The organism is Pseudoxanthomonas mexicana (assembly GCF_001556105.1).
Taxonomy (GTDB): domain Bacteria; phylum Pseudomonadota; class Gammaproteobacteria; order Xanthomonadales; family Xanthomonadaceae; genus Pseudoxanthomonas_A; species Pseudoxanthomonas_A mexicana_A.
In genome coordinates this window covers 1-56119 of the sequence record NZ_LSIF01000099.1, presented here as the reverse complement: position 1 = coordinate 56119, position 56119 = coordinate 1, and the positions used below count along the sequence as shown (strand labels likewise).

Here is a 56119-nt window from a genome sequence, read left to right as displayed (position 1 = left end):
AAACCTAATCACGGTTTTTCAAGGTGTCAACACCTTCGCGCAACTTTTTTTTCCTCGGCCGGCATGCCTGGGCGGCGCCGGAAAGCGGATGCGACGCCGGCACCGCATCGCGACCGGAAGCACCAGATGCACTCGATGGACACCCGCCCGAAAAAAACATCGGTAAAACGCGCTTTTTTTTCTTGGCGACTTCGCTTGAGCGCGTCGGGCGCGATGACGACATCGACGCGTCCCGACCGCCGATGCCTGTTCGAACGGCTTGAACGCCGGCTAAAAAAAACTTTCCGACGAGGCTTCCGATTTCGCGTTGCACAAGCCGGATTGCGCCGAACTGCGCAAACATTTTTCCTTCCGGCGACGACGATGTCGCCACCTTCGGCACCCGTTGCATCGACATCCAACGCCATCGCGCGCCATCGACGACGCGCTTCCGATCACCTTTCGCGGCCATCGGGATCGTGCGGCACCCGCGCGCCGTTCGTCGGTCGGAACGCAGGCATCCACCGGCATGCATCTCGCCGGCGACGACTGGCTCATCGGTACCGATGCATCCGCCGCCCGACGCGCGCCCTCCAGAAACGGAACGGGGAACCGGCAACAGCGAGGATCTCCGCCGTTGCCGATTCCCCGCAGGGGGACTGCCCGTGGACAGACCTCAGTGATCGTCGTCTTCGATCAGCTCGGCGTAGTCGTCGGGTGACAGCAGCTCGTTGAGCTGGTCCGGCTCCTCGACCTCCAGCACGAAGATCCAGCCGTCGCCGTAGGCGTCTTCGTTGATGGTCTCGGGCTTGTCGGCCAGCGCGGCGTTGACCTCGAGCACCTTGCCCGTCACCGGGCTGTACACGTCGGACGCCGCCTTGACGGACTCCACCACGGCGCTGGCGTTGCCGGCCTCGATGCGATCGCCCACGTTCGGAAGTTCGACATACACCAGGTCGCCGAGCAGGCCTTGCGCGTGATCGGAGATGCCAACGGTGACGCGGCCGTCGCTCTCGACGCGGGCCCACTCGTGGGACTTCAGGAATTTCAGATCGCCGGGGATCTCACTCATGGGCTACTCCGGATCGGTGCGATAGGTCGGGAAGGAGACGATAGTTTAGCGGAGGATCGAGTGGGGAAAGGGAACCTGCCCCGGTTCATTCAAGCACGCCTGGCTGGGCTTCGCCTTCGCGTACGAAGGGAAACTTCACCACGCGCACCGGCACTTCCTTGCCGCGGATGTCCACGCGCACGCCGCCGTCGGCGCCCAGCGGGATGTCACCGGCAGGCACGCGCGCGAAGGCGATGGCCTTGCCGAGCGTCGGCGAGAAGGTCCCGGACAGGATCTCGCCCGCGCCGCGCGCGGTGAGCACCTTCTGGCCGTGGCGCAGCACGCCCTTCTCGTCCATCACCAGCCCGATCATCTGCCGCGGTGCGCCGGATGCCTTCTGCGCTTCCAGCGTGGCGCGGCCGGTGAACGCGCGTCCCTCGTCCAGCGACACCGTCCAGGCGAGCGCCGCTTCGTACGGCGACACCGTGTCGTCCATGTCCTGACCGTAGAGGTTCATGCCGGCCTCCAGGCGCAAGGTATCGCGCGCACCGAGGCCGGCCGGCTTGACACCCGCCTCGAGCAGCGCGTTCCAGAACGCCACGGCCTGCGTCTGCGGCAGCACGATCTCGTAGCCGTCCTCGCCGGTGTAGCCGGTGCGGGCGACGAACAGCGGCACGCCGCCGGTGCTGGTGGCGTCGGCGGCGGCGAAGCGGGTCAGCTTGCCGACCTTCGCGCGATCCTCCTCACGCAGCAGGCCGTGCACGCGCTCGCGCGCGGTCGGGCCCTGCACGGCGACCATGGCGAAGTCGGGACGCTCGGTGACCTGCACCTCAAATGCGGCCGCCTGCGCAGTGATCCATGCCAGGTCCTTCTCGCGGGTGGCGGCATTCACCACCAGGCGGAAGAAGTCCTCGGCCAGGAAATAGATGATCAGGTCGTCGATCACGCCACCCTGCTCGTTGAGCATGGCGGTGTACAGCGCCTTGCCCGGCTTCTGCAGCTTGTCCACCGAGTTGGCGACCAGCTGGCGCAGGAACTCGCGGCTGAGATCGCCGCGCAGGTCGACCACGGTCATGTGGCTGACGTCGAACATGCCGGCGTCGCGACGCACCTGGTGGTGCTCCTCGATCTGCGACCCGTAGTGGATCGGCATGTCCCAGCCGCCGAAGTCGACCATCTTGGCGCCGAGCGCGCGATGGGTGTCATTGAGGATGGTCTTCTGGGTCATGGCGGCTTCCGGAACGGACAAAGAAGCGCATTATCCCAGAACGCACCAGCGCGGTGCGGTGCCGTTACAGGCCGTAGTAGGCCTCGTTGATGCAGTCCACGGTGCGCGCATCCAGCACGTCGAACCGGGCATCCGGCAGTCGCAGGCGACCCGCCCATGCGACATCCTTCACCCACTCGGTCGTGGTGCCGTGCTGGCGCACGAGCGCGGCCACGCGCGCATCGTCCTGCCCGTTCACCCGGCAGGTACCGAACTGAAGGTAATAGTCGGATCGTCCGGCCGGATACGGCTGCGCGTCGGTGATGCGCCACTGCGCGCGGGGACCGTCGCGACCTGCCAACTGTCCCGCCACCACGAAGCGCGGCACCGGCTCGCCGGCCGGATCCGCGGCGGGCGTCGCCAGAACGCCCACCGAGTAATCGCACACGTGCGCGGCGTCGGTGGAGCCGGTAACGCAACTGCCACCCAGTTCATCCAGTCCGCCCGGGTATGGCGGCATCACGCGGCCGATCAGGTCCGTCGTGGTCACCGACACCGGCGCCAACAGGGCCATCGACCACGCAAGCACCGTCGCACCCACTTACGCCTCCTGCACCTTCAGCGTCATGCCGTTCACCGCGACCACCCGCACGCGAGTACCCGCCGGCAGTTCGGGACCTTCCACCACCCAGAACGCGTCGTCGATCTTGACCCGGCCGCGCCCACCGGCAATCGGCTGGTCGAGCATGGCCACGGTGTCCACCAGTTGCTCGGCGCGGCGGTTGAGCAGCGGCTTGTCGCTCTGGCGGCCCTTGCCGCGGAACCACGTGCGGTAGACCGCAACGGCAATCAGCGCGAGCACCGAGAACAGCACCGCCTGCGCCAACCAGCCCAGTCCCGGCGCCACCAGCACGATGACGGCCATCGCAACCGCGGCGAAACCGAACCACAGCATGAAGGCGCCCGGCGCCATCGCTTCGGCCGCGAACAGCACCAGCGCCGCGACCGCCCAGAACGCGAACTTGAAACTCATGTCAGCCTCCCGGCACGCGTGGCGGACGCGGCGGCGCGGCCGCCTGCTGCTTGTCCAGCGCCCCCTTGGCCAGTTCGGCGATGCCGGCGATCGAGCCGATGATGCCCGTGGCTTCCATCGGCATCAGCACGAACTTCTGGTTCGGCGCCGTGGCCAGTTCCTTGAAGGCTTCCACGTACTTCTGCGCGATGAAGTAGTTGATCGCCTGCACGTCGCCCTGCGCGATCGCGTTGGACACCAGCTCGGTCGCCTTGGCCTCGGCCTCGGCCAGGCGTTCGCGCGCTTCGGCTTCGCGGTAGGCGGCTTCGCGCTTGCCTTCCGCTTCCAGGATCGCGCTCTGCTTGTCGCCTTCGGCGCGCAGGATCTCGGACTGGCGCGCACCTTCCGCTTCCAGGATCGACGCGCGCTTGTCGCGCTCGGCCTTCATCTGCCGGGCCATCGCGTCCACCAGGTCACGCGGCGGCTGGATGTCCTTGATCTCGATGCGGTTGACCTTCACGCCCCACGGGCTGGTCGCGTGGTCGACCACGCCCAGCAGCTTGGCGTTGATGGTCTCGCGCTGGCTCAGCGATTCGTCCAGGTCCATCGAACCGATCACGGTGCGGATGTTGGTCTGCACCAGGGCGATCATCGCCTGGTCCAGGCTGGACACCTCATAGGCGGCCTTGGCTGCGTCGAGCACCTGGAAGAACACCACGCCGTCGACCTTCACCACCGCGTTGTCCTTGGTGATGACGTCCTGAGAGGGCACCTCGAACACCTGCTCCATCATGTTGACCTTGCGGCCGATGCTCTGCATGTACGGGATCAGGAAGTGCAAGCCCGGCGACATGGTGTGGGTGTACTTGCCGAAGTGCTCCACGGTGAACTCGTAGCCTTGCGGGACGACGCGGACGCCCTTGAAGAAGGTCACCACGATGAACAACACCACCGCCGCGACCACGAGTGTCGAAATACCGAAATCCATGCTGACCCCCTCCCCATGTTGTTGGTCCGATTATAGGCACGGGGCCGATGGCTGCCGACGGGAACTTCACCGGCACTGCGACGGTATTGCCTTCGGCGGCATCCCTTACCTCCGAACCCACGAAGAACGTCCCCGCTTGAACCGATCGCAGTTCGCCATCGAGGTCCCCGACAGCCTGGTCGCCCGAGCGCGCGGCGGCTGCAGGGCGTCGTTCGAACAGATCTACCGCCGATTCGAACGCCCGGTGTTCACCCTGGCACTGCGCATCTGCGGCGACCGCGAGGAGGCCGGCGACGTGTTGCAGGACACCATGCTGAAACTGTTCCACCACCTGCCGGACTACCGCGCCGATTGCCCGTTCTGGGGCTGGCTGCGCCAGATCGCGGTCAACGAGGCGCTGCTGCGGCTACGACGGCAGAGGCGGCTGGTGAGCGAAATCACGGTGGATGAGGACGACCTGCCGGAAGACCGCGGGCTGCCGCCGTGGGCCGCGGCCGATGCCGCCCTGCTGCAACGCGCACTCGACGGGCTGCCGTCCGCCACCCGCAGCGTCCTGTGGCTCTACCACGCCGAGGGCTATACCCATGACGAGATCGCCGCGCTGATGCAGCGCACGCCCAGCTTCTCCAAGTCGCAGCTTTCGCGCGGCACCCGCCGGTTGCGGGCGCTGCTGCAGATCGAGGAACCCGTCCATGCCTGATTCCCTTACCCGCGAACCGATGCCACGCGATTGGGCGGATGCCTTCGCAGCGCTGCCGTGCGAGCCGTCGCCGGCAGGCAGTTGGCAGCGCCTCGCCGATGCACTGCCTCCGGTCCGGACTGCCGCACGCCCGTCGCGCTGGCGCCGGCCGGCAATGACGCTCGCCGCATCGGTGTTGTTGGCCTTCGTCGTGCCGCTGATGTCGTGGCGCGCGCTCCATCATGCGCCCCCCACCGGTCAAGGCACCTGGCACATTGCTGCGACACCGCCAACGTCGGCGTCGCAGGCCGCCGTGGATGCGCCAGCGCCGACGCAAACGGAGGCGGCGCCCCTCGCGCCACCTCCGTCCCCCGATACGCGCTCGATCGCAGCGCGGGTGCAGGACCGGGCCTTCCCAGCGGCCCATGCGACGACACCGTCGGTGCAACCCGCGCGGCTCGATGCGCTTTACAACGAGTCCGCCCGGCTTGAAGCCGTGCTGGCCCAGTTGCCCGACACGGGTGCCAGCAATGTCGCCACCCTCGCCGTCGCGGCGGACCTGCAGGACCAGGTAGCGCATATCGACCTGGCGCTGTCCCAGTCGGCACTTCCGATCGATACCCGCGCCGCCCTGTGGGAAGAACGCGTCGACACCCTGCGCCAGCTCACCGGGGTGGAAACCACCCAGCGCTGGAGCGTGGCGTACCACGACAGCGCCCGGGCACCCGACACCGCCATCTACTGACCACGCCTACGTCACGAGGATCACCATGAAGACGATTGCCATCACCCGCGCCCTGCTCACCCTGGCCCTCGCCACCGCATGGCCGGTGTGGGCGCAGCAGGACGATGCCGCTGCGCGCCAGAAGGAACTCGAGGCCGCACGCGCAGACCTCCAGCGTGCGGCCAAGCGCCTCGCTGAACTTGCTCCACAAAGCGGCGCCCACGCCCCCATCAAGATCGATCGCATCCTGCTGCAGCGACCACGCCTGGGCGTGCTGCTCGCCGGCGACGAGGGCATCGGCGTTCGCATCACCGGCGTGACGCCCGACAGCGGTGCGTCGAAGGCCGGACTCAAGGCCGGCGACCGGCTGGTCCGCGTCTCGGGCCAGCCCGTCAGCGGCGCCACGGGCGAAGCACGCGTCGAACACGCCCGCACATTGCTGGCCGGCCTGAAAGCCGACGCGGCGGTCCGGATTACCTACCAACGTGATGGCAAGGCGCACGACGTCGATGTCACGCCGTCATCCGCGTCATCGCACACGGCATCCGCAGGACAGGGACCCCGCACGTTCTTCTTCCGCAGCGGTGAAGGCGGCACCCCGTGGCCGGAGGGCACGCCGCTCCCGACCGGTGACATCGACATGGTCATCTCGCCCGACGTGCAACGCGAACTCCGCCAGCTCGGCAAGTTGGGCGATTGCAAGGGCGAGGACTGCAAGCTGCCCGCGCTCGCCGAGGCGTTCCGCTGGAGCAATCTCAATCTGGCGTCCGTCGATGCCGCGCTGGGTCGCTACTTCGGCACCGATGCCGGCGTGCTGGTGCTATCCGTCGGGGAAGAACTGCCAGGCCTCCAGGCGGGCGACGTCATCCGCACGATCGAAGGCGGCGCGGTGACCTCCCCGCGTGACGTCATGCAGGCGCTGCGCGGCAAGCCGGAGAACGCCACGCTCGCGGTGGAGTATTTGCGCGACCGCAAGACACGCACGAGCACGGTCACGGTGCCGAAAGCGGCAGGCCTGCGGCTACCGGTGGCGTCACGCGTGATCGTGAAGCCTCGCGTGGCCGTGACACCGGGCAGCGCGCCCACGGTCGTCGAACGCCGGCGCGTGATGATCGTGGACCAGGACGGCAACGTGCAGACGTTCGACGAAGGCAGTTCCGACCTGGTGCCGCCGCCGGCTCCCCCTGCCCCGCCCGCGCCTCCGGCCGGCAAGGGCGGCGCGCTGCTCTGATACGTACTAATAGATAGAGAGACCCGTGGTATCCCCTGCCCCCGCACCCGCGGGGGTCTTTTTACAAAGGCGGCACATCCCTGTGCCGGAGAGAAACTCAGTGCGCGGCCTGCGTGTTACCCGCGCGCTCGACCGGTGCGGGCTCCACCCAGTCGGCGAACACCTTCGCGATCTCGGCATCCGCCACCGGCTTGCCTTCCTGCACGTCACCCGCCTGGGTGAACAGCGGGATGATCATCGCCATGCCGTCGACCTTGGTCTTCAGCCGCACGCCCGGCGCCTTGGACAGGAAGCCGCCCCAGTGCCCACGCACCTTGGCCCAGTAGCCGGCGGTGGCCTGCCAGTAATCGCGTGCGGGCTTGAAGTCGACCTCGGTGGTCTTGAGGTAGTCGTTGAAGCCGAACTCGCGCGCCAGTTCCACCTGGGTGCCGTCGGGCTTGCGCAGCACCTTGGTATTGAACTGCTCGTGGGTCCAGCCATTCGGCGTCAGCGTGTGGCGGTTCACCACCGACAGCGCGTTGTAATCGGTCCGCCGGGTGTACTCGCGGCGCGGCAACGGCCGCCAGCTCAGGTCGCTGGTCCAGGTGGCCACGCCGTTGGTGTAGTCCCAGCGGCCGGTGCCGCAGTAGCGCGGCGCATCGCTGACTTCGTAGACGCACTGCGTCCATGCGCCGCGGGTGGCATCGGCCGGGATCGTCCGCACGTGCCAGGTCTGGTCGGCGGTGAACTCGAAGCGCGTCGGCGCTTCGTAGAACCAGTCCTGCCGCCAATGCTTGGTGACGTGGCCGCTCTTCGCGTCCACCAGGATGTGCTGCAGCACGATGCGCGTGGGCGTGTCCTCGACCACGATCACCGTCTCGTCACCGCCACTGCGCATCGCCGACTGGCGCTCGTAACCGGGTTGCAGCAGCACGGTTTCGTCGAACGCGAAGTCGACCGTGTAGTCGCCCTGCATCGCCAGGATGGACTGGCGGTCACGGACGGTGTCGGCTGCGGCGGAGGCGGCACAGAACAGCGTGCTCAGTGAGAGCGCGATGGCGACCGGTGTTTTCATGGTGGCTTTCCTTGGTTATTTCAGTCTGATCAACGGCACGACAGTGGTGTCCGCTTCTTGATGTTCGTAATCGGCCTGCAGTTGCATCGCGTGCAGGCTGGACTGGGCACAACAGCAGTCCTCGAGTGACCCTTCCAGATCCGCACCCTCTGCCTGCGCAATACGGCGCGCCGTGGTGGCACCCAGCGTCGACATGAAGGGCAGGCTGGCGGCCAACACCGGCGGCGCCGCGATCTGCGGTACCGCATGCAATTGCAGGGCACACGCGCGCCATTCACCGCCCAGCAGGCGCCCGGCGAGGCGACGCCAGAGACGATCGCTCAGTCCTGCCCCACCGGCGTCCTGCCCGGACGGCAACGACGACAGCAGACGGTCCCACGCGACGAAATCGCTCTCCGGCAGCAGGCAGAGACGCCAGCAACAGCGTCCCTGCGCGTCGTAGAACAGCAGGCGTTCGTCCAGACCCTCGCTTTCGACGCCGATGTGGGCCTCCACTCGCACCGCCTGCTGCCAGCCGGCGAGTTCACTGCCTTGCTGGCTGCGATACAGGCACAGCACCGGACCGAGTGCCGCCAGCTGCGCCGCCGCGGGAAACGCCGCGGCCGTCATGCCGGTGACGATCGACCCAGGCAGCGCGCGCGTCGCCATGGCCTACCAGCTCACCGAGAGGCTGGCCGACAGCGTGCGGCCGGGACGCGTGTAGCGGTCCAGCACGGTGCTGTTCTCGGCGACGCCGTTGACGTCTGCCCAGTCCGTATACGTCTTGTCGGTCAGGTTGAGCAGGCCCAGGTTGACCTTGGCGCCAGGTGCGAACTCCCAGTGCGCATAGAGATCAAGCACGCCGTAGCCCGCAGGCTGGTAGTACTCCACTCGAACAGGAATGGTCTGCAACGGCGCCAGTCGATCCTTCTTCCGGGCGAAGGAACTGACCAGCTCCGTGCCCCACGTTCCCCTGTCATACGCCAGACCGAGCGTGGCACGCAACGGATCAATGGAGTACAGCGGCTCGTCGTCGGTCTTGTTGTCGCCGCGCGAATGCGCCACCGAGCCACGCAGCGACAGGCCTTCCAACCCATCGCTGAGCGCACCGAAATCCACGCCCGCCTTGAACTCCACGCCGTAGATGCGCGCGTCGGAGACATTCTGCGACTGGAAGATCATCAGCGGCGTCTGCGGCGGTGCACTGACCAGTACCTGCGACTCGATGAAATCCTTGTAACTGTTGTAGTAGCCGGTCAGGCCCGCATACACCGCTGCGTTGCTGAAACGAACGCCCAGTTCGTACCCGCTACTGGTCTCGGGCTTCAGGTCGGGGTTGGCGATCACCGTGTAACCGCCCTGCAGGTTGGTGAAGCCAACGTTGACGTCGCCGTACGGCGGCGAGCGGAAGCCGCGTGCATAGTTGCCGAACAGCGACCAGTTTTCGTTGAAGCGCCATACGGCGCCCAGCTTCGGCGATACCGCCGTGTCGGTCATGCCCTCGACCGCCACGCCCGGGTTGTCCTCGGCGAAGATGTTGTCGAGGGTCGGATCCAGCTTGTAGTAGTCCACGCGCACAGCCGGTATCACGCTGAGCTTGCCGTCGGCAAGCGTCATTTCGTCCTGCAGGTAGGCACCGATCTTGGTGGTTTCGCTGATCGGGAAGTCGCGCACCGGGAAGCGATCCTGGCCGACGAGATTGCTGACCATGCCGGTGGTCAGGTTGGTGGACGTGCCGTCGCGCTTTTCCTTGCTGTCCGTCACCGACGCATCCAGACCATAGGTCACGTCATGTTCCACCGCGCCCGTCGAGAAGGCTTTGTGGAGCGTGGCCTGCAGGCCATAGGTGCGCTGATCGAAGTTGTGCAGATTGTTGCGCACCGTGTTGTTGCCACGGCGTTCGACGGTGCGTTGGGTCGATTCGCTGTCCTGGCGGTAGACCTGCCAACGCAGGCTGTCGGCGAACGCCGATTCGACCGCGTCGACCTCATGCTCTAGCGACACACGGGCACGCGTCTGATGGTCCCTGCCATCCTGCGACAAGATGCTCAGGCTGCTGGGGGAAGGCACCAGTGGAAGGTTGCTCAGGCCGGTAATCGTGCTGTAGTCCTCGTTCGCATCGACGGTCAGCCGGAAGCGCTGGTTGGCGCTCGGCGCGAACACCAGCTTGCTCAACAGGCTGCGGCCATTACGGCTTTGCGGATTCGGCGTGGTGCGCGAGGTGTTGGGACTGTCGTTCTCGCCCTGATTCTCGGTTTCCCTGCCCTGCCGGTGGCTGGCTGCCACCAGGCCGCTCCAGCGCTCGCCACCGAACGCGGCAGTGGCGCCGGCGAACAGACCCTGCCAGTCGCCTTCGTAGCCGAACTTCAATCCGAAGTAGGCATCCTTGCCGTCTTTCAGATAATCGGAAGGATCCTTGGTGACGAAGGCGACGACGCCGCCGAGTGCATCCGAGCCATAAAGCGAACTGGCCGGACCGCGCACGATCTCGACGCGCTTCAACGTGTCGAGATCGACGAAATTGCGGTTGGCGCTGAGGTAGCTGCCGAACGAGAACGCATCGGATACCGGCACGCCGTCGGTCTGGATCAGGACGCGGTTCGCCTCCAGGCCACGGATGCGGAAGCCACCCAGCGTACTGAAACGTCCACTGCCGGAGGTAACCGAGACACCGGGCTCGTAACGCACCAGGTCCTTGATGTCGCGCACCAGTTGGTCGTCGAGCTGTTCGCGCTCGATGACATCGACGGTGTTGGGCACATCGGACACGGCGCGCTCGGTGCGCGTGGCAGTGACTTGGATGCGCTCGAATTCGCGCGTGGATGCATCGTTCGCTGAAGACGAAGCGGTATCGGCGGGTGTGGCGGCGTATGCATGGCCGGCAAGGGCCATCCACACGGCCGCGGTGAGCAGCGTGGGGCGGATCATGGCTACAGCTTTCCTGTGGCTTGGAGTTAACCCGGAAGGCTGGCGGCCGGAGGATCCTTGGCTGGCGCCCGGAGGAGGGAGTCGGTGATCGCCGGCACCCGTGGCCGGCGATATGCCTCGCCGCAGACGGCGGAGCGGGTCGTTACTTCGTCAGGATCAGCTTGTCGTTGCTGGTGTGGCGCAGGCGATAGACACGGTCGCCATGGCGGATCAACACCTCGCGCTGTCCTTTGAGCAGCGTGTCGCTGTCGAGGGCATCCTCGTCGCGGGCCGCAACGGCCGGCAGGGAAAGGCGCTCGCGCAGCGTCGGCGTGTCGGCCAGGGGCAATGCAGTGACGTTCGAGATCATCGGAGGGCTCCAGGGAGGAACGTAATTGATGATAATGATTCTTATTTGCGAGTCAACACCCTCGCGACATATCCGGACGACCTGTCAAATGAGAATGGCTCCGCCGTCCCACTGTTCACGTCCGTACAATGCGCGCACTTTCCTCCTCCGGGGAGTAGCCCACCCGTCCTGACGGGTTCTGCGCGTCAACACACTTGGTCGCCGACCATGGTGCGCAGGACGAAGCAATCCGCTTCGCCGGGCAAGACCGAAGGCAGGCGTCGCGCTTACCCGGGCCGGGCAGTGCGTCGTTTGCCTTCGCGCTCGACGCGAATGCCTGGCCCCGGAGCTGTTGATGCAATCGCTGCACGCCCTGCTGGTGTCCACCGGTACCGTCACCCTGGCCGAGATCGGCGACAAGACCCAGTTGCTGGCCCTGTTGCTGGCGGCGCGTTACCGCAAGCCCTGGCCGATCGCCTGGGGCATCCTGGCGGCCACGCTGGTGAACCACGCCATCTCCGCCTGGCTGGGCGCGGAACTGACCGAATGGCTGTCCCCTGAGGTACTCCGCTGGCTGGTCGCCGGCAGCTTCCTGGCCGTGGCCCTGTGGACGCTGAAGCCCGACACCCTGGACGAGAACGAAAAACTGCCGGCCCATGGCGCCTTCGTCGCTACCGCCATCGCGTTCTTCCTGGCCGAAATCGGCGACAAGACCCAGGTCGCCACCGTCTTGCTCGCCACCAGGTACGAGCCGCTGTGGCAGGTGATCGCAGGCACCACGATCGGCATGCTGCTGGCCAACGTGCCAGTGGTCTGGCTGGGTCATCGGTTTGCCGACAAGTTGCCACTGACGCTGGCCCGTAGCCTGGCCGCCGTGGTGTTCCTCGCCCTCGCGCTGTGGGTGGCCTGGCACGGGGTCGGCTGAACGGCCGGGACCGGGCCGGGCGCTGCTAGACTGCCCGGTCAGAACAACAGGCAAGGCTCGGGGGAATACATGCTGGATGTCTTGGGGCGGATCGGCTTCGGCCTGTTCGGTCTGGCGGTGCTGATCGGCATCGTCTGGCTGTTTTCCAACAACCGGAAGGCCATCGACTGGAAGCTGGTCGCCACGGGCATCACCCTGCAGATCGCCTTCGCTGCGCTGGTCTTGCTGGTCCCGGGCGGGCGCGAGGTGTTCGATTGGCTGGGCCACGGTTTCGTGAAGATCCTCAGCTTCGTCAACGCCGGTTCGAATTTCATCTTCGGCGGCCTGATGAACATCGAGACCTACGGCTTCATCTTCGCGTTCCAAGTGCTCCCCACCATCATCTTCTTCGCCGCGCTGATGGGCGTGCTGTACCACCTGGGCGTGATGCAGTTCGTCGTGCGGATCATGGCGCTGGCGATCACCAAGGTGATGAAGGTGTCTGGCGCGGAAACCACCAGCGTCTGCGCCAGCGTCTTCATCGGCCAGACCGAGGCGCCGCTGACGGTGCGTCCGTACATCCCGCGGATGACCGAATCCGAGCTGATCACGATGATGATCGGCGGCATGGCGCACATCGCCGGCGGCGTGCTGGCGGCCTATGTCGGCATGCTCGGCGGCGGCGATCCGGAGCAGCAGGCGTTCTACGCCAAGCACCTGCTGGCCGCGTCGATCATGGCTGCGCCAGCCACGCTGGTCGTCGCCAAGCTGCTGATCCCGGAAACCGGCACGCCGTTGACCCGTGGCACGGTGAAGATGGAAGTCGAGAAGACCTCCAGCAACATCATCGACGCGGCCGCCGGTGGTGCCGGCGACGGCCTGCGACTGGCCCTGAACATCGGCGCGATGCTGCTGGCCTTCATCGCCCTGATCGCACTGCTGAACTGGCCACTGACGTGGATCGGTGAAGTGACCGGCCTGGCGGCCGCCATCGGCAAGCCGACCGATCTGTCCACCATCTTCGGCTACCTGCTGGCCCCGATCGCCTGGGTGATCGGCGTGCCGTGGCAGGACGCGACCACCGTCGGTTCGCTGATCGGCCAGAAGGTGGTGATCAACGAGTTCGTCGCCTACCTGCAACTCGCCGATATCGTCAACGGCAAGGTCGCCGGCGTGGCGCTGTCCGACGAAGGCAAGCTGATCGCCACGTACGCCCTGTGCGGCTTCGCGAACTTCAGCTCGATCGCGATCCAGATCGGCGGCATCGGCGGCTTGGCGCCCGAACGGCGCTCGGACCTGGCGCGCTTCGGCCTGCGCGCCGTGCTGGGCGGCACCATCGCCACGCTGATGACGGCCACCATCGCCGGCGTGCTGTCGCACTTCGGCTGATCCGGGCGGGGCGGCCGACGGCCGCCCTGCTCCCACTGCTTACGTTCCCCTCCCGTGACCGCGGTGCTGCCGTAGTCGGGACCTCAGGTATCACCGCATGAATACGCCATCTCCCCTCCTGTCCCGCGCCGTCGTCGTGGGCTCCTTCAACGTCGACCATGTGTGGCGCTGCGATGCCCTGCCCGTCGCAGGCGCGACCATCGCCGGCCGCTACGCGAGTGGACCCGGCGGCAAGGGCTTCAATCAGGCGATCGCCTCCGTGCGTGCCGGCGTGGCGACCACGTTCGTCTGCGCGCTGGGCGACGACGCCGGCGGCAGGTTGGCGCGTGATCTGGCGAAGGAGGATGGACTGGATCTGCGCGCGCAGGCCAGCGACGAGCCCACCGGCACCGCGGGCATCTACGTGGATGCGCACGGCCGCAACACCATCGTGATCGGCGCCGGCGCCAATGCCGCCCTGTCAACCGAGCATCTGGACTCGCAGGCCGACGCATTCGCCACGGCCGGTGTCGTGCTGGTCCAGCTGGAATCCCCGTCGGACACCGTGCTTGCCGTGCTGCAGGCCGCGCGCCAGCACGGCGCGACGACCGTCCTCAATCCGGCACCGGCCAACGCCGCGACGACCACCGAGCTGCTGGCCCACGCCGACATCATCACGCCGAATGAAACCGAATTCGCCGCCCTGCTCGGGCGTCATCTCGGCGAACGCATCATCGCCGATGACGTGGCCACGCTCGATGGCGTCACCCTGCACCAGCACTGCCGGCAACTGTTCCCGCACGGCACGGTCGTGGTGACGCTGGGTGCCACCGGCGTCTATGTGTCGCATCCCGAAGACGCCTTGCGCGGCGACGCCCGCCCGCACTACCGCGTCGCGGCCGAAGCCGCGAACGTGGTGGACACGACGGGCGCGGGCGATGCCTTCAACGGAGCGCTGGCGGCGTCGCTGGCGGAAGCCGCCCTGCCGGCGTTCACGGATCACGTGCGTTTCGCCAACCGCTACGCGGCACTATCGACCGAGCATGCAGGCGCCGCACTCGCGATGCCGTTGCGCGCGGATCTCATCGCCCGTTACGGCGAGTAAACGCGGCGGTTTCGCCATCCGCCTCCGCGGCGGATAATGCCGCCATGCAGATCGGCCGTTACCGCATCGACCCTGCGGTGATGCTGGCCCCCATGGCCGGCGTCACCGACAAGCCGTTCCGCTTGCTGTGCAAACGGCTGGGTGCGGGCCTCGCGGTGTCGGAAATGACGATCAGCGATCCGCGCTTCTGGAACACCGCCAAGTCGCTGCACCGCATGGACCACGAGGGCGAACCCAGCCCGATCAGCGTGCAGATCGCCGGCACCGAGCCGGAGCAACTGGCGAATGCGGCGCGCTACAACGCCGACCACGGCGCGCAGATCATCGACATCAACATGGGCTGCCCGGCGAAGAAGGTCTGCAACGCCTGGGCGGGCTCGGCGCTGATGCGCGACGAGGCGCTGGTGGGTCGCATCCTGGAAGCCGTGGTGAAGGCGGTGGACGTGCCGGTCACGCTGAAGATCCGCACGGGTTGGGATTGCGACCACCGCAACGGCCCGGAGATCGCGCGCATCGCGCAGGAAAGCGGCATCGCCTCGCTGGCGGTGCACGGCCGCACGCGCGACCAGCATTACACCGGCACCGCCGAATACGAGACCATCGCCGCGATCAAGGCCGCGCTGCGCATTCCGGTGGTCGCCAACGGCGACATCGATTCGCCGGACAAGGCGGCGCAGGTGCTGGCGAAGACCGGCGCGGACGCGGTGATGATTGGCCGTGCTGCGCAGGGCCGGCCGTGGATCTTCCGCGAAATCGCGCACTTCCTTGCCACCGGCGAGTACCTGCCACCGCCCACCGTGTCCGAAGTGCGCGACATCCTGCTGGCGCACCTGCATGCGCTCCATGCGTTCTATGGCGAACTGCAGGGCGTGCGCATCGCGCGCAAGCACCTGGGCTGGTACGCCAAGGACCGCCCGGAAAATCTCGCCTTCCGCGCCGTGGTCAACCGTGCCGAGAGTGCGGACGAACAGGTGCGACTGACCCGCGACTATTTCGATGCCCTGATCGCCGGCGTCACGCCGGTGTTGCCCGCCGCTGCCTGAGGCACCCGCCATGTCCGACACGAACGAAAGCCCCGCCTACCTCCACGGTTTTTCCTCGGTGGAGCAGGCGCGACTGATGAAGCAGGCCCGCCTGCTGGAAAGCACGCTCTTCAACCACATCGACTACACCGGTGCACGCCGGCTGCTGGAAGTCGGCAGCGGAGTGGGTGCACAGACCGAGATCCTGCTGCGCCGCTTTCCGGACGTGCATGTCAGCTGCGTCGACCTGAGTGAGGTGCAGCTGCAGGCGGCGAAGCAGAACCTCGCGACGATGCCATGGTGCCGCGACCGCTACAGCCTGCAGCAGGCTGACGCGAGCCGCCTGCCGTTCGGTGCGCGCGACTTCGACGCGGCCTTCCTGTGCTGGATCCTGGAGCATGTCCCCAGTCCCGCGCGCGTGCTCAGCGAAGTCCGTCGCGTGTTGGCGCCGGGCTCGCCGATCTACATCACCGAGGTGATGAACTCGTCGTTCCTGCTGCATCCCTACTCGCCGAACACCTGGCGCTACTGGATGGCGTTCAATGACTTCCAGTACGACAGCGGCGGCGATCCGTTCATCGGCGCCAAGCTGGGCAACCTGCTGTTGGCAGGCGGCTATCGCGACGTGGTGACCGAGATCAAGACGGTGCACTTCGACAACCGCGAGCCGGCACGCCGCAAGGACATGATCGCGTTCTGGGAAGAACTGCTGCTGTCGGCGGCCGATTCGCTGGTGGACGCTGGCCGGGTGACGCAGGACATCGTCGACGGCATGCGCCGCGAAATGCACGACGTGCAGAACGATCCCGACGCGGTCTTCTTCTACGCCTTCGTGCAGGCACGCGCCACGGTCTACTGAGCCGGGCCGGCCTGCGCCGGAGCCGCCTCCCGCGTGAGCGCGGGCGGCGTGGCGCTTCCGCCCAGCTTCGTGCGTATCGGCTCGGGCGAAGGATGCCGGACGCGATGCCACATCACCGACAGCAACCGTCGGACGCCGTCCCAACCGGCGATCGGCATCGACCACGGCGCCTGTACAGGCGCGATGGCCTGCCAACGCCCATCACGCTGCTCGGCGACCTGGAAGCGGAAGTTGTAGTCCGGCTCCATGCCCATCCGCAGGTCGGACAGGACCAACTGCCCGTGCTGCACCTGCGACCGCATGAAGCCGCGGTTGAACCACACCAGTCGCTGCACCGCGGGCACGTCGGCCGCTTCCCGCAGCGCCTGCACGTTGGACGGGTAGCCGCGGAACGAGAGCGGGCCGTCGTCCACCAGCACCGAACGCTCGGCTTCGACATAACCCGACGGCGTCATCGCCACCACGCGCCACAGCAGTGTATTGAACGGCATCGGCACGGAGAAGTACGGCGCGTCGCCCAGCCCCATCGACGCGAGCGACCGCTCGGCCTCGCGGTCCACCATCGACTTGGCCAGCAGCGACCAGCCGAGATAGGCCGTGCTCAGCACCAGGCCGATCGCCAATGCGCGTTGCGCCATAGCGCGTTCGCGCAGGCACCACGCGACGACGCAGGCCACCAGCAGCCACACGGTATACAGCGGATCGATGATGAACATGCTCGACCACATCGCCGGAGGCGGCGTCAGCGGCCACCACAGCTGCGTGCCGTAGACGGTGAAGGCGTCCAGCAGCGGATGGGTGATCAATGCCAACTGGATGGCCCAGAACCAGCGCGCCGGCGATGCCGCGACGCGCCCGTTGCCGAAGCGCTTGAACAGCCACCAGATCAGCCACCCCACCAGCGGCAGCACGAACAGCGAGTGGCTGAAGCTGCGGTGCACCGTCATCAGCGTGACCGGATCGTCCGAGACGAGCGCGATGGGCAGGCTGTCGAGGTCGGGCAACGTGCCCAGGGCCGCGCCGGCGAGCAGCGCGGCACGACGATGCCCGGCGGGGGCGATGGCGGCGGCGATGGCACCGCCGAGGACGATCTGGCTGAGGGAATCCATGCGCCGATCCTAGCAGCCGGCGGCGCCTTTCCTCACGCCGCGCGCGGCACGTCCTGCGGTACCTGCCGCACCGTCGGCGCCACCTCGGCGAGTACCTTGCCGGTGTGCGACAACAGGCACAGGGTGCCGTCGGCCTCTTCGCTGAGCGCGGTCAGGCTTTCCACCCAGTCGCCGTCGTTGGCGTAGACCAGACCCTCGCGTTGGAGCAGCGAGGCACGGTGGATATGGCCGCAGACGATGCCGTCCAGCCCTCGCCGGCGTGCATCGTCCAGCCCGGCCTGCACGAACCGCGCGATGTAGCGTTCGGCCGCATCGCTCTGGCGCTTGAGGTATTCGGCCAGCGACCAGTAGCGCAGGCCCAAGCGGCGGCGCAGCTGGTTGGTGAGGCGGTTGCCGGTCAGGATGCGGTAGTACAGCCAGTCGCCGAACTTTTCCTGCAGCCCGCCGAAATGGGTGATGCCGTCGTAGTCGTCGCCGTGGGTCACCAGCAGCCGGCGGCCGTCCAGCGTGGTGTGGATGGCCCGGCGGCGCACCTGCATGGCCGGCAGCATCAGCCCGCAGAAGCGGCGGACCGGTCGGTCGTGGTTGCCGGGCACGTAGATCAGTTCGGTGCCGTTCCGTACCAAGGCATGCAACGCCTCGATCACCCGGTGGTGGGCGGCATCCCACGAGGCCCGCCGCTGCGCCATCCACCACAGGTCGACGATGTCGCCGACCAGGTACAACCGCCGGCACTGCAAGCCTGCGAGGAAGTCGGCGAACTCCGCCGCATGGCAGTGCTTGGAACCCAGGTGGACATCGGAGACGAAGACCGCGCGCCGCATCGAGGGTGGCGCGGTCCGCGGGCTCATGCCGCAGCCTCCGCCGGACGCCAGGCATCGCCCAGGTAGCGCTCACGCTTTTTCGGCCGGATACGGTGCAGGTCCACCTCGATCAGCCCGTCGATGGAGTCGCTGAAATCCGGATCCACGCCGAACGCGAGGAACCGCGCCCCACCGGGTTCGCACAGGTCGGTGTATTGCTTGTAGAGCATCGGCACGGTCGCCCCCAGCGTGTCGAGGTTGGTCTTCAGCACGCGGAACGCCGTGTCGGCGTCCAGCGCGTCGAAGCAGGTCGGCGTGGCGGTGTAGCGGAATGGATGACGAGACCGCGCTTCGCCGGTCGCGTCGCCGTAGTAGTGCGCGTAGTACGCGACGATCTGTTCACGCGCATCCAGCGGCAGCGCCGCGCTCATCGACACGGCACCGAACAGATAGCGCACGCGCGGATGCCGCCGCAGGTAGGCGCCGATGCCCTGCCACAGGTAGTCGATGCTGCGGCTGCCCCAGTAATCGGGCACCACGAAGCTGCGCCCCAATTCCATGCCGGTCGCCAGGCGCGGCAGCGCATCGTCGGCATAGTCGAACAAGGAAGCGGTGTAGAGGCCCCTCAATCCCTGCGCCGCCAGCACCGGTGCGCCGCGGGCGATGCGGTAGGCCCCGGCGATCTTCCGCTGCGACGCGTCCCACAGCACGATATGCTCGTACCAGGTGTCGAAAGCGTCGACATCCATCCGCTTGCCGGTGCCCTCGCCTACCGCGCGGAACGTCAGCTCGCGCAGCCGGCCGATTTCGCGCAACAGCGGCGAACCGTCCGCCAGACGACCGACGCAAATGCGCTTGCCGTCGGTGGTTTCGCCCAGCACGTCCAGCGTATTGATGCAGGCATCCAGCAGCTCGGGGGCGAGCGCCTCCACCAGTGGTTCGGCGACGTCGCTGACGTCCGGCATCGCCGTACGCGCGTCGCGTCCCAGCGCGTACAACGATCTGCGCACGCGCTCGATCACCGCAGCGGCGTCATCCTCCACGTCCACGCGCAAGCACTGCCCGACATGCAACTGCAGCCGTCGCTGGCCACGCCTGAACATCTCGCGCGCCAGCAGCGCGGTGCCCGCAGGCTTGAACAGCGCCGATGCGCCGTAGAACAGGGGCGAGTTGCGCGCCTGCACCCGGATCGGCAGCACCGGCGCGCCGGTGGAACGCGCGAACCTCAGGAAACCGCGGCGCCAGCGCGTATCGCGCACGCCGCGCGGCCCCAGCCGGGAGACTTCGCCTGCCGGGAACACGATGACGCACTGCTCCGCTTCCAGCGCCTGCTCCACCGCACGCACGCTGTCCGCGCCCGGCTTGCCGCCCAGGATCCGCACCGGCAACAGCAGGTCGGCCAGCGGCGCGATCCCCATCAGGAAGTCGTTCGCCACGATCCGCACGTCGCGGCGCACGCGGCCGACCAGTTGCAGCAGCGCCAGCGCATCGAGTGCGCCGGACGGATGATTGGCGACGATCAGCACCCGCCCCTGGGCCGGAATGCGCCGCTCGCCATCGGCATGCACGGTTGACCGCAGGTTGAGGTGGTCGATGACGGCATCGACGAACGCCAGCCCGTGCAGATGGCCGTTGTCGGCGAGTAGGGCGTAGGCCTGGTCCAGCTTCGACCAGCGCCCCAGCGTGCGCAGCAAGGGGCGGGTCAACCGGGCGCGACGGCCCCGGAACCAGTGCGGATAACGTTCGGTGATCTGCTGTTCCAGCGGGCGCATGGGCAAGGGCTGGCGGCGGGGTGTCGCCGCGCAGCCTGCGCCAGGCCGGCGACAGCGCGGTTTCCGTTTTCTGGCAGTCCGGTGACAGGCGCGTTCGGCCCGCCCTTAACCCGCCGACAACCCTGAACGGCGCAGAATGCGCGCACTGCCCCCGGCGTGTATCATGCGCGCCCATCTTTCCATCCGAATCAAAGGATATAAGCCTGATGTCCAGCTACCTGTTCACCTCCGAATCGGTCTCCGAAGGCCATCCGGACAAGATCGCCGACCAGATTTCCGACGCCGTGCTGGACGCCATCCTGGCCCAGGACAAGCGCGCACGCGTGGCCTGCGAGACGCTGGTGAAGACGGGCGCCGCCATCGTCGCCGGCGAAGTCACCACCACCGCCTGGGTGGACATCGAGTCGCTGGCCCGCAAGGTCATCAACGACATCGGTTACGACAACTCGGACGTCGGCTTCGACGGCCACACCTGCGCCATCATCAACATGCTCGGCAAGCAGTCGCCCGACATCAACCAGGGCGTCGACCGCAAGAAGCCGGAAGAACAGGGCGCGGGCGACCAGGGCCTGATGTTCGGCTACGCCTGCAACGAGGCGCCGGAATTCATGCCCGCCCCGCTTTACTACAGCCACCGCCTGGTGGAACAGCAGGCCAAGGTGCGCAAGAAGGGCAAGCTGAAGTGGCTGCGCCCCGACGCCAAGTCGCAGGTCACCCTGCGCTATGAAGGCAACACCGTGCTCGGCCTCGACGCCGTGGTGCTGTCGACCCAGCACGATCCGGACATCAAGCAGAAGGACCTGATCGAGGCCGTGCGCGCCGAGATCCTGGTACCGGTGCTGCCGAAGAAGTGGCTGGACGCGCTGCCGAAGAACAAGGTGCACATCAACCCGACCGGCAAGTTCGTCATCGGCGGCCCGGTGGGCGACTGCGGCCTGACCGGCCGCAAGATCATCGTCGACAGCTACGGCGGCATGGCCCGCCACGGCGGTGGCGCGTTCTCGGGCAAGGATCCGTCGAAGGTCGACCGTTCGGCCGCCTACGCCGCGCGCTACGTGGCCAAGAACATCGTCGCTGCCGGCCTGGCCGACAAGTGCGAAGTGCAGGTCTCCTACGCCATCGGCGTGGCCGAGCCGACCTCGATCTCGGTCACCACGTTCGGCACCGGCAAGGTCGGCGACGACGTGATCGAGAAGCTGATCCGCAAGAACTTCGACCTGCGCCCGTACGGCATCACCCGCATGCTGGATCTGGAACACCCGATCTACCAGGCGACCGCGGCCTACGGTCACTTCGGCCGCAAGCCGAAGGAAATCTCCTACGTCGACGGCGCCGGCAAGAAGCACACCGCGACGGCTTTCTCCTGGGAGAAGACCGATCGCGCCGAGGCGCTGCGCAAGGACGCCAAGCTGAAGTAAGCCGCTTTTCTCCGCCCTCTTCCGCCTGCGGGAGAGGGTTGGGGCGAAGACAACGGGTCGCAGCGATGCGGCCCGTGTTTTTTTTGCGGATCGCACGCATGCTGCACTCCGCCGCACGGACACCGATCGACGCCATGAACGCCAACACGCCACCTCCGTACCCTGCCGACGAGTCGACGCGCGTGCGCGCCGCGCTCGAATGGCTCGAATCGATCGCCGCCGACCGCACCCTGCTCGACGGTTGCCCGGAGGACGAGCGCGCACGCCTGCACCGGGCGATCGCCGCGATCTACCTGCCCGACCCCAAGCTGCGCCGGCAGAAGTCCAAGCAGCGCGAACGCGAGCGCAACGTCGAAGCCATCCGTCGCGCCGAGGCCGTCCTGGACCAGACCGGCATCCGCGAACTGCGCCGGAAGCCGGTGTTCACCACGCCGAACTACTTCGCGCCCGCCCTGCCATCGCCCGATGTCGCGCCGCGCGAGTCGTCGGAACTGCTGCACTGCTACGTGTGCAAGCAGAAGTACACACTGATCCACCACTTCTACGACCAGATGTGCCCGGCCTGCGCGGACTTCAATTTCGCCAAGCGCACCGAGTTGGCCGACCTCACCGGGCGTGTCGCGCTGCTGACCGGCGGCCGGGTCAAGATCGGCTACCAGGCCGGCCTGAAACTGCTGCGCGCGGGCGCGCACCTCATCGTCACCACCCGGTTCCCGCGCGATTCCGCCGCACGCTACGCGCAGGAGCCGGATTTCGGCGACTGGAGCCATCGGCTGGAAGTATTCGGCCTGGACCTGCGCCACACGCCCAGTGTCGAGGCGTTCTGCCATGAACTGGTCGGCAAGCTGCCGCGGCTGGATTTCATCATCAACAACGCGTGCCAGACCGTGCGTCGTCCGCCGGAGTTCTACGCGCACATGATGGAGGCCGAAACCGCCGGGCTGCACGACACGCCGCAACACATCCGCAAGCTGCTGGGCAGCTACGAAGGCCTGCGCAGCTACACCATGCTGCCCGAGGCCAATCCAACGGCGGTGCAGGTCGCGATGGGCGGCATCGGCGATACCGCCGGGTTGAGCCGTTCCGCCGAACTGTCCCAGGTGCCGTTGCTGCCCGAGGAACTGCTGGGCCAGAAGCACCTGTTCCCCGAGGGACGCCTGGACCAGGACCTGCAGCAGGTCGACCTGCGCGGACGCAATTCCTGGCGCCTGCTGATGCACGAAGTGCCGTCGGTGGAACTGCTGGAGACGCAACTGGTCAACGCCATCGCGCCCTTCATCATCAATGCGCGCCTGAAGCCGCTGATGCTGCGCACGCCCGACCGCGACAAGCACATCGTCAACGTGTCCGCGGTCGAGGGCCAGTTCTACCGCAACTTCAAGACCACCAAGCACCCGCACACCAACATGGCCAAGGCCGCGCTCAACATGATGACGCGCACCGCGGCTGCCGATTACCACGGCGATGGCATCCACATGAACAGCGTCGACACCGGCTGGGTCACCGACGAGGATCCCATCGAGATCGCGACGCGGAAGGTCATCGAGGAGCGCTTCCACCCACCGCTGGATATCGTCGACGGTGCCGCACGCATCGTCGATCCGATCATCCACGGCCTCAACACCGGCGAGCACGTCTGGGGCCAGTTCCTGAAGGACTACAAGCCGACGGACTGGTGACCCCGACACCCCGGCCCTGGAGCACGCGCGCCCCCGTCAGAAGTGGCTGACCAACCGGTCCGGGATCGGGTAGCCTGCGCCCCTCACCTAGCGGACGTACGCCATGGAATCGCTGAAAAGCCACCAGCTGACGATGACCGTGCTGATGACGCCGGACATGGCCAACTTTTCCGGCAAGGTCCACGGCGGCGCGATCCTGAAGCTGCTCGACCAGGTGGCCTACGCCTGCGGCAGTCGCTACGCGGGCAAATACGTGGTCACCCTGTCGGTGGACCAGGTGATGTTCCGCCAGGCCATCAACGTGGGCGAACTGGTGACCTTCCTCGCCTCGGTGAACCATACCGGCACGTCGTCGATGGAAATCGGCATCAAGGTGGTCGCCGAGGACATCCGCAAGCAGAGCGTGCGCCATGCCAACAGCTGCTTCTTCACCATGGTGGCGGTGGACGATGACGGACGCCCCACACCGGTCCCGCGACTGGAGCCCGCCTCGCCGGACGAGGTCCGCCGGTTTGCCGCCGCGCGCCTGCGCCGCGAACTGCGCGAGGAAATGGAACAGCGGCACGCTGCGCTCCTGGGAAGCCGCGTCGACGCGAGCGACTGAATAGAGCCGCGCATCGGTGCTTGGCGGCTACAATGGCGGCATGTCCCTGATGCAATTCCAGCGGGTCGACTTCAGTGTCGGCGGGCCGCTTCTCCTCGAACACGTCGACCTGTCCATCGAACCCGGCGAGCGCGTCTGCATCGTCGGCCGCAACGGCATGGGCAAATCCACGCTGATGCGGCTGATGGCCGGCGAACTCAAACCCGATGACGGCGAAATCCGCGTGCAGAACGGCGTGATCGTCGCGCGCATGGCACAGGAAGTGCCGCAGGACACGCAGGGCACGGTGTTCGACGTGGTCGCCGAAGGCCTGGGCGACCTCGGTCATCTGCTCGCGCTGTACCACCATGCGCTGCACGACGGCGACATGGACGCGATGGGCGAGGCGCAGGCGCAGATCGAGGCACGCAACGGCTGGGACCTGGACCTGCGCGTACAGCAGGTGCTGACGCGACTGGAACTGCCCGAGGAAACCGACTTCGCGGCGCTGTCCGGCGGCATGAAGCGCCGCGTGCTGCTCGCGCAGGCGCTGGTGCGCAACCCCGACATCCTGCTGCTGGACGAACCGACCAACCACCTGGACATCGAGGCGATCGCCTGGCTGGAAGGCTTCCTGAAGTCCTTCGGCGGCAGCATCGTGTTCGTTACCCACGATCGCAGCTTCCTGCGCTCGCTGGCCACCCGCATCCTCGAGATCGACCGCGGCCAGCTGACCAGCTGGCCCGGCGACTACGACAACTACCTGCGCCGCCGCGAAGAGCGCCTGCACGCGGAGGCGCAGGAGAACGCGCGCTTCGACAAGCTGCTGGCGCAGGAGGAAGTCTGGATCCGCCAGGGCATCAAGGCACGCCGCACCCGCAACGAAGGCCGCGTGACCGCGCTGAAGGCGATGCGCCGCGAACGCGCGCAACGTCGCGACCTGTCCGGCAACGTCAGGATGGAGGCCGCCGCCGCGCAGTCGTCGGGCAAGAAGGTCATCGAGGCCAAGGACATCACCCAGGCCTACGACGGCCGCACGCTGCTGGACGACGTGTCGGCGACGATCATGCGCGGCGACCGCGTCGGCATCGTCGGGCCGAACGGCACCGGCAAGTCGACGTTACTGAAGATCCTGCTGGGCGAACTGGCGCCGCAGCAGGGCGAGGTCAAGCTGGGCACGGGGTTGCAGATCGCCTACTTCGACCAGCACCGCAGCCAGTTGGACGATACGCGCACGACGCTGGAAAACGTGGCCGAAGGCAGCGACTTCGTCGAGATCAACGGCAGCCGCAAGCATGTCATCGGCTACCTGCAGGACTTCCTGTTCTCGCCCGAGCGCGCCCGAGCGCCGATCACCCGCCTGTCCGGCGGCGAACGCAACCGCCTGCTGCTGGCCAAGCTGTTCGCGCAACCGTCCAACCTGCTGGTGATGGACGAACCGACCAACGACCTGGACGTGGAAACGCTGGAACTGCTGGAAGAACTGCTGCTCGATTACAAGGGCACGCTGCTGCTGGTCAGCCATGACCGCGACTTCCTCGACAACGTGGTCACCAGCACGCTGGTGCTGGAAGGCGAAGGCCGGCTGGGCGACTACGTCGGCGGCTATTCCGACTGGCTGCGCCAGCGCCGCGTGCCTGCCGCAGGCACGGGCGCGGCCTCGCCCGTCAAGCCTGCACTGTCCCAGCAACCCGAACCCGTTACGGCCAAGCGCAAGCTCAGTTTCAAGGAAGCGCGCGAACTGGAGCTGCTGCCTGCGCGCATCGAAACGCTGGAGGCCGATGTGGCCACGCGTACCCAGGCGATGAATACCCCGGCGTACTACCAGCAATCGCCCGCTGACCTGCAGCGCGCGAACGACGAACTGGCCGCGAAGCAGGCGGAACTGGACCGCGCCTACCAGCGCTGGTCGGAGCTGGATGGCTGAGGCGCGTCGCTCCCTTTAGGAGCGACGTCCGTCGCGACCGCGGAAGCTGGTCGCCATTGTCCATCCATCGACCTTCCGCGCCGGCGCCCGCATGCACTTGGCACTGTGCTATCCGCAGGTAAGCGGATGCCGTGCGGTCGCGACTGACGTCGCTCCTACAACAGCAGCGACTCACCCCGTGTTCTGCACGCCCTGCGACACACCGTTGATGCTGGCGACCAGCGCGTGCAGCAGCGCGTCGTCCTCGCGGTCGCTGTCGCGCCAGCGCTTCAGCAGGTCGGCCTGCATCACGCTGATCGGGTCGATATAGGGGTTGCGTAGCCGGATCGACAACGCCAGCCGCTGGTCATGCTGCAACAGCCACTCGTTGCCGTTGAGCGCCAGCACCCAGCGCAGCACGGAGGCATGTTCGTGCTGCACGCGCGGGAAAAATTCGTCGTGCAGGCCGCCGGACATCTTCGAGTACATCTCGGCGATGCTCAGGTCGCCCTTGGCCAGCACCATCGAGACGTCATCCAGGAAGGTCTTGAAGAACGGCCAGTCACGGGCCATTTCCTTCAGCGCGCCTTCGCCGTAGGCCTCCACCGCTGCCTGCAGACCAGCGCCGACGCCGTACCAGCCGGGAATCACCGCGCGTGCCTGGCTCCAGGCGAACACCCATGGAATCGCCCGCAGGTTGCCCAGCGCAGCGTCCTGCCCCAACCGGCGCGACGGGCGCGAACCCAGCGTCATCCGTTCGATCACGTCGATCGGCGTGGCGCTGCGGAAGTAGTCCATGAAGCGTGGCGACTGCACGAACGCGCGATAGGCCTTCGAGCTCTCCTGCGCCACCAGCGCCATGATCTCGCGCCAGCGCGCCTCGCGCGGTTCCGGTGGACGCGGCCGCACGCTGGACAGCAGAACCGCGCCGACCGCCTGCTCCAGCGAACGCAAGGCCAGCGCACGGATGCCGTATTTGCGGTGGATCACCTCACCCTGTTCGGTCACGCGCAGGCGGCCGTCGACGCTGCCGCGCGGCGCCGCCTCCAGCGCACGCGTGGTCTTGCCGCCACCGCGGATGATCGAGCCGCCGCGGCCATGGAAAAACGTCAGCCTGATGCCGAGTTCCTGCGCGGCATCGACCAGGTCCACCTGCGCGCGCTGTAGTCCCCAGCGCGACGCCGCGATGCCACCGTCCTTGCCGCTGTCGGAGTAGCCCAGCATCACCATCTGCACGTTGTCGCGTGCGGCGAGGTGGTCGCGATAGACCGGATCGGCCAGCAGGTCGCGCAGCACCTCGGTGCCATGGCCGAGGTCGTCGATGGTCTCGAACAGCGGCGCGATATCGAGCGGCACCTGGCCGACGTCATCGACCAGGCCACCACGTCGCGCCAATGCCAACACCGTCAGCACGTCGGCGCGGCTGTGCGCCATGCTGATGATGTAGGTGCCCAGCGCATCGGTGCCGTGCCGCGTGCGCGCATCTGCCAGTGCGCGGAAGACGGCATCGAGGCGCTCATTGCCTTCCTGGTCGGACGCGGGCAGCACGTCCTCGCCACTGGCGTAGGGACCCAGCAGCGCGGCACGTTCGACGGGATCACGCGCCTCCCAGTCGCCATCGCCCAGTGCAGTGGCGACCGCGCGCGCGTGCACGCTGGATTCCTGCCGCACGTCTAGGCGCGCCAGATGGAAGCCGAACGTGCGCACGCGCCAGGCCAACCGGCGGATCGCGAACCAGCCGGCATGGATGCCACGGTTGGCTTCCAGGCTGTGCAGGATCAGGTCGACGTCGCCGGCGAGTTCTTCCGGCGACGCGTAGGCCTCGGGCCTGTCTTCCAGCGTCGCCTGCAGGCGCGCGCGCATCAGGTCGTTGAGCAGGCGGTACGGCATGTCGCCGTGGCGCGGACGCGACTTCTTCACCGCGTCGGGCAGCAGCGCGCGGTACTCGTCCACACGCGCCAGCACCGCCGGCGACACGCCGATGACCGAGGTGGACTGGCTGAGCAGCGTGGTGAGCTGGCGCAACTCCTTCAGATAGCGCGTCAGGATCATGCGCCGCTGCGCATCCAGCGTGGCGCTGACCGTACCCGCATCCACATTCGGGTTGCCGTCCATGTCGCCACCGACCCAGGTGCCGAAGCGCAGTACCCGCGGCAGGTGCGCGGTGACCTGCGGCGCGGCGCCGTAGACGTCGGTGATCGCGTTTTCGAACGTCTCGTACAGCACCGGGATGACGCGGTAGAGCACTTCGATCAGGTAGAAGCCGACGTGTTCGCGCTCGTCCTCGACGCCCGGCCGCACCGGCGACGAATCGGACGTCTGCCACGCCGACGTCAGCGCCATCCGGAAGCGCGCAGTGTCGGTCGCGAGTTCGCCGGGCGTGCGCGTGCCGTCCAGCCCGTTGATCAGGCTGGCCACCATCAGTTGCTCCTTCTCCAGCAACGCGCGGCGCACCGCCTCGGTCGGATGCGCGGTGAACACCGGCTCCACGTCGATACGCGGCAGCCAGTCGGCCAGTTCGTCCAGCGTCACGCCCTGCGCCTTCAGCTTGGACAGCGTGTCGTGCAGCCCATCGGGCTGGGGCCGTGCGCTGCCGGCACGCTGGTAGTCGCGGCGGCGACGGATGCGGTGCACGCGCTCGGCGATGTTCACGACCTGGAAATAGGTACTGAAGGCGCGGATCAGCGCCTCCGCCTGTTCCGGCGCCTGCCCGTCCAGCTGGCCTGCCAGCGACTGCGGCGGCTCGCCGGCCTGGCGGCGAGCGATGGCCGTGGTGCGCACGCGCTCCACCTCATCCAGAAAGGCAGGGGACACCTGTTCGGCCAGCATGTCGCCGACCAGGGCACCCAGCCGGCGCACGTCTTCACGCAAGGGAACATCGGGCGGAGCGAATTCGAGACTGCGGGGGCTGTTCATGCGTGGCGCGTGGATCCCGTCGTTCGTTTGGCCTGTATTGGTATTGTCCCGGAAGACAACTGGTCTGCTGCAAGGCAGCAATCCGAAGCCTAACCGATCGCATGGAGACGTGCGCCATCGTTTCATCCGGAACAAGAGATATAATGGCCGCCCTTCGCCGAGGGGCGCTGCGACCGTGACATGTGCGGATCCTTCCGCAAGAGCCTGCACATCCCTGTGCGGACTCTCCACATAGTCCGGCCAGGCTCGGTGGAATGAACCTGCAACGGCGCCCGGCTAACCTGCGACCTTGATCGCACAGACCGGAGCAATGCCATGAACGCAGTACGCACGTTTTCGACCGAGGGCGACTACAAGGTCGCCGACATTTCGCTGGCCGACTGGGGCCGCAAGGAACTCGACATCGCCGAGCACGAGATGCCGGGCCTGATGTCGATCCGCCGCAAGCACGCCACCACCACGCCGCTGAAGGGCGTGCGCGTGACCGGCTCGCTGCACATGACCATCCAGACCGCCGTGCTGATCGAGACGCTGAAGGACATCGGCGCCGACGTGCGCTGGGCCTCGTGCAACATCTTCTCGACCCAGGACCACGCCGCCGCCGCGATCGCCGCGACCGGCACGCCGGTGTTCGCCTGGAAGGGCGAGTCGCTGGAGGAATACTGGGACTGCACGCTCGATGCGCTGTCGTTCCCCGACGGCAAGGGCGGCTTCCTCGGCCCGCAGCTCGTCGTCGACGACGGCGGCGACGTGACGCTGCTGATCCACAAGGGCTACGAGCTGGAACAGGGCGACGAAAGCTGGGTGAACTCGGCCTCGGGCAGCCACGAGGAACAGGTCATCAAGGACCTGCTCAAGCGCGTCGCCAAGGAACGTCCGGGCTACTGGACCAAGGTCGTCGCCGACTGGAAGGGCGTGTCGGAAGAAACCACCACCGGCGTGCACCGCCTCTACCAGCTTGCCGAACAGGGCAAGCTGCTGATCCCGGCGATCAACGTCAACGACTCGGTCACCAAGTCGAAGTTCGACAACCTGTACGGCTGCCGCGAGTCGCTGGCCGACGGCCTGAAGCGCGCGCTCGACGTGATGCTGGCCGGCAAGGTCGCCGTGGTCTGCGGCTACGGCGACGTCGGCAAGGGCTCGGCGGCGTCGCTGCGCGCCTACGGCGCCCGCGTCATCGTCACCGAGATCGACCCGATCTGCGCGCTGCAGGCGGCGATGGAAGGCTATGAAGTCACGACCGTCGAGGACACCCTCGGCCGCGCCGACATCTACGTCACCACCACCGGCAACAAGGACATCATCACCCTCGACCACATGAAGGCGATGAAGGACCAGGCCATCGTCTGCAACATCGGCCACTTCGACAACGAGATCCAGGTCGACGCGCTGTATGCCTCGGGCGCCACGCGCACCAACATCAAGCCGCAGGTCGACAAGTTCACCTTCGGCAACGGCAACGCGATCTTCCTGCTCGCCGAAGGCCGCCTGGTGAACCTGGGCTGCGCCACCGGCCACCCGAGCTTCGTCATGTCGAACTCGTTCTCGAACCAGACGCTCGCGCAGATCGACCTGTGGGCGAACAAGGATGCGTACGCGTCGAAGGTCTACATCCTGCCCAAGCAGCTCGACGAGGAAGTCGCGCGCCTGCACCTGGAGAAGATCGGCGTGAAGCTGACCACGCTGACCAAGGACCAGGCCGACTACCTGGGCGTGGCGGTCGCCGGCCCGTACAAGCCGGACCACTACCGCTACTGATCGACGCAGCGCACGGGGGCGGCGCCACGCCGCCCTCTCGATCCACGGCAGGCGCGGGGATGCGCCTGCCTTTCGGGGCTTCTCCATGCCGATCCCGGTTTCGTTCGAGTTCTACCCGCCCAAGACCGATGAGCAGCGCACGCAGCTCGACCGCACCGCGGACAAGCTGAAGGCGCATGCGCCCGAGTACGTGTCGTGCACGTTCGGCGCCGGCGGCTCCACCCTCAGCTACACCTCCGAGACGGTCCGCCATCTCAACCAGCACCACGGCTTCGACGCCGCACCGCACCTGTCGTGCGTGGGTGGCAGCCGCGAGGAAATCCGCGAACTGCTGCGGCTGTACCGCGCGCTGGGCTGCAAGCGCATCGTCGCGCTGCGCGGCGACCTGCCCTCGGGCATGGGTCATCCGGGCGACCTGCGCTATGCCTCGGAGCTGATCGAATTCATCCGTGCCGAGCACGGCGATACCTTCCATATCGAAGTCGGCGCCTATCCCGAGACGCACCCGCAGGCCGAGGACGCACTGACCGACCTGCGCCACTTCAAGGCCAAGGTCGACGCCGGTGCCCACGGGGCGATCACCCAGTATTTCTACAACGCGGATGCGTACTTCCACTTCGTCGATGCGGTACGCAAGCTCGGCGTCGAGATCCCGATCATCCCTGGCATCATGCCGATCTCGAATTTCACGCAGCTGCGCCGGTTCTCCGAGGCCTGCGGGGCCGAGATCCCGCGCTGGATCGGCAAGCGCATGCAGTCGCTGGGCGATGACGCCGACGCGATCCGCGATTTCGGTGCCGACGTGGTGGCGAACCTGTGCGAGCGCCTCATCGCGGGCGGTGCGCCTTCGCTGCATTTCTACACGCTCAACCTGGCCAAGCCCACCCAGACCGTGCTGTCGCGACTGGGCTGGTCCGCCTGAGTCGCCTGCCGGTCGTCCGACCGGCAGGTGAACGGCACCGCGATTCCGTGCGCACGTACCATGACCGGATGGGCGCGCCGCATTAGGCTGCGGCATGCGTTCCATTCCCCTCTTCGCCATCGCCTGCCTGCTTACGCACGCCGGCCTGCGCGCACCCCCGGCGCACGCGCAGCAGCAAGGTGTCCAGCGTTGCACCACGATGTCCGGCGACACGGTCTATACCGACAAACGCTGCGAGGATGTCGGCGCCATGGATCGCCTGCCTTCGTCCAGCAGCACGACCGCCACCGGCGCGCTGTATCGAGGCGGTTGTTCGCGCACGCTCAGTGACCTGGTGATGCAGGTGTCGTCAGCCATCCAGGCACAGGACGTGAACCGCCTCGCCGGCGTCTACCATTGGACGGGCACCTCGGATGCCGGCGCGCTCCGCATCCTCGACCGGCTGGACGTGGTGGTGCAGCGCCCGCTGATCGACATCGTGCCCATCCGGCCCGCGCCCGCCCCGCTACTCGACGGCGAAGGCACGGTGGTCGATGCGAACCAGGACGGCTACTACCCGCAGACCGCGAGCCAACGGCAGCGACCCGTCGGCCTGCGCGTGGTGCAGACGCTGAAGAACGGTGCGACGCCCGCTGACACGACCTTCGGTCTGCGCAGGGCTTACAACTGTTTCTGGATCAGCCTCTAACGCGGCGATGCGCGCTCAGGCACCCTGCGACGACCCGCCGGCCAGCGGCTCGTCAAACTCTGGCCCGCGCTCCGGCGAAAAACGCAGCGTGGCGACCACCCCCTTCGACTCACCGGGACGCACACCGACCTGCCAGCCGTAGAGCGTGCACAGGCGGCTCACGATCGACAGGCCGATGCCGCCGCCCTGCGAGTGACCAGCATGGGTGCCGCGATAACCCCGCTCGAACAGGCGCGCGGCATCCTCCTGGCTGAGACCGGGACCGGAGTCGATGACTTCCACCGCATCGGGCAGCAGGCGCACGACCACCTCGCCCTCCTTGGTGTACTTCACTGCGTTGCCGATCAGGTTGCCCAACGCAACCGAGAGTGCGGCTTCGGGCGAATCGACGATCACGCCACCCTCGCCTTCGATGCGCAGCACCAGTGGCTTGCCGCCCAGTGTGGCGCGATGCGCGTCCAGCAGCTGATCCACCACGCGCGCGACGTCGGTATTGCCATGGCCGCGCTCGTTGCGCGACAGCAGAAGCAGCGCGCTGATCAGGTCCGTGCATTGCTGCTCGGCACGCTGGATGCGCTGGATGCGGGTTCGCGTCTTCTCGTCCACATCGGGCCGCGACAACATCAACTCCACCGAACCGCGAATGATGGCCAGCGGCGTCCGAAGCTCATGGCTGACGTCCGCATTGAACTCGCGGTCGCGCTGGACCACTTCAGTAAGGCGACCCGAGTAGTCGTCGAGCGCCTTGGCCAGTTCACCGACTTCGTCCTGGGGGAAATGCGGCGCGAGCGGCCGGGGATTGCTGCTGCCACGATACGCACGCAGGCGGGCCGCCAGTTCGGAGACAGGACTCATCACGCGAGAGGCGGACCACCAGCCCACCACCAGCGAGAAAACCGTAAAGACCAGAATGGAACCGTAGACCGTCCGCTTGAACTGCACTTCCGCGCGTGCCGTCTGGCTCATGTCGTAAGCGATGAAGAACCAGACCTGCGGCGTCTTGCGCACCCCGAGCTTGTACAGCGACGGCCGGCCGTCGTCCCCCGGCGCGGTGATGCTGTGGATGCCGTCTGGCAGCGCATACCATTCGGGACGATTGATCCGGACGCTCTCGAACTTGTCCGGCAGGTAGTAGAACGCCTTGATCTGCTCAATGGGAGCACCGACGACCCGACCATCCGTCTGGATGAATCGGCGCCATGATTCGTCCAGGTTGCGGTTCATCACGTCTTCGACCAACTGATCCTCGACGCGCTGGCGCGCGACGATCGTCGCGTAGGCGAACAGGACCGTCAGGCCGAATCCAAGCAGGACGAACGACAGGATGATGCGGGTGCGCAGCCGCCGCCGGAAACGGCGGTGGCGGCGGGGTTTCGGCGACTCAGCTGCTGGCATCGGGCGCGGCGATGCGGTATCCGATGCCGTGGCGGGTCTGGATGTACGGGGAGTCGAACGGTTTGTCCACCACCGCGCGCAGGCCATGGATGTGTACGCGCAGGGAATCCGAATCCGGCAACTCCTCGCCCCAGACGCGCGTCTCCAGTTCCTGCCGCGTGACCACGGCAGGCGATGCTTCCATCAGTGCCTGCAGGATCTTCAGCGCCGTGGGATTGAGCTGCAGCAGCTTGCCCTGACGGCGGACTTCCAGCGTGTCCAGGTTGTATTCGAGTTCGCCCACTTCCAGCACCCGCGTCTGCACGCCCTTGCCGCGGCGCGACAAGGCATTGAGGCGGACTTCGACTTCCTGCAGCGCGAACGGCTTGATCAGGTAGTCGTCGGCACCGGAGTCGAAGCCTGCCAGCTTGTTGTCCAGCGAATCGCGTGCCGTCAGCATCAGCACCGGCGTCTGCTTGCGCGCCTCGTTGCGGAGCTTGCGGCAGACCTCCAGCCCATCCATGCCGGGCAGGTTGAGGTCGAGGACGATCGCATCGAACTCATGCACCACGGCCAGATGCAGGCCGGTCACGCCATCGGCGGCGAAGTCGACGGTGTGGCCCCGCTCCTCGAGGTAGTCGCCGAGGTTGGCGGCGATGTCGCTGTTGTCTTCGATGACCAGAATTCGCATCCCTGTTTCCTTCAACGCTGGGAAGAGTTGGCCGAGTCGCTCATCGTCTTCCGCGCCTGCTCGGCCTGACGGTCGCGCTGCAGCGCTGTCATGCATTGTGTGGTGACACGGTTGGAGCCGATCTGCTTCTCCCGACGGCAGACCAGCCGGCTGTCGTCGGCGGCCTGCGACAGGATGTTGTTGACCAGTTCCTGATCGTTGAACACGCGTACCTTCTGTGCTTCGCCCAACCCGGCGATATCGCCGGATTCGCTGAGCAGTGCCCCTATCCTGTCCAATGCCTCGGTCACCTGGACGCGATCCTTGGAGGTGAGCTCGCTGTAGGTTTCGCCATTGGCAAGATCGGTCTCGATCGCACGACGCTGCGCCTGGAAGGACTGATGGACATCCAAGGTCGCACGCTCGCCGCGCCCGTTGCTTCCCGAGCCGATACTCGCAACCGCCGTGGCAGATACCAGCAGCAGTGCCAGCGCGAACGTCCATGCGAACTTGTGCATCCATTACCTCTCGTGACGGGGGTTGTGATTCGGAAGAGTACCAGCCGTAATGCGGATTGCGGGGCTACGGTCGCCGGATGCGATTCTGGCACGCCGCATCAGGATGGCATCGGCCATAAGTCATCGACAAAAAAGCCCAGGCGGGTGGTCGCCCGCCTGGGCCAAACGATTGCCCCGATTACCGTAATCCTGTGCTTTCCAGAGGTATTCACCGGACGAACGCAGAGCTGCGGTCGAGCCAAGGCTACGCGGTTTTCGATTAAACCACCGTTAAAGGCGACGTTAATTTCGTGTGAAGTCAACGATGAAGGTCACCGCACCTTCGTGGGTGCCCCTATTCAGCGGCGGCGGCCAGATGGTCCACGATCCGCCCGGCCACATCGACGCCACAGACCCCCTCGATTCCCTCAAGTCCCGGGGTGGAATTGACCTCAAGTACCAGCGGGCCACGCTGGGCGCGGATCAGGTCAACCCCCGCCACGCCAAGTCCCAACACCCTGGCTGCCCGGATTGCCACCGCACGCTCCTGTTCCGTCGCCACGGCATGCAAGGCCGTGCCACCGCGATGCAGGTTGGAGCGGAAATCTCCTTCCGGCGCCTGACGGCGCATCGAGGCCACCACCTCGTCGCCGACCACGAAGCAACGCAGGTCGGCGCCTTCGGCCTCGCCGATGAACTCCTGCACCACGAAGCTGGCATAAAGGCCACGCAGGGCCTCGACTACACTGCGCGAGGCGGAGGGCTTCTCCGTCAGCATCACGCCGGCCCCCTGGGCGCCCTCGTTCAACTTGATGACGTGTGGAGGCGGACCGAGCATCGACAGCAGGTCGCTGGTGTCGTCCGGGTTGTCGCCGAAAACCGTCACCGGCAGGTCGATGCCCTGCGCCGCCAGCAACTGGTGCGCGCGCAACTTGTCGCGCGCCCGCAGGATGGCATCCGACGGGTTGGGGCTGTACGTCCCCATCAGCTCGAACTGGCGGAGCACGGCGGTGCCGTATCGGGTGATGGAGGCACCGATACGCGGGATGACCGCATCGTATCCCGCGAGCGACCGCCCCTTGTAATGCAGTTGGAAGCCCGTGGAGGCGATGCGCATGTAGCAACGCAGGGGATCCAGAACACGGACCGTGTGGCCGCGCTGGCGCGCTGCCTCCACCAGACGGCGGGTCGAATACAGCTTGCCGTTGCGCGACAGGATGGCGAGCTTCATGGGGAGTCGATCACGGAGGGCACGCACAGCATGCCATGCCCGGAAGCAGGAGCGATGACAAGGCAGGGGAAGGAAAGAAGCGAGATGGAGCGGGTGATGGGAATCGAACCCACGCTAGCAGCTTGGGAAGCTGCAGTTCTACCATTGAACTACACCCGCACGATGGCGCGAGTCTATGCCGCGGCGCGAGCCAAGGCAATGCGGCGCCGGCGTGCGGCACCGCATTGCCTGTCGTGCATCAGAAGCCGCCGCTCAAGGTCATGAAGGCGGTCGTGTTGGTGCCGCCCCCCTGGTTGACCGTGGTGTTCACGCCGAGGTTGGCATCGAACCCGAACAGCTTGGTGCGCGCGCCGAGCAACAGCGTGCCGTAGCTGTCATCGGTATCCAGGCCGGGGACCGCGTAGGGTGCCGTCCCGGGCAACGACAGCGACCGGGCAAAGACTTCTTTTGCCGGATCCTGGAACTCGCGATCGACCGTAAGGCGGGCGTACGGCGCCAGGTGATCGTTGATCGCGTAGCGGACCTGCCAGCCGGCGCTGCCGATCAGCGAATCGAAATCCTGGTCGGGGTACGCCAGCGCCGTCGAGTTGACGTTGCTCTCGCTGTAACCGTCCATCTCGATGGTCTGCGACACCGCGCTGACCACAGGGCCATGGCGGAACGCACCCTCGCCGAATTCATAGCCGGCGCTTGCACCGACCGTCAGGTTGGTGCCGTCCGGCGAGCCGCTGTGACGGCGCGTCACGCCTCCCAGTTGCACTTCGCGATCAACGCTGTACGAGAGCCAGGTGTAACTGACCTGTGCGTTGGCCCAGAACTGGTCACCGTACCAGCCAGCGAAGCCGCCCAGCGTCGTGTCCGACTCATCGAAGCTGCCGCTGCGCAAGCCGAAATCGTACTTCGCACGCCCATAGCCGGCGAAACCGCCGTAGACCCACGAGCCGCGCGACCAGTCCACGCCGAACGTGCCCATCGGGCCAACACCGTCGTACAGGTTGCCGCCGTCATAGCGCAGGAAATCACCGCGCACGTCACCCCACCAGCGCATGCCATCGGCTTCCGGCTTGCCGTTCACATGTGAGGCCACGCGGTCTGCGCGCGCACGGCCGTGAACGGATGCGGTGTACGGCAGCAAGGCGATCTGGCGCGGGCCCTCCAGCATCGACACGGCATACTGCGACAGGATGCCGTGGGCCTTCGACGAAGGATGCACGCCATCGGCAAACGCATAGATATCCTGCGCGTTGGGCGTCGCGTAGCTGAGCGGGCTGCAGGTCACCGAGGATGCCGTGATCTGCGGATTGCACGCGGTGCCGGTGACATTGCCGAAACCGTACTCCGCCGGACTGGCCACGATCTCGCGCAGCAGCGTGAAGGTATCCAGCGGGATCACGCGCAAACCGGCGGTGTTGAGGGCGCCGAACAGCGCGGTGTTGTACGTCGTGGCCAACTGCGTGCCGGTGGCCTGCGCGGTCGCGCCCCCTGCGCGGAACTGCGGCGTCACGCCGAGGTCGGGGATTGTCGGCACCAGGATGTAGCGGGCGCCGGCGTTCTGCAGCGTACCGATGATGCCGACCTGGGCAGTGACGGCCCCGCCGATCGTGGCCTGGGCCGGTGCGCCCCCGACCACGGCGAACAGGTCGTTCGCGCCGCCCCAGACGGTGTAAAGGGCATTCGGATCGGCACGCCCGCCATTGGCGGAGAGATAGCTGGTCAGCTGCGTCGTCATCGACGGGATCGGTCCCAGCGCACCCGACGTGTTGGTGCCCACGCGCGCGCCACCGACCGCGTAGTTGGTACCGCCCTGGTTGGCGCTGCCGGCACCGGTGCCGTAGTACTCGGCCAGATACTCGGACCACACCAGGCCGGGGTTGGTGGTGAAGCGGCCAAGAATGGCCCCGTTCGGGCCCACCGCCTGGATCAGCGCCGGGCGGAAATGGCCGGAGTCGGTCAGGCTGTCGCCGAAGAACACGGTCTGGGAATACGGGCTGTCGCCTGCCAGCACGGGGGTGGCCGCCACCGCCAGCGCGACAGCCAGCAGGGAGCGGACGGGCGAGAAGGAACGCTTCATGGGATCTCCGGGGCAAGGAATGGATGGGCTGCGCGCCGGCTCTGCCGTACGGCTGCGCATGGCGCGCATCGTTCCACCAAGCCCGTCGTCGCACACGCTGCAATGCGGCAAGCGGCCGCACCATCGGCGACAATGCCGACATGGATATCCAGTTGAATGGGCAGCCGCTGGCCCTGCCCGACCAGAGCACGATCGCCGCCCTCCTCCACCTGCAGGGTCTGGGCGAGCGTCGCGTGGCGATCGAGGTCAATGGCGAGATCATCCCGCGCGGGCAGCACGCGCAGCACCTGCTGCAGGCCGGCGACCGCGTCGAGATCGTGCACGCACTCGGCGGCGGCTGACCGTCCGAGTCGCCATCGGTGGGACGCACCGGCATCACATGGGCGATAATCGCCGCATGTCGAACACCGTCCCCCATGACCCGCTGGTGATCGCGGGCAAGACCTACCGTTCCCGCCTGCTGACCGGCACCGGCAAGTTCAAGGATTTCGAGGAAACCCGCCTGGCCACCGAGGCCGCGGGCGCCGAGATCGTCACCGTCGCCATCCGCCGCACCAACCTGGGCCAGTCGCCCAACGAGCCCAACCTGCTCGACGTGCTGCCGCCGGACAAGTACACGATCCTGCCCAACACCGCCGGCTGCTACACCGCCGCCGACGCCGTGCGCACCTGCCGGCTGGCGCGCGAACTGCTCGACGGCCACCCGCTGGTGAAGCTGGAAGTGCTGGGCGACGAGAAGACGCTCTACCCCGATGTCGTGCAGACGCTGGCCGCCGCCGAGACGCTGGTCGCCGACGGTTTCCAGGTGATGGTCTATACCAGCGACGATCCGATCCTGGCCCGTCGCCTGGAAGAAATCGGCTGCGTCGCGGTGATGCCGCTGGCCGCGCCAATCGGTTCCGGCCTGGGCGTGCAGAACAAGTACAACCTGCTGGAAATCATCGAGAACGCCAAGGTGCCCATACTGGTCGATGCCGGCGTCGGCACCGCGTCCGATGCCGCCATCGCCATGGAACTGGGCTGCGACGGCGTGCTGATGAATACGGCCATTGCCGGCGCGAAGCATCCCGTGCTGATGGCCAGTGCCATGAAGAAGGCGGTCGAAGCCGGCCGCGAAGCCTTCCTCGCCGGTCGCATCCCGCGCAAGCGCAACGCCTCGGCCTCCAGCCCGATCGATGGCCTGATCGGCTGATGACGGACCCGTTTTCCAGCCCCGGCGCCAAGACGCCGCCCAAGCCGTTCACGGCCAGCGAAGGTCGCCGCGAGGTCCGCAGTTTCGTGCTGAGGCAGGGCCGCTTCACCGACGCACAGCAGCGCGCGTTCGATACGCAGTGGCCACGCTTCGGGCTGGACTACACCGGCTCGCCGCGCGATTACGACGCAGTGTTCGGTCGCACCGCGCCGCGCGTGCTGGAGATCGGTTTCGGCAACGGTGAGGCGCTGCGCTTCGCTGCCAGGAACGACACGGCGCGCGACTACATCGGCCTGGAAGTGCATGCGCCCGGCGTCGGCCGCCTGCTCAACGCGCTGGCCGAAGACGGCAGCGACCACGTGCGCGTCTACCACCACGATGCGGTGGAAGTGCTGCAGCACGAGGTCGCCGATGGCTCGCTGGACGAAGTGCGCATCTACTTCCCGGACCCGTGGCACAAGAAGCGCCACAACAAGCGCCGGCTGGTGCAGCCCGAGTTCGCCGCGCTGATCGCGCGCAAGCTGCGCCCAGGTGGTCGCCTGCACGGCGCCACCGACTGGGAAGCCTATGCCGAACACATGTGGGACGTGCTGGACGCGACGCCGGGCCTGAGCAACCGTGCCGGCCCGCGCGGCAGCGTGCCGCGGCCCGAGTGGCGGCCGCAGACGCATTTCGAGACCCGTGGCCAGAAGCTCGGGCACGGGGTGTGGGATCTTCTGTACGACCGCGAGTAATACGGCAGTACGCAACAGGAAACCGACCGCGACATGGAAAACGCGCTGACGCTGACCAACGACATGAAGCTCGTCCTCGGGCTGGTCGGCTTCACGATGGCGATGTTCCTGTTCGAACGCATCCGCGCCGACCTGGTGGCGCTGGTCGTGCTGGTGGTGCTGGGCATCACCGGCCTGATCGCACCGGAGGAGATCTTCGGCGGCTTCTCCGGCAACGCGGTGATGAGCATCATCGCCACCATGATCCTCGGCGCCGGCCTGGACCGCACCGGTGCGCTGAACCGGTTGGCGTCGTGGCTGCTGCGCCGCGGCCATGGCATCGAGCAGCGCCTGCTGCTGATGACCACCGCCATCGCCAGCCTCAACTCCTCTTTCATGCAGAACCCGTCGGTGATGGCGCTGTTCATGCCGGTCGCCTCGCGCCTGTCCTCGCGCACCGGGCTGTCGATGCAGCGGCTGCTGCTGCCGATCGCCGCCGCCATCGTCATGGGCGGCGCGTTCACCATGGTCGGCAACTCGCCGCTGATCCTGCTCAACGACCTGCTGGTGTCGGCCAACAACAATCTGCCCTCCGGCATGGCGACGCTGGAACCGCTGCGCATGTTCGCGCCGTGGCCGATCGGCCTGGCGCTGGTGATCGCCTCGCTGGTGTACTTCCGCTTCTACGGCGACCGCAAGCTGAAGGACGAGACGCAGGACAGCGACGGCGCGGTGACACCGGCGCGCACCGAGAGCTACTTCGCCAACACCTACGGCATCGAGGGCGACGTGTTCGAGCTGGTGGTCAGCGCCGAGAGCCCGCTGGTGGGCATGTCGCTGGGCGAAGCCGAAGCGCTGCACGATGCGCCGCTGATGCTGGCCCTGCAGACCGGCAACGACACGCGGCTGGCGCCCCCGGCCGACATGCGCATCTGGGTCGGCAGCGTGCTGGGCGTGATGGGCGCGCGGCAGGAGATCAGCGATTTCGCGCAGAACCAGTTCCTGCGCATGTCCTCGCGGCTGCGCCACTTCGGCGACCTGTTCAATCCCAGCCGCGCCGGCATTTCCGAAGCCGTGGTGCCGCCGACGTCGAAGTTCATCGGCAAGACCGCGCGCGAGCTGCGCCTGCGCAAGCAGAACGGCATCAGCCTGCTGGCGATCAACCGCGACAAGAAGGTCATCCGCGAGAACGTCCGCGACGAGAAGCTGCGCGCCGGCGACATGCTGGTGTTCCACAGCATCTGGCAGGACCTCGGCCTGGCGGCGGAGAGCCGCGACTTCGTCGTGGTGACCGACTACCCGAAGGGCGAACAGCGGCCGCACAAGTTCAAGATCGCGATGACCATCTTCGCCATCACCATCATCATCGCGCTCACCTCCAAGCTGCCGGTCGCGCTGACGCTGATGACCGGCGTGGCCGGCATGCTGCTGACCGGCGTGCTGCGCATGGACGAGGCCTACGGCGCGATCAACTGGAAGACGGTGTTCCTGATGGCGGGCCTGATCCCGCTCGGCTGGGCGATGGACAGCAGCGGTGCGGCGGCGTGGGTTGCCGGGCACACGGTCGAACGCTTGCCGGACGGCATTCCCGTGTGGGTACTGGAGATCGCCATCGCCCTGCTGACCACCGCCTTCTCGCTGGTCATCAGCCATGTCGGCGCGACCATCGTGATGGTGCCGATGGCGATCAACCTGGCGCTGGCTGCGGGCGGCAATCCGACCGCCTTCGCGCTGATCGTGGCGCTGTCGGCGTCCAACAACCTGATGACCGCGTCGAATCCGGTGATCTCGATGATCGTCGGCCCCGCCAACTACACCTCACGCCAGTTGTGGCGTGTCGGCGGCCCGTTGTCGCTGGTCTACACCGTCGTCGTCGTGCTGGCGGTCAACGCGTTGTTCTGGTGGAACGGGCGCGCGGGATGACGGCACCTTCGCTGACGCTGTCCCTGCTCCCCGAACGCTACGCAGTGGCGCAACTGCCTGCCGACGCGTCGCTCCCGGGCTGGTGGCCCACGGCCGGCATGCGCCATGCCGGCTGGACCGACGACGAACTGTCGCTGGTCTGCGAAGAAGCGCAGGTGCCGGAGGACGTGCGCTGCCAGCGCGGCTGGCGCATGTTCAAGCTGCAAGGGCCGTTCGACTTCGCGCTGACCGGCATCCTCAAGGCGGTACTGGATCCGCTGGCAGCGGCCGGCGTGGGCATCTTCGCGATCTCCACGTTCGATACCGACTACGTGCTCGTGCAGGAACCGCAGCTCGACCTCGCCCTGCAGGCGTTGCGCAGGCACGGTCACCGGGTATCGGGCGACTAGCGCTCGTCAGCGTCGGCGCAGGATGATCCGCGCCAGCACCGCCCCGAAATGCAGCCAGATGGCGGCGAACACGCCCATCCGCGTGAACGGACCACGCTGCGAGGCCTCGAACGTGCGGAAGTAGCGCCACAGGCCGCGGTGCTTGTGCCATTCCACGAACACCGGGCGTGCGCGGCTGGAGACGCCGCGGAGGTGCAGGACGCGGATATCGTTCGCGACGGCGACCACAGCCCCTGCATCGCGTGCGCGGCGGCAAAGATCCATGTCCTCGGCATGCAGCCGGTAGCCTTCGTCGAATCCGCCGATCCCGTCGAAGAGCGCACGAGGCATCAGCATCAGCGCACCCGAGACGACATCCACCGGTTGCAGCGCCTGCCCATCATCGACTTGCACGCCGAGCCTGGATGCCGCGCCCGGCGCGCGCAGCATCTCGGCGAATACGGGATCGCGGCGCCTCGCGGCGGCATCACGCACGCCCTCCTCGTCCACCAGGTCCACACCCAGCAGCATGTCGCGACCGGCATCATGCGCATGCGAGCGGAGGCGCGCGAGCGTGTCCGCTTCCACCATCAGGTCCGGATTGACGAACGCCAGCCACGGCGCGAGCGTATCGCGCGCGCCCTGGTTGCAGCCGACGGCGAAACCCGGGTTGTCGGGATTGGCGATGAAGCGCACGCGGGCATCCTGCAACGCATGGCGCTGCACGATTTCCATGGTGTCGTCGGTCGAGGCGTTGTCGACCACGCGGATCTCGTGCACGCCGTGCGCCACGCGCAGCCGCATCAGGCAGTCGTCGATGCTCGATGCGCTTTCGTGGGTCACCACGACGGCCGCGATGCCGGCGGGCTCAACCGAAGAGGTCACGCTGGCGCTCCGGCGATCCCGCTTCGGTATACAGGTCGCCCAGCCGTTCGCGCGGCACGCGCAACGGGTCCTCCATCAGGAAATTGGCGAGCCGCGGCGTGAACGCCGGCCAGCGGGCATTGAGGCTATCCATGTCGCCATCGGACGGGCCGCCCTCGCCGCCACGCGCGACGAAGGCGGTTTCGCACAGCACGTTGCGCCAGCCGAGTCCGGCCAGGCGCAGCGACAGGTCGACCAGCGCGGCATACCACGAGCCGTAACTCGCGGCGTCGAGCCCGCCGACACGCTTGCGCGCATTGCCGCGCAAGGCGACGGCGTGCGCCACCGCCGCGGGAAGTTCGGGATGCAGTGGCGGCATGGCTGCGCAGGCGTGTGCGGTGCGCTCGGTATCCATCGGCGGCGGACTGACTTCGCCCAGCCGCGGCCACGCGGCGGCTTCGCCTGCATTGCACCATGGCGTGGCAGTGGCGATCGCGGCGTCGCGCGCGAAGCAGGCCGCCAGTTGCTGCAACCATCCCGGCAGCGGCTGTGCGTCGGGCGCCAGCACCACGACATCAGCGTCGCCACACGCCGCCAGCATCTGGTCGATGTGCGCGACTTCGCCCAGCATCCGCGGTCGCCGCGTGTAGTCGGCCTGCAGGGGCGTGCGCGCCAGCCAGCGCTCGATGATGGCCAGTCCGCGCGGCCCGGCCTGCGCGTCGTCGGCCAGCCACAGGCGGGTTCCGGCGGGCGTTCCCGCATCCAGCGCCGCAAGGCAGGCATCGAGTGCGTCGTCGTCGCTGCCGATCGGCAACAGGACGATGGGCAGCGACGATGCGGCGGGCGGCGTCACTTGGTGCGCGGCGCGTGCAAGGGTTCCAGCGCGCGGAACCGCTTGCCGTATTCGTCGGTCAGCTCGTTTGCTTCCTGCGGGTTGCGGACGATGGTCGGCGTGAGCAGCACGATGACTTCGCTGCGCTCGGAGCTGGTCGTCTTCTTGCCGAACAGGCCACCGATGATCGGGAGCCGACTCAGGCCGGGAATGCCCGCCGAGCCGTTCGTCGCGCTGTCGCTGATCAGGCCCGCCAGCATCACGGTATTACCCGCCTGCACCGCCGCTTCGGTCTTGAAGCGGCGGTTGTTGATGCGGACGTTGCCGTTCTCGTCCGGCACGTCGCCCGGCGTGCTGACTTCCTGCACGATTTCCATGAACACGACGCCATCCTTGGTTACGCGCGGGCGCACCTTGAGGATGATGCCGGTGTCGAGGTACTGCACCTGGCTGAAGGTGTTGTTGGTGCCGACTCCGGGATTGAAGGTCACCGACGAGATCGGGATGCGGCTGCCCACATTGAGCGTGGCTTCCGCGTTGTTGCGCACGAAGATCGACGGCGTCTGCAGCAGGCGCACATCGCTCACTTCGTCCAGCGCGGTGATGACGGCGGCCGCATCGTTCTTGACCAGCGTCCACACCGCACCCGCTCCGCTCACGCCGCCGATGCTACCGGCGAGCGTGCTCCATTTGCTGGGCCCGCCCGCACCCGGTGCGGCGAAAGGACCCAGCCCGTTGTCGGTCATCGCACGCTCAAGGAACCAGCTGACACCGTAGCTCAGGTCGCCGGTCAGCGATACTTCCGCGATCTGCGCTTCGATATGCACCTGCATCGGCATCACGTCGAGCTTGTCGACCACTTCGCGGATCGACTGCCAGGCGCTCGGGCTGGCGCGCACGAGCAGGGTATTCGTCTCCTCCACCGCGGCCACGCCCACGCGGTTGCCATCCACTTCCAGCGTCACGGCCCCATTGCCGCCATCGCGCTGGTTCAGCGACAGCGTCCCGCCGCCCAGCCCGCTACCGCTGCTCGATCCCCTGGTGCCACTGCTGCCACTGCCGCTGCCGAAATCGACCGAGCCGCCGCTGCTGTTCATGCCACCGTCGTTGATCTGCACCGGATCCGTGCCCGGCATCAGCGAGACGTTACCGGCACCACCGGTGGAGCGGCTGTCGCCGTTGGCATTGCTGCCCGACGAGCCGAACACTTCCGCAAGTCGCTGCGCGAGTTCGCGCGCCTTCACGTACTTCAGTTCGTACGAGAACAGCCGGCTGCCCTCGCCCGCGCCGTCGATACGTTCGAGCCACTGCTGGATCTGGTCCAGGTACGCGGCCTGCGGCGTGATGACCAGTACGGCGTTCGCACCTTCCAGCGGCATGAAGCGGAACATGCCGGCGCTGGGCGTCTTGCTGTCGTTGCCGAACACCTTTTCCAGATCGGCGACCACGCGCGTGGCGCGACCGGTCTGCAGCGGGAACACCCCCACCGACATGCCGGACAGCCAGTCCACGTCGAAGATCTCGACGGTACGCAGGTAGTTCTCCAGTTCGGTGCGCGTGCCCGCGAGCGTGATGACGTTGCGGGTGGCGTCGACGTTGACGATCGCATTCGGCCGCGCATACGGCTCCAGCACCTTCTTCATTTCGGTGGCGGAAATAAAGCGCAGCGGCACCACGCGCACTTCGTAGCCCCGCGCACTGGAGGCAGGACCGGTACGCGGCGCCACGCTGCCGGCAAGCGCCTGGTCGGCGGGGATGATGTTGTAGCGCCCGCCGCTGTAGACCAGTCGCGCATTGTTCCAGCCCAGCACCATCTCCAGCAGGTTCAGCGCCTCCGCCGGTGATACCGGCTTGGGCGTCCCCAGCGTCACGGTGCCCTGCACGCCGGGCGCGATGACGTAGTTCTGCCCCAGCATGTCGCCGAGGATGGCCTTGACCACGGCGTGCACGGACTCGCCTTCGAAATTGAACGTGGCCGGACCACCGGTCGCGCCGCCCAACGACGGCATCGGTGCCGCCGCCGCGCTGCGGTTGATCATCTGCCCGTTGCCGCGGCGGATCTGCGCCTGCGGACCAGAGACGGGGGCTTCACCGTCCTTCAGCGGCGTGGTCTGCGCATTGCCGGACGCCGCCTCACCCGAGGCGTCGCCAGCCGTGCGACGCACGTCCGGCAGCGGCGCACTGGCGCATCCGGCCAACAGGCCCAGGCAGAGGGAAAACAGGATCACACGTAACGTCATGCCGGCACTCTACTGTGTCTTGCCGGGCGTTGCCGGCGGCGTGGTGGGTTGCGCCTGCTGCTGCCGCAGCTGTGCGCGGCGCTGTTCGATGCGCTGGCGGATCTGTTCCATCTGGTCGTCGGCGGTCGCAAGGGGCACGGCCGTCCCGGATGCCGATGGCGACGTTGCCGGCAGCGGCGCGGGCGAGGGGAGAGCAGGCGCACCGGGCATGACGGCCGGTGGGCTGTTGCCGCCGGTGGTGCGCCCGCCCGGTGCGCCCGATGCGCCCGGTGGCAGGGCGACGGCGGCCGGCGGCGGCACAATCGGTGCGACGCCAGGCGCCCCCTGCAACAAGGCGGTGGGAGGCTGCCCGCCGGTACCGTCGAAGACACGCAGCTCCAGTTCGCGACGACCCTCCGGTCCATCGAAGACGGCGCGGCGCGGGCCCAGTTCCGTCAGCCGCCATCCCGGGAAACCGGCAGGCGATTCACCGACTTTCACGCGCAAGCCTTCACCGCCCTGCGAGGGCTGCACGATCGCCAACTCCAGTGCCGGGGTGATCAGCACGCTGGTGAGTACCAGGTCGAAAGCAGGCGCGGCGGCTTCATCGCCCGACAGGAAGAACGGCTTGGGGCGACGGTCTTCGGAGAACAGCGGGCGGGCGCCCACGTCCGCGTACTGGCTCAGTGCGCCGAGGCGCTCGGGGGTGCTGGGCGGCAGGCGCGGCAACGCCTGGATCAGGCCAGGATCGGCCGGCAGTGGCGTGATGCGGCTGCCCAGGCCGAACAGCGCCAGCAGCGCCGCGAGCACCGCCCATCCCGCCACGACGGCAAGCAGCCAGGTGCGCAGGCTCCAGGACTCAGCGCGCACGGGATGGCTCCTGCGGCGCGACCGGTGACGGTTTCAGGTAGCCATAGAGATCGAAATTCACGTCCAACCCACCAGCACCGCTTTCGTTCGCCTGGAAGGCGTAGCGCTGCGCGAGGATGTTGAGGTTCTCGACGAACAGCCGCGGGCTGCCGGATTCGATCTGGTGCAGCACCGATGCCAGTTCGGGCGCGCCGCAGCGCAGCCGTACCTGCACCACCACGCGCGGATAGACCTCGCGCCCGGCGACGGCCAGCGGCGACTGGTTGGCGATGGCGCAGCTGCGGTTGCCGGGACTGGCCTGTTTGACCACGGCTTCCAACTTCTGCAACAGACCGGCCGTCGCGAGTTCCACGGTGGCTTCCGGCAGAAACCCCGGCCGCTGCGCCTGCTGCGCCAGCGCGGTGGCCAGTTCACGCTGCACCTGCGGCGCCTGCTGCAACTGTGTACGGATGCGCAATTCACGCTCGCGCAGTTCGTCGACGCGCGTGCCCACGTCCTGCATCGGCACCGTCCACCAAGGGTGCACCAGCAGGAAATACCCCAGCAGCAGCGCTGCCAGTAGCAATGCCAGCGCCAGCCAGCGGTCGCGGTCAGTCACGGCCAGCGGCATCGGCGCCTCCTGCGGGAGCGGCGGCCGGGTCCTGCTTGCCCAGCAGCTCGGCGGTCAAGGTGAAGCGGTCCATGCGCGTGCGCGGATCCGGCTGCAAGGCGCCGCTCAATGCGGGGTTGCGCCACAACGGCGAGCGCTGCAGGCGCGCCACCAGGCCCGACGCTTCCGGACTGAACCCGATCAGCGTCAGGCGATCGCCTTCGATGGCGAGCTTCTCGAGATACGTGTTGTCGGGCAGGCGCCGGGTCACGTCATCCATGACTTCCAGGGCCGTCGGGCGCCGGGCGCTGGTCTGGCTCAGGACTGTCGTGCCCGTGACCAGGTCGGCGAGCTGCTGCCGCTGCGCAGCCACCTGTCGCGCGGCGTCGGCACGGCTGTCGACCTGCGATGCGAAGGCGTCGGCCGCTGCGCGCCGGTTGTCCAGCACCGCCCACGCCGCCAACACGAGCGTGATCCCCGCGACCGCGGCCAGTGCTACGTGCAGGCCACGCTGCGGTGCCTGCCGGGTCATCCGCGCCGCTTCGGGAAGCAGGTTCACGCCCAGCGGCGCGCCGCCCGCGTCTTCCACATCGCCGCCCGCCAGGCCATCCGCCAGGTCGCCCAGCCCGGACACGCCCGCGGCGAACGCGGCCGTCGGCACGGCGGCCAGTTCGACATCGAGCTGCCCGTCGGGGCGAACGCCGAGGACGCGCGCATCGAAGCGCGCCTCGTTGGCCGTGAAAGGCGTCTGCCGGTCGAGTTCGAACCTCAGCACATCGTGCAGGCGCTCCGCGGCGGCGGCCGGCAGCAGCAGGCGGCGGCGCAGCGCCATGCCGTCAGGGATCAACCACCAGCGTGGCAGGCCGGCCAGCCGGTTGCCCAGCAGTGCACGCAATTCGTCAGCGGTGATCGCAGCCGGCAATTGCGCGAGCCGATGCCGCTGCGTGCCTTCCAACCAGGACATCTCGATCCCGTCGTCCTGCCGCTGGAACAGCAGGCGGTCACCGGTCAGCCCCAGCAGCACGCGCCAGCGCACCGGCAACCAGGTCGCCAACGCCTGTCCCCACCACGCAAGAAAACTGCGTGGCCCGGGACCGAGGCGCGTCCGGAATCGCTGCAAGGTGTCGCGTACGCCGCTCATTGTGGTGACGCCCCCTCCTCCCAGCGCAACAAGGTATAGGCCGAACCCGGTATCGGGCTGGCACCCGCGCGCACCACTGTCCGCAGCGCCGCCTCGCGGCCATCGGCCAGCCGCGCACGGCTCTCGATACTATACGTGCCGCTGCCGGTGCCGACGAGTTGCGGATTACCGGCGGCGCCAACGGCGTTGCGCTGCGCCAGCCATGCCGTCGCATCCACGCCCATCGCCGCCAGCACCGGTCCCTGTGCATAGCTCGCATCCGGTTGCGCACGTCCCGAGTACAGGGTCAGGAAGGGCGCCATCCGCGCATAGAGGTCGGGCGTCATGCCGAGGACCTGTTCGACCTCCGCGATGGTTTCGAACGGTGCGTCCTTGGCACCGTAACCACGACCCGCCGCAGCATAGTCGCCATCTTCCGCGCCACCGACCGGCTGGCTTAGGTTGTCGGCATCGCGCCAGTCGACGATGGCCCCGGCGAGTGCATCGCTGATGTCCGGCGGCTGCCCGAGTGCCTGCATCAGGCGGGACAGCAAGGACGCATCGGCCTGGTTGAGGTCGACCTTGCCAGTCTCGTCGACGATGCGCACCTGCACCTGCTGCCCATCGAAGCGCCACGCATAAGGGCGACCATTGGGCTGCCAGTGGGTTTCCGGATTGCGGTCGGACACGCGCACCAGCGCGTACTCCATGCCGGCACGCGCGATCTCCAGCGCGACCGCACCGCGACTGCCGACCCGTCCCTGCAACGCCTCCATCCGCGCGGTCAGCGCGTACGCACCGACCAGTGCGGTGAGCAGCGCCACCAGCCACAACACCAGCAACAAGGCAGCGCCACGCACACGGTTCATGGCAGCACCGGAGCGTTACCGCCGGACACCAGGCCACCGCCCGCACCGCCTTCGCTGCGCGCCAGCGTCACCACCAGGTCCGGCCAGCGACCGCCTTGCACGGCCTGCATTTCCACCTTCACCTGCAGCGGCAGCATCTCCGACGTTTCCCAGCGGTCCTGCCATGGCCCCAACCGGTTGTCGGCATCCAGGCCGCGATAACGGAAGCGCACCGCGCGCAGGCCATCGGCCAGCCGCTCGGCGCGCTGCCCCCGTGCCGCGAGATCCACCTCCTCCATCGAGGCCTCCGGTCGAGCGACCGAGAACGCGACCTGCAGGCGACCCTCGTCGTCGGCCACCACGTCGTGCAGGTAGGGACCGCCGTAGCCGAGATAGTCCGGCAGGTCCGTCACGAAGCGCATGCGTTGTGGCGTACCGATGAAGCGCGCCTGTCGCAGGGAACCGCGGTCGGTCGCGAACACGATCGGTTGCGCCGACGCCAACCGCGCGCGCAGGTAACCATGGACTGCCCGCATGCGTTCACTGGTCTGTGCCATGTCCTCGCCGCGCGCGACCACGGCCGTGGATGAGCGCAGTGTCGCAAACGCGAGCGCCAGCCCGGCCGCCATCAGCACGAGCGCGACCAGCACCTCGATCAGCGTGAAGCCCTTGTCCTGCGCGCGCATCACGGCACCACGGCCTGGTTGATGTCGCGTGGCGCCAATCTCAGCGTCCGCCATTGCAACGCTTGCCCGCGCTCGTCGCCCCAACGCACCATCAACCGCACATCGAGCAACTGCGGCGCACCCGCATCGACCTGCGCGCGCGCCGCCAGCGGATCCGCGAACGGCGCCACGTCGAGCTGCCAGCGATAGCGGTCACCTTCGAAGCTGCCCTGCTGCCGACCCGGTTGCAGCACTTCGCCGGCACCGAGCTGCGCCAGCAACGATTGCGCATGCAAGGTGGCACGGCTGCTGTCCGCGGACTGGCGCACCTGCCGGCTCGCGCTGGACAGCGACCCGAGCAGCAGGGTCAATGCCAGTGCCAGCAGGGCGAAGGCGACAATGACTTCGAGCAGGGTGAAACCGTGCTGATGGCGTCGGCTCGGCGGCGTCATGGCGTGCGCACCTCGTCGCGTACCAACCGTGTTTCGCCAGTCAGCCACGCAACGTCGACGCTCCACGCCGCCGTCCCGGCCGCCAGCGTGACGCGACCACCGGTGGAACCGCCATCGGGGAAAAAGAGGATCGCGCCCTCGCCTGCCCGCACCTGCGCCTCGCGGACACCGGTGAAGTTCACCGACAGCGATTCATCGATCTCGCCGCGACGGTCGTCTGCGGCTTCCCACGCGTGTGCCCGCGGATCGATGCGGAACATCTGCGGCAGACCGGTCGTGATGGCGCGCGCCCGCGTGTAGCGCAGCTGCGCCGCGATCTCCTTGGATTCGGAGCGCAGCCGCATGCCGTCCATGCCGCCGGCGAACACCATCGCCGCGAGGATCGCCGCGGCCGCCATCAACGTCATGACCAGCAACGTCTCCAGCAGCGTGAACCCGCCAGCGCCCACGGCGGCACGCCCGGAAGCGGGAAGACGTGGACGGTCGACGCGGAATGCCACGACGGTCGGCGCCGCGCTTATTCGTTCTTGATGTCCGCGTTGACGCTGTCGCCACCGACCTTGCCGTCGGCACCGAGACTGATCAGGTCGAAGCGCTGCGCTTCACCTGGGATGCGGTAGTCGATCGGATTCTTCCACGGGTCCTGCAACTCGCTTTCCTTCGCATACGGCCCCAGCCAGCCGGCAGCCCCCGGGTTCGTCACCAGGTCACCGAGTTGGGTCGGATAACGGCCCGTATCCAGCTGGTAGGTTTCGACCTTGCCGGAAAGCGTCTGCAACTGCGATTGCGCCAGTTTTACCTTGCCACTGTCGGCACCGCCCATCACGCGACTGCCGACGAGCACCAGGATGCCGCCGATCAGCACCAGCACGATGATGATCTCGAGCAGGCTGAAACCCTGCTGCGAGCGCGGGGCGCGAAAGGCTTTCGTCGGACGCATGCGGGACATGGCGGTGGACTCTCCGGTGGTTCTCAGTTGATGGCGCCGGTCAGATCGTACAGCGGGACGAGCACGGCGATGATGACGACACCGACCACGGCGGCCAGCACCAGCGTGATGGCGGGGACGAGGGCGGCCAGCATACGGTCCAGCACCTGAGCGGTTTCCTGCTCGAAAGTTTCCGCGGTCTTCAGCAGCATGCCGTCGAGCGCGCCGGACTCTTCACCCACCTGGATCATCTGCAGCGCCAGCCGCGGGAACCGCTTGCCCTTGCCCAACGACGCGGACAGGCCATGGCCGTTCTTGACGTCGTCGGCCGCGGTGTCCACATCGGCCGCCAGCGCACGATTGCCGAGCACGTTGCGGGCGATGCCCAGCGCGGTCAGCAGCGGCACGCCGTTCTTCAGCAGCGTGCCCAGCGTACGCGCTAGCCGCGCGGTTTCCAGACGTGCCAGCAAGGGCCCCACCAGCGGCCGGCCGAGCAGCCAGGCATCCAGCCTGTTGCGGAATGCCGGGTCGCGCCGACGGCGGTCGAACCACAGCAGGGCCACGGCCGGCACGGCGATCAGCACGAACCAGAAGTCCCGCACGAACGCGCCCACCCACAGCACGCCGCGCGTGAACCACGGCAGCGCCACGTCCAGGCTCTCGTACATCACCGCGAACTGCGGCACCACGTAGCCCAGCAGGAACAGCAGCGCGAAGCCCACCACGACCAGCAGGATCGCCGGATACACCAGCGCGTTGACCACGCGGCCCTTCAGCGCCCGACTGCGCTCCAGGTAATCGCCGAGCCGCTGCAGCGTATCGTGCAGGCTGCCACCGGCTTCACCCGCCCGCACCATGTTGATGTACAGCCGCGAGAACAGGCCATGCTGCCGGTCCAGCGCAGTGGACAGCGGTGCACCGCCGCGCACGGCATCGCGGATGTCGGTGATGACGCGCCGGGCCTTCTCGTCTTCCGGCAGGTCCAGCAGGATGCCCAGCGCACGGTCCAATGGCTGGCCTGCGCTGAGCAACGTGGCCAACTGCTGGGTGAACTGCACCAGCCGGTCGCCCGCAAAAGCGTTCGGCCGCCACAACTGCCCCCAACTGCTGCCGCCCCCGGCTACGGCCGGTGCGGCCTCGACCGGGAGGTGACCCTGCTCCTGCAGGCGCGCGACGACATCGGCATCGCTGGCGGCCTCCATCTGGCCGTCCAGCATTTCACCGTGCGCGTTGAGGGCCTTGTAGCGGTAGAGCGGCATGCCGGCAGTGAACGGGGGAATGCGCCAACTTACCGTATTCCCCCATCCACCGTCATGCGCCGCCATCACGCTCCGCGACGGGACGGACCCAGTCTCCCGGGACCGTCACACCGCACACGCCCGATGCTCAGGGTGCCGTGAAGGTGCCGCGCACGCTGACATTGGCGAACGCCGTCTTGCCCACCAGCGACACGTAGTACGTGCCGGCCTGCGGCGTGGCGATGTTGATCACCTCGTTGTTGCCCGGCCGCACCGAACGCAGGTCGTAGGCCGTTGCCGTCGCCGCGCTGCCGAACTTCACGTACACATCGGCATTGCCGCTGCCGCCGAAGCTGATGAACGACAGGTTCTTCGCGCCTGCCGGCACGACCAGTGCGTATTGCACCACCGCGTCCTTGGCACCGGTGTTGCCACCGACCCCGCCACCGATCACCGCCTGCACGGCGGCCGCGGCATTGACGATGCCCGCACCGATCGGACGGTTCGCTGGCGGCGCCACCGGGAACGGCCGCGCCGTCGCCTTCAGCGTGGCCAGCACCTGCGCCGGCGTCAGTGGCGTCTCCGCCACGCTCTGCATCAGCGCGACGACGGCGGCCACGTGCGGCGCCGACATCGACGTGCCGCCCATGCCGAAATAGGTCTCGGCCGCGGGGACCGTCGTGCCGTCGTTGCCGGTCGACCACACATAGCCGCCCGGATTGCCGTCCACGCTGCCACCGCCACCCGGCGCCGAGATATCGATGCGCGTGCCGTAGTTGGAATACGACGCGATACCGCCGGTGATGCGGGTGGCGCCGACGGTGATCACGCCGGCGCAGTTGCCGGGCGAGAATCCACTGACGTTTCCGGCATCGTTGCCGGCCGCCACGACCACGGTGCTGCCGTTGGCGATGGCGATGTTGAAGGCGTTCTGTTCCACCGCGCTGCACGCGCCGGAGCCGCCCAGGCTGAGGTTGATCACCTCCGCGGGATTGGCATTGGCCGGCACGCCGGCCACGGTACCGCCGGACGCCCAGATCACCGCATCGGAGATGTCGGAGGTGTAACCGCCGCAACGGCCGAGCACGCGTGCCGGCACGACCTTCGCGTTGAACGCGCCGCCGGCCATGCCCTTGGCGTTGTTGGTCACCTCCGCGACGGTGCCGGCCACGTGCGTGCCATGCCAGCTGCTGTCCTGCACCGGCGAGCCGGCGTAGCACTCGCCTGCGACCGGGTTCCAGTCGCCCTCGTCGCGCGGGTTTGCATCGCGCCCGTCGCCATCGCGCGACACGAACGTGTCGCTGATGAAGTCATAGCCGGGCAGGATGTTCGCATCGAGATCGCTGTGCGTCGTGATGCCGGTATCCAGCACGGCCACCACCACGCCGGCACCGGTCGCGTTGTCCCACGCCGCCGGCAGGTTGATGCCACCAACCGCATCCTTGAAATGCCACTGGTACTGGTTGTAGTAGGTGTCGTTGGGCACCAGGCGTGCGTAACGGCGCGCGTCCACTTCGACGAACTCCACGTCGGGATCGGTCGCCAGTTGCCGCAACAGGCTTTCGGCTTCCACGCGATCGAGCTTGCGCGACACCTGCACCAGTTCCGCGCCGATGCCGAGGCGGCGCACCTTCGACGCACTTACGGCCTTGCCGTTCGCGGCGCCGAGCGCCGAGCGCGATACCGCCCCGAGCAATGAGCGCTGCAACGTGGCGCTGTTGGTGCGCGCGGTGCTGCCATCACGGTACTTCACGATGAACCGGTCGTAGGTCTCGCCATCGCGCAGACCGGCGGTACTGACATCGCCCGCGGAAGCGGTGGCCGCGAAGGCTCCGAACGTGACGATTGCGGCGAGCGCAACAACGAGCGGACGACGACGCGAACTGCGGAAAGAAGAATATGAATTCACTTGACCTGCTCCATGTCTACAAGGATGAACGAACTGGGTAACCCGTTTATGGCGTGCTTACTCAACGACTTGCGACTTCCCTTTCAAGTGGACCGTACAGGTACCCCTGTTTACCTGCCACGGCACTCTTCACGCGACGACTACATGTTCTACACGCGCCCTACACATGGCGTTAACGCCTTGTTTTAAGCGGTTTCTTCGCGTTGCACCGAACGTAGCAAATCTCTCGCAAATTGCACAACGCGGATGTAGTGTTCGATCACACGGAGTTGTTTTGCATCATCTAGGGACGAGGGGATGGGGAATGAGGGAACCGTTTTTCGACGCGTCGTTTCGTTTCGAAGATCCACTTGCACGCCTTTCTTTTCGCGACGTCCCCGCGTCGTGTTCCTCGCGTCGACCGCAACGCTTTCCGTCGCTGCCGTTCGGTAGCGGCACACCATCCCCGCTTGTTTCCGTTGCTTCGTGCGACCCGGCCATGCGTCTCCCCTGTCGCATGCCGCGCCGTCTGTTTCCCTGACGCAGTCCGCCTCTAATCCCCGTGCCACAAGGTCCGGGCGCTGTCGTATTCCCCCGAAAACACAGAATGAAGGACGTGATCCATGAACAGGATTTACAGCAAGGTGTGGAACCCCTCCCTTGGCATGCTGGTGGTGGCCTCGGAGTTCGCGCGTCGCGCGCACGGCGTGATGTCGTCCGGCGCGCGCGCGCGGCTCGGCGTGACGCTGCTGGTCTCGGCCCTGCTCGCTGGCGCGCCGTTCGGCGCCGCCCTGGCGCACGACAAGCAGAAAGGCCAGCCACAGAACGACAAGCCGCAGATCGGAACGGGCCCCGCCTACTGCGTGGATGCGCGCGGCAACCCCATCATCGACGGTCGTCCCGGCGAGAACGCCGTGTCGTGCGGCGACAACGTCGATGCGTCCGGCCGCCACGCCGTCGCGGTCGGCTACAAGAGCATCGCCAACAAGGCGGGCGCCACCGCGGTCGGCGGTTACGCGGAAGCGAAAGGCGTGAACGCGACCGCCGTGGGCTACGACAGCAACGCGACCGCGCAGGGCGCGACGGCGCTGGGCAGCCAGAGCAACGCCACCGGCGCGAACGCGACCGCGGTCGGCACGCAGGCGAACGCAACGGGGGCCGGTGCCAGCGCGGTCGGCACCGGAAGCAGTGCGACGGGCGCCTACGCCGGTGCTTTCGGCAGTTCGTCCACGGCGTCCGGTACGCAGTCGCTGGCCGCAGGCCACACCAGCACCGCCACCGGCGTCGCGACCGTGGCCGTCGGCGGATTCGCCAATGCCTCGGGCAGTTTCGACACGGCGGTGGGCTACGGCGCGGATGCGAGCGGCGGCGACAGCACCGCGCTCGGTTCCGGCTCCATCGCGACGGGATACAACAGCGTGGCCGTGGGCGGTTCCCTGCTCGGCCTGTTGCCGACCGAAGCGTCGGGCGATTTCTCGACGGCGGTCGGTGGCGGCGCCTGGGCGTCCGGCACGAATGCCACGGCGATCGGCAATCTCGCGTCCGCGACCGCCGACAACAGCGTCGCGCTCGGCGGTGATTCGGTTGCCGACCGC

At 67.4% G+C, this 56119-nt stretch carries 52 protein-coding genes, 1 tRNA gene, 2 pseudogenes and 1 riboswitch; of the genes and pseudogenes, 22 read left to right on the top strand and 33 right to left on the bottom strand.

Annotated elements, in window-relative coordinates; genetic code table 11:
- Positions 1–4 precede the first annotated feature (4 nt).
- The 6 genes from AX730_RS19025 to AX730_RS17145 all read right to left on the bottom strand — a co-directional run bounded on the left by AX730_RS19025 (position 5) and on the right by AX730_RS17145 (position 4237).
- Complete coding sequence (locus AX730_RS19025) at positions 5–451, bottom strand: hypothetical protein (RefSeq protein WP_157074323.1); 447 nt, start codon at positions 449–451, stop codon at positions 5–7.
- A gap of 204 nt (positions 452–655) precedes the next feature.
- A complete protein-coding gene (gcvH, locus tag AX730_RS17165) occupies positions 656–1051 on the bottom strand; it encodes a glycine cleavage system protein GcvH (protein WP_062358417.1) in 396 nt (131 codons plus the stop codon).
- A gap of 85 nt (positions 1052–1136) precedes the next feature.
- Complete coding sequence (gene gcvT, locus AX730_RS17160) at positions 1137–2258, bottom strand: glycine cleavage system aminomethyltransferase GcvT (protein WP_062358416.1); 1122 nt, start codon at positions 2256–2258, stop codon at positions 1137–1139.
- Positions 2259–2322: 64 nt separating this feature from the next.
- On the bottom strand, positions 2323–2838 hold the full coding sequence (locus tag AX730_RS17155) for a hypothetical protein (protein WP_062358415.1): 516 nt from the start codon (positions 2836–2838) through the stop codon (positions 2323–2325).
- On the bottom strand, positions 2839–3270 hold the full coding sequence (locus tag AX730_RS17150) for an NfeD family protein (protein WP_062358414.1): 432 nt from the start codon (positions 3268–3270) through the stop codon (positions 2839–2841). It abuts the gene before it with no gap.
- 1 nt (position 3271) lies between these two features.
- Positions 3272–4237 carry an SPFH domain-containing protein gene (locus AX730_RS17145; protein ID WP_062358413.1) on the bottom strand — a complete coding sequence of 322 codons (966 nt, stop codon included), beginning with the start codon at positions 4235–4237 and terminating at the stop codon, positions 3272–3274.
- Positions 4238–4373: 136 nt separating this feature from the next.
- Here AX730_RS17145 and AX730_RS17140 point away from each other — a divergent pair, with 136 nt between their 5' ends.
- Genes AX730_RS17140 through AX730_RS17130 form a run of 3 tightly spaced genes read left to right on the top strand, consistent with a single transcriptional unit; the run spans position 4374 to position 6871 of the window.
- Positions 4374–4937 (top strand): RNA polymerase sigma factor, encoded by a 564-nt coding sequence (locus AX730_RS17140; protein ID WP_232310290.1) that lies wholly within the window; start codon positions 4374–4376, stop codon positions 4935–4937.
- Positions 4930–5661 carry a hypothetical protein gene (locus AX730_RS17135; RefSeq protein WP_157074322.1) on the top strand — a complete coding sequence of 244 codons (732 nt, stop codon included), beginning with the start codon at positions 4930–4932 and terminating at the stop codon, positions 5659–5661. The genes AX730_RS17140 and AX730_RS17135 overlap by 8 nt, the downstream gene beginning before the upstream one ends.
- 25 nt (positions 5662–5686) lie before the next feature.
- Positions 5687–6871, top strand: coding sequence for a PDZ domain-containing protein (locus AX730_RS17130; protein ID WP_062358411.1), 1185 nt, complete (start codon positions 5687–5689; stop codon positions 6869–6871).
- A 97-nt stretch (positions 6872–6968) separates the two neighbouring features.
- Here AX730_RS17130 and AX730_RS17125 read toward each other — a convergent pair whose 3' ends face one another.
- The 4 genes from AX730_RS17125 to hemP all read right to left on the bottom strand — a co-directional run bounded on the left by AX730_RS17125 (position 6969) and on the right by hemP (position 11181).
- Positions 6969–7925: a DUF6607 family protein gene (locus tag AX730_RS17125; RefSeq protein ID WP_062358410.1), complete on the bottom strand. Its 957-nt coding sequence runs from the start codon at positions 7923–7925 to the stop codon at positions 6969–6971.
- Positions 7926–7940: 15 nt separating this feature from the next.
- Positions 7941–8573 carry a Hemin transport protein gene (locus AX730_RS17120; RefSeq protein ID WP_232310289.1) on the bottom strand — a complete coding sequence of 211 codons (633 nt, stop codon included), beginning with the start codon at positions 8571–8573 and terminating at the stop codon, positions 7941–7943.
- Between the two features lie 3 nt (positions 8574–8576).
- The gene (locus AX730_RS17115) at positions 8577–10832 is read right to left on the bottom strand and encodes a TonB-dependent hemoglobin/transferrin/lactoferrin family receptor (RefSeq protein ID WP_062358409.1); all 2256 of its coding nucleotides are present in this window, start codon (positions 10830–10832) and stop codon (positions 8577–8579) included.
- Positions 10833–10974: 142 nt separating this feature from the next.
- Positions 10975–11181, bottom strand: a complete 207-nt coding sequence (gene hemP / locus AX730_RS17110) for a hemin uptake protein HemP (RefSeq protein WP_083538038.1) — start codon at positions 11179–11181, stop codon at positions 10975–10977.
- A 334-nt stretch (positions 11182–11515) separates the two neighbouring features.
- Here hemP and AX730_RS17105 point away from each other — a divergent pair, with 334 nt between their 5' ends.
- The 5 genes from AX730_RS17105 (at position 11516) to AX730_RS17085 (ending at position 16418) form a co-directional block, all read left to right on the top strand.
- Positions 11516–12085 (top strand): TMEM165/GDT1 family protein, encoded by a 570-nt coding sequence (locus tag AX730_RS17105; protein WP_062358407.1) that lies wholly within the window; start codon positions 11516–11518, stop codon positions 12083–12085.
- Between the two features lie 69 nt (positions 12086–12154).
- Positions 12155–13453, top strand: coding sequence for a NupC/NupG family nucleoside CNT transporter (locus AX730_RS17100; protein ID WP_062358406.1), 1299 nt, complete (start codon positions 12155–12157; stop codon positions 13451–13453).
- A 118-nt stretch (positions 13454–13571) separates the two neighbouring features.
- On the top strand, positions 13572–14537 hold the full coding sequence (locus tag AX730_RS17095) for a ribokinase (RefSeq protein ID WP_062358438.1): 966 nt from the start codon (positions 13572–13574) through the stop codon (positions 14535–14537).
- Between the two features lie 44 nt (positions 14538–14581).
- The gene (gene dusB / locus AX730_RS17090; protein ID WP_062358405.1) at positions 14582–15580 is read left to right on the top strand and encodes a tRNA dihydrouridine synthase DusB; all 999 of its coding nucleotides are present in this window, start codon (positions 14582–14584) and stop codon (positions 15578–15580) included.
- 10 nt (positions 15581–15590) lie between these two features.
- Positions 15591–16418: a class I SAM-dependent methyltransferase gene (locus AX730_RS17085; RefSeq protein WP_062358404.1), complete on the top strand. Its 828-nt coding sequence runs from the start codon at positions 15591–15593 to the stop codon at positions 16416–16418.
- Here the strand turns inward: AX730_RS17085 and AX730_RS17080 are convergent.
- The 3 genes from AX730_RS17080 to olsF are packed head-to-tail and all read right to left on the bottom strand — an operon-like array spanning position 16412 to position 20102.
- The gene (locus AX730_RS17080; RefSeq protein WP_062358403.1) at positions 16412–17527 is read right to left on the bottom strand and encodes a metal-dependent hydrolase; all 1116 of its coding nucleotides are present in this window, start codon (positions 17525–17527) and stop codon (positions 16412–16414) included. The genes AX730_RS17085 and AX730_RS17080 overlap by 7 nt on opposite strands.
- 32 nt (positions 17528–17559) lie before the next feature.
- A complete protein-coding gene (locus AX730_RS17075; RefSeq protein ID WP_062358402.1) occupies positions 17560–18378 on the bottom strand; it encodes a UDP-2,3-diacylglucosamine diphosphatase in 819 nt (272 codons plus the stop codon).
- On the bottom strand, positions 18375–20102 hold the full coding sequence (gene olsF / locus AX730_RS17070; protein ID WP_083538036.1) for a bifunctional ornithine lipid synthase OlsF: 1728 nt from the start codon (positions 20100–20102) through the stop codon (positions 18375–18377). Before olsF ends, AX730_RS17075 begins: the two co-directional genes overlap by 4 nt.
- 206 nt (positions 20103–20308) lie before the next feature.
- Here olsF and metK point away from each other — a divergent pair, with 206 nt between their 5' ends.
- The 4 genes from metK (at position 20309) to AX730_RS17050 (ending at position 25709) form a co-directional block, all read left to right on the top strand.
- The gene (gene metK / locus AX730_RS17065; RefSeq protein ID WP_062358401.1) at positions 20309–21520 is read left to right on the top strand and encodes a methionine adenosyltransferase; all 1212 of its coding nucleotides are present in this window, start codon (positions 20309–20311) and stop codon (positions 21518–21520) included.
- A 134-nt stretch (positions 21521–21654) separates the two neighbouring features.
- Complete coding sequence (locus tag AX730_RS17060; RefSeq protein WP_062358436.1) at positions 21655–23199, top strand: SDR family NAD(P)-dependent oxidoreductase; 1545 nt, start codon at positions 21655–21657, stop codon at positions 23197–23199.
- Positions 23200–23302: 103 nt separating this feature from the next.
- Positions 23303–23803, top strand: coding sequence for an acyl-CoA thioesterase (locus tag AX730_RS17055; protein WP_062358400.1), 501 nt, complete (start codon positions 23303–23305; stop codon positions 23801–23803).
- 40 nt (positions 23804–23843) lie between these two features.
- On the top strand, positions 23844–25709 hold the full coding sequence (locus tag AX730_RS17050) for an ATP-binding cassette domain-containing protein (RefSeq protein WP_062358399.1): 1866 nt from the start codon (positions 23844–23846) through the stop codon (positions 25707–25709).
- Positions 25710–25880: 171 nt separating this feature from the next.
- On the opposite strand, the gene ppc is transcribed toward AX730_RS17050, so the two are convergent.
- The gene (gene ppc / locus AX730_RS17045; RefSeq protein ID WP_062358398.1) at positions 25881–28604 is read right to left on the bottom strand and encodes a phosphoenolpyruvate carboxylase; all 2724 of its coding nucleotides are present in this window, start codon (positions 28602–28604) and stop codon (positions 25881–25883) included.
- A gap of 153 nt (positions 28605–28757) precedes the next feature.
- A riboswitch (S-adenosyl-L-homocysteine riboswitch) is annotated at positions 28758–28885 on the top strand.
- Positions 28886–28919: 34 nt separating this feature from the next.
- Between ppc and ahcY the strand changes: the two genes are divergently transcribed.
- The 3 genes from ahcY (at position 28920) to AX730_RS17030 (ending at position 31972) form a co-directional block, all read left to right on the top strand.
- The gene (ahcY, locus tag AX730_RS17040) at positions 28920–30362 is read left to right on the top strand and encodes an adenosylhomocysteinase (protein ID WP_062358397.1); all 1443 of its coding nucleotides are present in this window, start codon (positions 28920–28922) and stop codon (positions 30360–30362) included.
- 85 nt (positions 30363–30447) lie between these two features.
- Positions 30448–31284 (top strand): methylenetetrahydrofolate reductase [NAD(P)H], encoded by an 837-nt coding sequence (gene metF / locus AX730_RS17035; protein WP_062358396.1) that lies wholly within the window; start codon positions 30448–30450, stop codon positions 31282–31284.
- A 94-nt stretch (positions 31285–31378) separates the two neighbouring features.
- A complete protein-coding gene (locus AX730_RS17030; protein ID WP_062358395.1) occupies positions 31379–31972 on the top strand; it encodes a hypothetical protein in 594 nt (197 codons plus the stop codon).
- A gap of 15 nt (positions 31973–31987) precedes the next feature.
- Here AX730_RS17030 and AX730_RS17025 read toward each other — a convergent pair whose 3' ends face one another.
- The 6 genes from AX730_RS17025 to AX730_RS17000 all read right to left on the bottom strand — a co-directional run bounded on the left by AX730_RS17025 (position 31988) and on the right by AX730_RS17000 (position 37782).
- Positions 31988–33367 carry a sensor histidine kinase gene (locus AX730_RS17025; protein ID WP_062358394.1) on the bottom strand — a complete coding sequence of 460 codons (1380 nt, stop codon included), beginning with the start codon at positions 33365–33367 and terminating at the stop codon, positions 31988–31990.
- Positions 33354–34037: a response regulator transcription factor gene (locus AX730_RS17020; RefSeq protein WP_055936695.1), complete on the bottom strand. Its 684-nt coding sequence runs from the start codon at positions 34035–34037 to the stop codon at positions 33354–33356. Before AX730_RS17020 ends, AX730_RS17025 begins: the two co-directional genes overlap by 14 nt.
- A gap of 11 nt (positions 34038–34048) precedes the next feature.
- A complete protein-coding gene (locus AX730_RS17015; RefSeq protein ID WP_062358393.1) occupies positions 34049–34534 on the bottom strand; it encodes a hypothetical protein in 486 nt (161 codons plus the stop codon).
- A gap of 334 nt (positions 34535–34868) precedes the next feature.
- Positions 34869–35744, bottom strand: a complete 876-nt coding sequence (rimK, locus tag AX730_RS17010; protein WP_062358392.1) for a 30S ribosomal protein S6--L-glutamate ligase — start codon at positions 35742–35744, stop codon at positions 34869–34871.
- An 85-nt stretch (positions 35745–35829) separates the two neighbouring features.
- Positions 35830–35903 (bottom strand) — tRNA-Gly (locus AX730_RS17005).
- Positions 35904–35982: 79 nt separating this feature from the next.
- Positions 35983–37782, bottom strand: a complete 1800-nt coding sequence (locus tag AX730_RS17000; RefSeq protein ID WP_198147239.1) for an autotransporter domain-containing protein — start codon at positions 37780–37782, stop codon at positions 35983–35985.
- A 173-nt stretch (positions 37783–37955) separates the two neighbouring features.
- On the opposite strand from AX730_RS17000, the gene thiS reads away from it, so the two are divergent.
- Genes thiS through AX730_RS16975 form a run of 5 tightly spaced genes read left to right on the top strand, consistent with a single transcriptional unit; the run spans position 37956 to position 42032 of the window.
- Positions 37956–38156, top strand: a complete 201-nt coding sequence (gene thiS / locus AX730_RS16995) for a sulfur carrier protein ThiS (RefSeq protein ID WP_062358435.1) — start codon at positions 37956–37958, stop codon at positions 38154–38156.
- Positions 38157–38212: 56 nt separating this feature from the next.
- Positions 38213–39007: a thiazole synthase gene (locus AX730_RS16990; protein WP_062358434.1), complete on the top strand. Its 795-nt coding sequence runs from the start codon at positions 38213–38215 to the stop codon at positions 39005–39007.
- Entirely contained in the window at positions 39007–39741 is a 735-nt protein-coding gene (trmB, locus tag AX730_RS16985; protein ID WP_062358390.1) for a tRNA (guanosine(46)-N7)-methyltransferase TrmB, read from the top strand. Before AX730_RS16990 ends, trmB begins: the two co-directional genes overlap by 1 nt.
- Before the next feature lie 33 nt (positions 39742–39774).
- The gene (locus AX730_RS16980) at positions 39775–41643 is read left to right on the top strand and encodes an SLC13 family permease (RefSeq protein WP_062358389.1); all 1869 of its coding nucleotides are present in this window, start codon (positions 39775–39777) and stop codon (positions 41641–41643) included.
- Positions 41640–42032 (top strand): ACT domain-containing protein, encoded by a 393-nt coding sequence (locus tag AX730_RS16975; protein ID WP_062358388.1) that lies wholly within the window; start codon positions 41640–41642, stop codon positions 42030–42032. The genes AX730_RS16980 and AX730_RS16975 overlap by 4 nt, the downstream gene beginning before the upstream one ends.
- Positions 42033–42038: 6 nt before the next feature.
- Here the strand turns inward: AX730_RS16975 and AX730_RS16970 are convergent, their stop codons facing one another.
- From AX730_RS16970 to AX730_RS16910, 13 genes are all read right to left on the bottom strand, one after another.
- Positions 42039–42896 carry a glycosyltransferase family 2 protein gene (locus AX730_RS16970; protein WP_062358387.1) on the bottom strand — a complete coding sequence of 286 codons (858 nt, stop codon included), beginning with the start codon at positions 42894–42896 and terminating at the stop codon, positions 42039–42041.
- Positions 42880–43728, bottom strand: a complete 849-nt coding sequence (locus AX730_RS16965; RefSeq protein WP_062358386.1) for a glycosyltransferase family 2 protein — start codon at positions 43726–43728, stop codon at positions 42880–42882. The genes AX730_RS16970 and AX730_RS16965 overlap by 17 nt, the downstream gene beginning before the upstream one ends.
- Positions 43725–45947: a type II secretion system secretin GspD gene (gene gspD / locus AX730_RS16960; protein WP_062358385.1), complete on the bottom strand. Its 2223-nt coding sequence runs from the start codon at positions 45945–45947 to the stop codon at positions 43725–43727. Before gspD ends, AX730_RS16965 begins: the two co-directional genes overlap by 4 nt.
- 9 nt (positions 45948–45956) lie before the next feature.
- Positions 45957–46796 carry a hypothetical protein gene (locus AX730_RS19020; protein ID WP_062358384.1) on the bottom strand — a complete coding sequence of 280 codons (840 nt, stop codon included), beginning with the start codon at positions 46794–46796 and terminating at the stop codon, positions 45957–45959.
- Positions 46786–47406, bottom strand: a complete 621-nt coding sequence (gene gspM / locus AX730_RS16950) for a type II secretion system protein GspM (protein WP_062358433.1) — start codon at positions 47404–47406, stop codon at positions 46786–46788. The genes AX730_RS19020 and gspM overlap by 11 nt, the downstream gene beginning before the upstream one ends.
- Positions 47387–48526 (bottom strand): PilN domain-containing protein, encoded by a 1140-nt coding sequence (locus AX730_RS16945; RefSeq protein ID WP_062358383.1) that lies wholly within the window; start codon positions 48524–48526, stop codon positions 47387–47389. The genes gspM and AX730_RS16945 overlap by 20 nt, the downstream gene beginning before the upstream one ends.
- Positions 48523–49374, bottom strand: a complete 852-nt coding sequence (locus AX730_RS16940; RefSeq protein WP_062358382.1) for a type II secretion system minor pseudopilin — start codon at positions 49372–49374, stop codon at positions 48523–48525. Before AX730_RS16940 ends, AX730_RS16945 begins: the two co-directional genes overlap by 4 nt.
- Complete coding sequence (locus AX730_RS16935) at positions 49371–50042, bottom strand: prepilin-type N-terminal cleavage/methylation domain-containing protein (RefSeq protein WP_198147237.1); 672 nt, start codon at positions 50040–50042, stop codon at positions 49371–49373. The genes AX730_RS16940 and AX730_RS16935 overlap by 4 nt, the downstream gene beginning before the upstream one ends.
- Entirely contained in the window at positions 50039–50470 is a 432-nt protein-coding gene (gene xpsI, locus AX730_RS16930) for a type II secretion system protein XpsI (protein WP_062358380.1), read from the bottom strand. The genes AX730_RS16935 and xpsI overlap by 4 nt, the downstream gene beginning before the upstream one ends.
- Positions 50467–50970, bottom strand: a complete 504-nt coding sequence (gene xpsH / locus AX730_RS16925; RefSeq protein ID WP_062358379.1) for a type II secretion system protein XpsH — start codon at positions 50968–50970, stop codon at positions 50467–50469. Before xpsH ends, xpsI begins: the two co-directional genes overlap by 4 nt.
- Positions 50971–50987: 17 nt before the next feature.
- Positions 50988–51410: a type II secretion system major pseudopilin GspG gene (gene gspG, locus AX730_RS16920; RefSeq protein ID WP_062358432.1), complete on the bottom strand. Its 423-nt coding sequence runs from the start codon at positions 51408–51410 to the stop codon at positions 50988–50990.
- Positions 51411–51442: 32 nt separating this feature from the next.
- Entirely contained in the window at positions 51443–52657 is a 1215-nt protein-coding gene (gene xpsF, locus AX730_RS16915; protein WP_062358378.1) for a type II secretion system protein XpsF, read from the bottom strand.
- A 127-nt stretch (positions 52658–52784) separates the two neighbouring features.
- Positions 52785–54545 (bottom strand): S8 family peptidase, encoded by a 1761-nt coding sequence (locus tag AX730_RS16910; protein ID WP_062358377.1) that lies wholly within the window; start codon positions 54543–54545, stop codon positions 52785–52787.
- Between the two features lie 602 nt (positions 54546–55147).
- Here AX730_RS16910 and AX730_RS19635 point away from each other — a divergent pair.
- Positions 55148–55675 (top strand): annotated as a pseudogene (locus AX730_RS19635) (ESPR-type extended signal peptide-containing protein); the annotation flags it as partial.
- Positions 55676–55774: 99 nt separating this feature from the next.
- Positions 55775–56119, top strand: a pseudogene (locus tag AX730_RS19630) (hypothetical protein); the annotation flags it as partial.

What these genes read in the sequence shown, in the direction of transcription:
- AX730_RS17030 (WP_062358395.1), top strand. Translation starts at nt 31,379, where the DNA reads ATGCGTTCCATTCCCCTCTTCGCCATCGCCTGCCTGCTTACGCACGCC.
- AX730_RS16980 (WP_062358389.1), top strand. Translation starts at nt 39,775, where the DNA reads ATGGAAAACGCGCTGACGCTGACCAACGACATGAAGCTCGTCCTCGGG.
- AX730_RS17125 (WP_062358410.1), bottom strand. Translation starts at nt 7,925, where the DNA reads ATGAAAACACCGGTCGCCATCGCGCTCTCACTGAGCACGCTGTTCTGT.
- AX730_RS17145 (WP_062358413.1), bottom strand. Translation starts at nt 4,237, where the DNA reads ATGGATTTCGGTATTTCGACACTCGTGGTCGCGGCGGTGGTGTTGTTC.
- AX730_RS16990 (WP_062358434.1), top strand. Translation starts at nt 38,213, where the DNA reads ATGTCGAACACCGTCCCCCATGACCCGCTGGTGATCGCGGGCAAGACC.
- AX730_RS17085 (WP_062358404.1), top strand. Translation starts at nt 15,591, where the DNA reads ATGTCCGACACGAACGAAAGCCCCGCCTACCTCCACGGTTTTTCCTCG.
- AX730_RS17115 (WP_062358409.1), bottom strand. Translation starts at nt 10,832, where the DNA reads ATGATCCGCCCCACGCTGCTCACCGCGGCCGTGTGGATGGCCCTTGCC.
- xpsI (WP_062358380.1), bottom strand. Translation starts at nt 50,470, where the DNA reads ATGACGCCGCCGAGCCGACGCCATCAGCACGGTTTCACCCTGCTCGAA.
- gcvH (WP_062358417.1), bottom strand. Translation starts at nt 1,051, where the DNA reads ATGAGTGAGATCCCCGGCGATCTGAAATTCCTGAAGTCCCACGAGTGG.
- gspM (WP_062358433.1), bottom strand. Translation starts at nt 47,406, where the DNA reads ATGCCGCTGGCCGTGACTGACCGCGACCGCTGGCTGGCGCTGGCATTG.
- AX730_RS17080 (WP_062358403.1), bottom strand. Translation starts at nt 17,527, where the DNA reads ATGGATTCCCTCAGCCAGATCGTCCTCGGCGGTGCCATCGCCGCCGCC.
- trmB (WP_062358390.1), top strand. Translation starts at nt 39,007, where the DNA reads ATGACGGACCCGTTTTCCAGCCCCGGCGCCAAGACGCCGCCCAAGCCG.
- AX730_RS16945 (WP_062358383.1), bottom strand. Translation starts at nt 48,526, where the DNA reads ATGAGCGGCGTACGCGACACCTTGCAGCGATTCCGGACGCGCCTCGGT.
- AX730_RS17060 (WP_062358436.1), top strand. Translation starts at nt 21,655, where the DNA reads ATGAACGCCAACACGCCACCTCCGTACCCTGCCGACGAGTCGACGCGC.
- gcvT (WP_062358416.1), bottom strand. Translation starts at nt 2,258, where the DNA reads ATGACCCAGAAGACCATCCTCAATGACACCCATCGCGCGCTCGGCGCC.
- AX730_RS17050 (WP_062358399.1), top strand. Translation starts at nt 23,844, where the DNA reads ATGTCCCTGATGCAATTCCAGCGGGTCGACTTCAGTGTCGGCGGGCCG.
- ahcY (WP_062358397.1), top strand. Translation starts at nt 28,920, where the DNA reads ATGAACGCAGTACGCACGTTTTCGACCGAGGGCGACTACAAGGTCGCC.
- AX730_RS17120 (WP_232310289.1), bottom strand. Translation starts at nt 8,573, where the DNA reads ATGGCGACGCGCGCGCTGCCTGGGTCGATCGTCACCGGCATGACGGCC.
- AX730_RS17130 (WP_062358411.1), top strand. Translation starts at nt 5,687, where the DNA reads ATGAAGACGATTGCCATCACCCGCGCCCTGCTCACCCTGGCCCTCGCC.
- metF (WP_062358396.1), top strand. Translation starts at nt 30,448, where the DNA reads ATGCCGATCCCGGTTTCGTTCGAGTTCTACCCGCCCAAGACCGATGAG.
- AX730_RS16940 (WP_062358382.1), bottom strand. Translation starts at nt 49,374, where the DNA reads ATGAACCGTGTGCGTGGCGCTGCCTTGTTGCTGGTGTTGTGGCTGGTG.
- AX730_RS17135 (WP_157074322.1), top strand. Translation starts at nt 4,930, where the DNA reads ATGCCTGATTCCCTTACCCGCGAACCGATGCCACGCGATTGGGCGGAT.
- AX730_RS17025 (WP_062358394.1), bottom strand. Translation starts at nt 33,367, where the DNA reads ATGCCAGCAGCTGAGTCGCCGAAACCCCGCCGCCACCGCCGTTTCCGG.
- dusB (WP_062358405.1), top strand. Translation starts at nt 14,582, where the DNA reads ATGCAGATCGGCCGTTACCGCATCGACCCTGCGGTGATGCTGGCCCCC.
- AX730_RS17075 (WP_062358402.1), bottom strand. Translation starts at nt 18,378, where the DNA reads ATGAGCCCGCGGACCGCGCCACCCTCGATGCGGCGCGCGGTCTTCGTC.
- rimK (WP_062358392.1), bottom strand. Translation starts at nt 35,744, where the DNA reads ATGAAGCTCGCCATCCTGTCGCGCAACGGCAAGCTGTATTCGACCCGC.
- thiS (WP_062358435.1), top strand. Translation starts at nt 37,956, where the DNA reads ATGGATATCCAGTTGAATGGGCAGCCGCTGGCCCTGCCCGACCAGAGC.
- AX730_RS17100 (WP_062358406.1), top strand. Translation starts at nt 12,155, where the DNA reads ATGCTGGATGTCTTGGGGCGGATCGGCTTCGGCCTGTTCGGTCTGGCG.
- hemP (WP_083538038.1), bottom strand. Translation starts at nt 11,181, where the DNA reads ATGATCTCGAACGTCACTGCATTGCCCCTGGCCGACACGCCGACGCTG.
- AX730_RS17020 (WP_055936695.1), bottom strand. Translation starts at nt 34,037, where the DNA reads ATGCGAATTCTGGTCATCGAAGACAACAGCGACATCGCCGCCAACCTC.
- gspD (WP_062358385.1), bottom strand. Translation starts at nt 45,947, where the DNA reads ATGACGTTACGTGTGATCCTGTTTTCCCTCTGCCTGGGCCTGTTGGCC.
- olsF (WP_083538036.1), bottom strand. Translation starts at nt 20,102, where the DNA reads ATGCGCCCGCTGGAACAGCAGATCACCGAACGTTATCCGCACTGGTTC.
- xpsF (WP_062358378.1), bottom strand. Translation starts at nt 52,657, where the DNA reads ATGCCGCTCTACCGCTACAAGGCCCTCAACGCGCACGGTGAAATGCTG.
- AX730_RS17150 (WP_062358414.1), bottom strand. Translation starts at nt 3,270, where the DNA reads ATGAGTTTCAAGTTCGCGTTCTGGGCGGTCGCGGCGCTGGTGCTGTTC.
- ppc (WP_062358398.1), bottom strand. Translation starts at nt 28,604, where the DNA reads ATGAACAGCCCCCGCAGTCTCGAATTCGCTCCGCCCGATGTTCCCTTG.
- AX730_RS17015 (WP_062358393.1), bottom strand. Translation starts at nt 34,534, where the DNA reads ATGCACAAGTTCGCATGGACGTTCGCGCTGGCACTGCTGCTGGTATCT.
- AX730_RS17105 (WP_062358407.1), top strand. Translation starts at nt 11,516, where the DNA reads ATGCAATCGCTGCACGCCCTGCTGGTGTCCACCGGTACCGTCACCCTG.
- metK (WP_062358401.1), top strand. Translation starts at nt 20,309, where the DNA reads ATGTCCAGCTACCTGTTCACCTCCGAATCGGTCTCCGAAGGCCATCCG.
- AX730_RS19025 (WP_157074323.1), bottom strand. Translation starts at nt 451, where the DNA reads ATGGCCGCGAAAGGTGATCGGAAGCGCGTCGTCGATGGCGCGCGATGG.
- AX730_RS16975 (WP_062358388.1), top strand. Translation starts at nt 41,640, where the DNA reads ATGACGGCACCTTCGCTGACGCTGTCCCTGCTCCCCGAACGCTACGCA.
- gspG (WP_062358432.1), bottom strand. Translation starts at nt 51,410, where the DNA reads ATGCGTCCGACGAAAGCCTTTCGCGCCCCGCGCTCGCAGCAGGGTTTC.
- AX730_RS17055 (WP_062358400.1), top strand. Translation starts at nt 23,303, where the DNA reads ATGGAATCGCTGAAAAGCCACCAGCTGACGATGACCGTGCTGATGACG.